Annotated in this window: 53 protein-coding genes (1 of these 53 cut by a window edge); 27 read left to right on the top strand and 26 right to left on the bottom strand. The window is 61.1% G+C overall.

The window, feature by feature from the left end:
• Nucleotides 1-686 carry the 3' portion of a carbamate kinase gene (arcC, locus tag B9Z51_RS15900; RefSeq protein ID WP_108376154.1) on the top strand. Its footprint begins 256 nt before the window's first position, so the window shows 686 of its 942 coding nt (coding positions 257-942); the start codon falls outside the window, past its left edge; it ends in the stop codon at nucleotides 684-686.
• Nucleotides 686-1555, top strand: coding sequence for a YihY/virulence factor BrkB family protein (locus B9Z51_RS15895; RefSeq protein ID WP_108376153.1), 870 nt, complete (start codon nucleotides 686-688; stop codon nucleotides 1553-1555). The genes arcC and B9Z51_RS15895 overlap by 1 nt, the downstream gene beginning before the upstream one ends.
• 318 nt (nucleotides 1556-1873) lie before the next feature.
• Here the strand turns inward: B9Z51_RS15895 and B9Z51_RS18705 are convergent, their stop codons facing one another.
• Together B9Z51_RS18705 and B9Z51_RS18700 are read right to left on the bottom strand one after the other, a co-directional pair.
• Nucleotides 1874-2428, bottom strand: coding sequence for a hypothetical protein (locus tag B9Z51_RS18705; protein ID WP_199227567.1), 555 nt, complete (start codon nucleotides 2426-2428; stop codon nucleotides 1874-1876).
• Nucleotides 2429-2482: 54 nt separating this feature from the next.
• Nucleotides 2483-2917 (bottom strand): Fic family protein, encoded by a 435-nt coding sequence (locus tag B9Z51_RS18700; RefSeq protein WP_199227566.1) that lies wholly within the window; start codon nucleotides 2915-2917, stop codon nucleotides 2483-2485.
• A gap of 130 nt (nucleotides 2918-3047) precedes the next feature.
• On the opposite strand from B9Z51_RS18700, the gene B9Z51_RS15885 reads away from it, so the two are divergent.
• Nucleotides 3048-3344 (top strand): hypothetical protein, encoded by a 297-nt coding sequence (locus tag B9Z51_RS15885; protein WP_108376152.1) that lies wholly within the window; start codon nucleotides 3048-3050, stop codon nucleotides 3342-3344.
• A gap of 45 nt (nucleotides 3345-3389) precedes the next feature.
• On the opposite strand, the gene B9Z51_RS15880 is transcribed toward B9Z51_RS15885, so the two are convergent.
• From B9Z51_RS15880 to B9Z51_RS15835, 10 genes are all read right to left on the bottom strand, one after another.
• Nucleotides 3390-4151, bottom strand: coding sequence for a hypothetical protein (locus B9Z51_RS15880; RefSeq protein ID WP_146187788.1), 762 nt, complete (start codon nucleotides 4149-4151; stop codon nucleotides 3390-3392).
• 71 nt (nucleotides 4152-4222) lie between these two features.
• On the bottom strand, nucleotides 4223-5893 hold the full coding sequence (locus B9Z51_RS15875; protein ID WP_108376150.1) for a hypothetical protein: 1671 nt from the start codon (nucleotides 5891-5893) through the stop codon (nucleotides 4223-4225).
• A gap of 503 nt (nucleotides 5894-6396) precedes the next feature.
• A complete protein-coding gene (gene manD, locus B9Z51_RS15870) occupies nucleotides 6397-7608 on the bottom strand; it encodes a D-mannonate dehydratase ManD (RefSeq protein WP_108376149.1) in 1212 nt (403 codons plus the stop codon).
• A gap of 169 nt (nucleotides 7609-7777) precedes the next feature.
• Nucleotides 7778-9181 carry a mannitol dehydrogenase family protein gene (locus B9Z51_RS15865; RefSeq protein WP_108376148.1) on the bottom strand — a complete coding sequence of 468 codons (1404 nt, stop codon included), beginning with the start codon at nucleotides 9179-9181 and terminating at the stop codon, nucleotides 7778-7780.
• A gap of 49 nt (nucleotides 9182-9230) precedes the next feature.
• Nucleotides 9231-10283 carry a malate/lactate/ureidoglycolate dehydrogenase gene (locus B9Z51_RS15860; RefSeq protein ID WP_108376147.1) on the bottom strand — a complete coding sequence of 351 codons (1053 nt, stop codon included), beginning with the start codon at nucleotides 10281-10283 and terminating at the stop codon, nucleotides 9231-9233.
• Between the two features lie 51 nt (nucleotides 10284-10334).
• The gene (locus B9Z51_RS15855) at nucleotides 10335-11864 is read right to left on the bottom strand and encodes a UxaA family hydrolase (protein WP_108376146.1); all 1530 of its coding nucleotides are present in this window, start codon (nucleotides 11862-11864) and stop codon (nucleotides 10335-10337) included.
• Nucleotides 11865-11909: 45 nt separating this feature from the next.
• Complete coding sequence (locus B9Z51_RS15850) at nucleotides 11910-13304, bottom strand: TRAP transporter large permease (protein ID WP_108376145.1); 1395 nt, start codon at nucleotides 13302-13304, stop codon at nucleotides 11910-11912.
• Nucleotides 13305-13326: 22 nt separating this feature from the next.
• A complete protein-coding gene (locus B9Z51_RS15845; RefSeq protein WP_108376144.1) occupies nucleotides 13327-13902 on the bottom strand; it encodes a TRAP transporter small permease in 576 nt (191 codons plus the stop codon).
• Nucleotides 13903-13989: 87 nt separating this feature from the next.
• Complete coding sequence (locus B9Z51_RS15840; protein ID WP_108376143.1) at nucleotides 13990-14979, bottom strand: sialic acid TRAP transporter substrate-binding protein SiaP; 990 nt, start codon at nucleotides 14977-14979, stop codon at nucleotides 13990-13992.
• 64 nt (nucleotides 14980-15043) lie between these two features.
• A complete protein-coding gene (locus B9Z51_RS15835) occupies nucleotides 15044-15766 on the bottom strand; it encodes a FadR/GntR family transcriptional regulator (RefSeq protein ID WP_108376142.1) in 723 nt (240 codons plus the stop codon).
• 219 nt (nucleotides 15767-15985) lie between these two features.
• On the opposite strand from B9Z51_RS15835, the gene B9Z51_RS15830 reads away from it, so the two are divergent.
• The 13 genes from B9Z51_RS15830 (at nucleotide 15986) to B9Z51_RS15770 (ending at nucleotide 28703) form a co-directional block, all read left to right on the top strand.
• A complete protein-coding gene (locus B9Z51_RS15830) occupies nucleotides 15986-16735 on the top strand; it encodes an SDR family oxidoreductase (protein WP_108376141.1) in 750 nt (249 codons plus the stop codon).
• A 29-nt stretch (nucleotides 16736-16764) separates the two neighbouring features.
• The gene (locus B9Z51_RS15825; protein ID WP_108376140.1) at nucleotides 16765-17523 is read left to right on the top strand and encodes an SDR family NAD(P)-dependent oxidoreductase; all 759 of its coding nucleotides are present in this window, start codon (nucleotides 16765-16767) and stop codon (nucleotides 17521-17523) included.
• A gap of 26 nt (nucleotides 17524-17549) precedes the next feature.
• A complete protein-coding gene (locus B9Z51_RS15820) occupies nucleotides 17550-18413 on the top strand; it encodes a fumarylacetoacetate hydrolase family protein (protein ID WP_108376139.1) in 864 nt (287 codons plus the stop codon).
• Between the two features lie 179 nt (nucleotides 18414-18592).
• Nucleotides 18593-19303 carry a TetR/AcrR family transcriptional regulator gene (locus B9Z51_RS15815; RefSeq protein ID WP_108376138.1) on the top strand — a complete coding sequence of 237 codons (711 nt, stop codon included), beginning with the start codon at nucleotides 18593-18595 and terminating at the stop codon, nucleotides 19301-19303.
• 29 nt (nucleotides 19304-19332) lie between these two features.
• A complete protein-coding gene (locus tag B9Z51_RS15810; RefSeq protein ID WP_108376137.1) occupies nucleotides 19333-21144 on the top strand; it encodes an acyl-CoA dehydrogenase C-terminal domain-containing protein in 1812 nt (603 codons plus the stop codon).
• A 24-nt stretch (nucleotides 21145-21168) separates the two neighbouring features.
• The gene (locus tag B9Z51_RS15805) at nucleotides 21169-21612 is read left to right on the top strand and encodes a DUF2147 domain-containing protein (protein WP_108376136.1); all 444 of its coding nucleotides are present in this window, start codon (nucleotides 21169-21171) and stop codon (nucleotides 21610-21612) included.
• Between the two features lie 20 nt (nucleotides 21613-21632).
• Nucleotides 21633-22397: an enoyl-CoA hydratase gene (locus B9Z51_RS15800; protein ID WP_108376135.1), complete on the top strand. Its 765-nt coding sequence runs from the start codon at nucleotides 21633-21635 to the stop codon at nucleotides 22395-22397.
• A gap of 197 nt (nucleotides 22398-22594) precedes the next feature.
• Nucleotides 22595-23077 carry a thioesterase family protein gene (locus tag B9Z51_RS15795; RefSeq protein WP_108376134.1) on the top strand — a complete coding sequence of 161 codons (483 nt, stop codon included), beginning with the start codon at nucleotides 22595-22597 and terminating at the stop codon, nucleotides 23075-23077.
• Nucleotides 23078-23187: 110 nt separating this feature from the next.
• A complete protein-coding gene (locus B9Z51_RS15790) occupies nucleotides 23188-23463 on the top strand; it encodes a hypothetical protein (protein WP_108376133.1) in 276 nt (91 codons plus the stop codon).
• A gap of 14 nt (nucleotides 23464-23477) precedes the next feature.
• A complete protein-coding gene (locus B9Z51_RS15785; protein ID WP_199227565.1) occupies nucleotides 23478-24437 on the top strand; it encodes a YHYH protein in 960 nt (319 codons plus the stop codon).
• Between the two features lie 20 nt (nucleotides 24438-24457).
• Nucleotides 24458-25480: a YHYH protein gene (locus B9Z51_RS15780; protein WP_108376353.1), complete on the top strand. Its 1023-nt coding sequence runs from the start codon at nucleotides 24458-24460 to the stop codon at nucleotides 25478-25480.
• A 1-nt stretch (nucleotide 25481) separates the two neighbouring features.
• On the top strand, nucleotides 25482-26585 hold the full coding sequence (locus B9Z51_RS15775) for a HupE/UreJ family protein (RefSeq protein ID WP_108376131.1): 1104 nt from the start codon (nucleotides 25482-25484) through the stop codon (nucleotides 26583-26585).
• A gap of 42 nt (nucleotides 26586-26627) precedes the next feature.
• Complete coding sequence (locus B9Z51_RS15770) at nucleotides 26628-28703, top strand: TonB-dependent receptor (RefSeq protein WP_199227563.1); 2076 nt, start codon at nucleotides 26628-26630, stop codon at nucleotides 28701-28703.
• A 30-nt stretch (nucleotides 28704-28733) separates the two neighbouring features.
• On the opposite strand, the gene B9Z51_RS15765 is transcribed toward B9Z51_RS15770, so the two are convergent.
• Entirely contained in the window at nucleotides 28734-29159 is a 426-nt protein-coding gene (locus B9Z51_RS15765) for an acyl-CoA thioesterase (RefSeq protein ID WP_108376130.1), read from the bottom strand.
• Between the two features lie 40 nt (nucleotides 29160-29199).
• On the opposite strand from B9Z51_RS15765, the gene B9Z51_RS15760 reads away from it, so the two are divergent.
• The 6 genes from B9Z51_RS15760 to B9Z51_RS15735 all read left to right on the top strand — a co-directional run bounded on the left by B9Z51_RS15760 (nucleotide 29200) and on the right by B9Z51_RS15735 (nucleotide 35418).
• Complete coding sequence (locus B9Z51_RS15760; protein WP_108376129.1) at nucleotides 29200-31005, top strand: ABC transporter ATP-binding protein/permease; 1806 nt, start codon at nucleotides 29200-29202, stop codon at nucleotides 31003-31005.
• A 116-nt stretch (nucleotides 31006-31121) separates the two neighbouring features.
• Nucleotides 31122-32063, top strand: a complete 942-nt coding sequence (locus tag B9Z51_RS15755) for a LysR family transcriptional regulator (protein ID WP_108376128.1) — start codon at nucleotides 31122-31124, stop codon at nucleotides 32061-32063.
• Nucleotides 32064-32294: 231 nt separating this feature from the next.
• Nucleotides 32295-33185 carry a transporter substrate-binding domain-containing protein gene (locus B9Z51_RS15750; RefSeq protein ID WP_108376127.1) on the top strand — a complete coding sequence of 297 codons (891 nt, stop codon included), beginning with the start codon at nucleotides 32295-32297 and terminating at the stop codon, nucleotides 33183-33185.
• 90 nt (nucleotides 33186-33275) lie between these two features.
• A complete protein-coding gene (locus B9Z51_RS15745) occupies nucleotides 33276-33995 on the top strand; it encodes an amino acid ABC transporter permease (RefSeq protein WP_108376126.1) in 720 nt (239 codons plus the stop codon).
• A gap of 1 nt (nucleotide 33996) precedes the next feature.
• The gene (locus B9Z51_RS15740) at nucleotides 33997-34665 is read left to right on the top strand and encodes an amino acid ABC transporter permease (RefSeq protein ID WP_108376125.1); all 669 of its coding nucleotides are present in this window, start codon (nucleotides 33997-33999) and stop codon (nucleotides 34663-34665) included.
• 15 nt (nucleotides 34666-34680) lie between these two features.
• Nucleotides 34681-35418: an amino acid ABC transporter ATP-binding protein gene (locus tag B9Z51_RS15735; RefSeq protein WP_108376124.1), complete on the top strand. Its 738-nt coding sequence runs from the start codon at nucleotides 34681-34683 to the stop codon at nucleotides 35416-35418.
• 652 nt (nucleotides 35419-36070) lie between these two features.
• Here B9Z51_RS15735 and B9Z51_RS15730 read toward each other — a convergent pair.
• The 4 genes from B9Z51_RS15730 to B9Z51_RS15715 form a co-directional block, all read right to left on the bottom strand.
• On the bottom strand, nucleotides 36071-36811 hold the full coding sequence (locus B9Z51_RS15730) for an amino acid ABC transporter ATP-binding protein (protein ID WP_108376123.1): 741 nt from the start codon (nucleotides 36809-36811) through the stop codon (nucleotides 36071-36073).
• 1 nt (nucleotide 36812) lies between these two features.
• Entirely contained in the window at nucleotides 36813-37931 is a 1119-nt protein-coding gene (locus tag B9Z51_RS15725) for an amino acid ABC transporter permease (protein ID WP_108376122.1), read from the bottom strand.
• On the bottom strand, nucleotides 37931-39124 hold the full coding sequence (locus tag B9Z51_RS15720; protein ID WP_108376351.1) for an amino acid ABC transporter permease: 1194 nt from the start codon (nucleotides 39122-39124) through the stop codon (nucleotides 37931-37933). The genes B9Z51_RS15725 and B9Z51_RS15720 overlap by 1 nt, the downstream gene beginning before the upstream one ends.
• Nucleotides 39125-39211: 87 nt before the next feature.
• Nucleotides 39212-40195 (bottom strand): amino acid ABC transporter substrate-binding protein, encoded by a 984-nt coding sequence (locus B9Z51_RS15715; RefSeq protein ID WP_108376350.1) that lies wholly within the window; start codon nucleotides 40193-40195, stop codon nucleotides 39212-39214.
• A gap of 166 nt (nucleotides 40196-40361) precedes the next feature.
• On the opposite strand from B9Z51_RS15715, the gene pyrC reads away from it, so the two are divergent.
• From pyrC to B9Z51_RS15690, 5 genes are all read left to right on the top strand, one after another.
• Nucleotides 40362-41411, top strand: coding sequence for a dihydroorotase (pyrC, locus tag B9Z51_RS15710; RefSeq protein WP_108376121.1), 1050 nt, complete (start codon nucleotides 40362-40364; stop codon nucleotides 41409-41411).
• Nucleotides 41390-42226 carry a DUF3025 domain-containing protein gene (locus B9Z51_RS15705; protein WP_369959397.1) on the top strand — a complete coding sequence of 279 codons (837 nt, stop codon included), beginning with the start codon at nucleotides 41390-41392 and terminating at the stop codon, nucleotides 42224-42226. Before pyrC ends, B9Z51_RS15705 begins: the two co-directional genes overlap by 22 nt.
• Nucleotides 42227-42316: 90 nt before the next feature.
• Nucleotides 42317-43192 carry a protease HtpX gene (gene htpX, locus B9Z51_RS15700; RefSeq protein ID WP_108376120.1) on the top strand — a complete coding sequence of 292 codons (876 nt, stop codon included), beginning with the start codon at nucleotides 42317-42319 and terminating at the stop codon, nucleotides 43190-43192.
• A 509-nt stretch (nucleotides 43193-43701) separates the two neighbouring features.
• Nucleotides 43702-44580 carry a DMT family transporter gene (locus B9Z51_RS15695; RefSeq protein WP_233255004.1) on the top strand — a complete coding sequence of 293 codons (879 nt, stop codon included), beginning with the start codon at nucleotides 43702-43704 and terminating at the stop codon, nucleotides 44578-44580.
• Nucleotides 44581-44853: 273 nt separating this feature from the next.
• Nucleotides 44854-45750: a 5'-nucleotidase gene (locus B9Z51_RS15690; RefSeq protein WP_108376118.1), complete on the top strand. Its 897-nt coding sequence runs from the start codon at nucleotides 44854-44856 to the stop codon at nucleotides 45748-45750.
• Nucleotides 45751-46211: 461 nt separating this feature from the next.
• Here the strand turns inward: B9Z51_RS15690 and gspF are convergent, their stop codons facing one another.
• From gspF to gspK, 9 genes are all read right to left on the bottom strand, one after another.
• Entirely contained in the window at nucleotides 46212-47447 is a 1236-nt protein-coding gene (gene gspF / locus B9Z51_RS15685) for a type II secretion system inner membrane protein GspF (protein WP_108376117.1), read from the bottom strand.
• A 13-nt stretch (nucleotides 47448-47460) separates the two neighbouring features.
• Nucleotides 47461-48273, bottom strand: a complete 813-nt coding sequence (locus B9Z51_RS15680) for a MipA/OmpV family protein (protein ID WP_146187787.1) — start codon at nucleotides 48271-48273, stop codon at nucleotides 47461-47463.
• A gap of 215 nt (nucleotides 48274-48488) precedes the next feature.
• Nucleotides 48489-49895 (bottom strand): GspE/PulE family protein, encoded by a 1407-nt coding sequence (locus B9Z51_RS15675; protein WP_108376115.1) that lies wholly within the window; start codon nucleotides 49893-49895, stop codon nucleotides 48489-48491.
• A gap of 7 nt (nucleotides 49896-49902) precedes the next feature.
• A complete protein-coding gene (gspD, locus tag B9Z51_RS15670; RefSeq protein WP_108376348.1) occupies nucleotides 49903-52002 on the bottom strand; it encodes a type II secretion system secretin GspD in 2100 nt (699 codons plus the stop codon).
• A gap of 13 nt (nucleotides 52003-52015) precedes the next feature.
• On the bottom strand, nucleotides 52016-52912 hold the full coding sequence (gspN, locus tag B9Z51_RS15665) for a type II secretion system protein N (protein ID WP_233255003.1): 897 nt from the start codon (nucleotides 52910-52912) through the stop codon (nucleotides 52016-52018).
• Nucleotides 52912-53502, bottom strand: coding sequence for a type II secretion system protein GspM (gspM, locus tag B9Z51_RS15660; protein ID WP_108376113.1), 591 nt, complete (start codon nucleotides 53500-53502; stop codon nucleotides 52912-52914). Before gspM ends, gspN begins: the two co-directional genes overlap by 1 nt.
• A complete protein-coding gene (gene gspL / locus B9Z51_RS15655) occupies nucleotides 53499-54731 on the bottom strand; it encodes a type II secretion system protein GspL (protein WP_108376112.1) in 1233 nt (410 codons plus the stop codon). The genes gspM and gspL overlap by 4 nt, the downstream gene beginning before the upstream one ends.
• Before the next feature lie 13 nt (nucleotides 54732-54744).
• On the bottom strand, nucleotides 54745-54963 hold the full coding sequence (locus B9Z51_RS18920) for a hypothetical protein (protein ID WP_233255002.1): 219 nt from the start codon (nucleotides 54961-54963) through the stop codon (nucleotides 54745-54747).
• Nucleotides 54964-54978: 15 nt separating this feature from the next.
• A complete protein-coding gene (gene gspK, locus B9Z51_RS15645) occupies nucleotides 54979-56043 on the bottom strand; it encodes a type II secretion system minor pseudopilin GspK (RefSeq protein WP_108376110.1) in 1065 nt (354 codons plus the stop codon).
• Between the last annotated feature and the right edge of the window lie 236 nt (nucleotides 56044-56279).

Raw genomic sequence — 56279 nt, 5'->3', positions numbered from 1 at the left:
TGCTGGAGCAGGAACTGGCCAACCGGCTGCCGACCACGCGCACAGTGACGACGCTCATCACGCGGGTAGAAGTCGACCCTCAGGACTCGGCATTTCAGCATCCGACCAAACCGATCGGACCGGTGTACTCGAAGGCCGATTCTGAGCGCGTGGCTGCAAACAAAGGCTGGGTCATGGCACCGGACGGCGAAGCCTTCCGACGCGTTGTCGCTTCGCCGCTGCCGGTGCGAGTGCTCGGCTTGCAGGCGATACGCTGGTTGCTGGAGCACGGCGCGCTCGTCATCGCGGCGGGTGGTGGGGGCATTCCGGTTGCGCGCACCGGCGAGGGGGGCGATCAGGGTCTGCAGGGGGTTTCAGCCGTGATCGACAAAGACCTCTGCACCAGCCTGCTCGCGCGTGAATTGCAGGCCGACGTTCTGGTCATCGCCACCGATGTGCCAGCGGTCTACCTCGATTGGGGCCAGCCCACTCAACGCGCCATCGGCCAGGTGACGCCGCAGGCCTTGGCCGGGCACGATTTCGCAGCAGGTTCAATGGCACCGAAGGTGGAGGCGGCATGCGCCTTCGTGCTGGCCACGGGCCGGCGCGCCGTGATCGGATCACTCGATCGCATCGAGGACATGCTCGCGGGCAGTGCGGGCACCCAGGTCTGCCTGGCATCGGCCGGTGGTGCCGACACGCTGTGATGCCCGCCGACTGGCCCGCCGCGTGGTGGGGATTGTTCAAGCAAGTGACCAACGCGTGGGTCGACGACTATGTGCCGAGCATGGGCGCTGCGCTGGCCTACTACACGATGTTTTCGCTGGCACCGCTGTTGCTGATCGTGGTGTCGGTGGCTGGTCTGGTGTTCGGTGAGGACGCCGCGCGAGGTGAGATCCAGGCGCAGCTCAAGGACCTGATGGGCGATGTCGGTGCGGGCGCCGTTCAGGGCCTGCTGGCCAGCGTGCGTGAACCCGCTGAGGGCTTGACGGCCACCGCCGTTGGACTGGTGCTGCTGGTCGTCGGGGCCACCACTGTGTTCGCCGAACTGCAAGATGCGCTCGACCGCATCTGGGGCGTGCCGGGGCGCTTGCGAAAGAGCGGCTGGCTCACGCTCGTTCGCGCTCGCCTGATGGCATTCGGCATGATCCTCGCGTTGGGATTTCTGCTCATCGTGTCGCTGGTCACCAGTGCCATGATCGCTGCCATGGGCCGACGCCTCCATCCCGTCTTTGGCGGCTGGCAAGCCTTTGTGGAGGCGAGCAATGCGATCGGTGGCTTCTTGCTCGTGGCCATCATGTTCGGCCTGATCTACAAGGTCATGCCGCGCCAACGTGTGCTGGTATCCGATGTCTGGCTCGGCGCTTTGATCGCGGCCTTGCTGTTCAGCGGCGGCAAGTTCCTGATTGGCGCCTACATCGGCCGCAGCGGTGTGGCCTCGGGTTTCGGCGCGGCCGGCTCGCTCGTGGTGGTGCTGCTGTGGGTCTACTTTTCAGCACAGATCCTGTTGGTTGGCGCCGAGTTCACCTGCGCTTACGCTCGGACTTTCGGTTCGCACAAGACGACAGACACCTGAACCGCCACACCTCGTCAGGTATTGGCGCATCGAAAGTGGCTCAGTATCAAAGCGAAGCTGGCTTGTCGACCAAGGCTCAACGAGCATTGACGATTCAATCCCCTGGCCTCTAACAGCCATTTGATGATGAGCTGCAGGAGGTACGGGGGCGTGTCGCAGTCAAGGTGCGTCTGCGGCATGTGCACGAGCGCTGAAGCCAAGTCCGATTTCTGCCGTTGCGATGGCTCAGGTCAAACCAGTCGTTGTTCCTGAGACCGAATCTGGTCTGGCATGCACCGGACGAGCGACCGTTATGAGGGGTTGAGCAGGGCGGCAGTATCACTGCCATGTTTCAAGCCACTGCCTGAATTCACTGGGCCGCAGGCGGTAACGGGCCATATTGCCTTCGTGAAGATGGAGCAGCTGCGTTTCCACGACCTCAATAAAACGGGGCCGATGCAGAGCCTCCATTTGTTGAGCAACTTGCTGAATGTGGTGCACAGCTTGTGCCTTGTTCATTTTTTGGCGCACCACATGGGCGACAACTTCGGCAATCTTTTCCCGGTATTGCAAACGGAAAGGGTCAGGATCGCCCAAGGACTGACGCACTGCTGAATATCGGGCGCACGAGCGCTTGTAAGCCCAGACGAACACATCGCGCAGCAACTCGGTGCGATGGCGTTCGTAAACGCCCAACAAGGCGCTGATGTACAAGGACTGCGGAACGTCGACAAATGACAGCGGGCACAGATTGCGCTTGATCAAGGGAATATTGGCCGCCAAACGAGATACACGTTTGTTGACGATCACAAACGGTTGCAAATAAGGCAAATGCACCATCACAAAAAATGCCTGCTCAAACGGGTCACGGATCGCCGCTGCAGTGTCCAGCACCTGGTCAAAACATTCCTCGATGCGTTGCGGGCCTTTCAGCGGTAGAAAAGTGGTTTATCCAATACCCACCGGAATTGAACGCAAACGACCACTGGCAGTCGGATCGTCCAGCAAGTTGTCGCTGAGCAACGCGTGCAGATTCAACAGGGTGTAACGGTTGAAGTCGATGTCATTTGAAGCATCGATCAAAAACTCAATGGCCCCCTTGTGATTGAGGATCATCTGCGCCTCCAAGGCATTTTTGCCCGTGGCGGCCTCGCCCGCTGAAATCAAGCGCTCGGTTTCGAGCAAAGAATAAGTGTTGCCTTCCAAGCGGCTAGAGTTCCACGACAGGTCAATCAACAAGCGATCGGCCAGTTGCCTGGCGTAAGTGCCAGCGGGTTCATGGCCACCCAAGACCTGCCCTTGCAAGAGCAGTTCATCACGAATGTCCTGGCTCAGGTAGGCCGTTTCGTTGGGCCGAAAGCTGTCCAGAAAGGGTGATGACATCCTCCACAGCTTGGTATGCGTGCATCAAAGGGGCGTTGGCCATGTGGGCTCCTGTCGCGATATTTAAATTGCGACATTTGTACCTGAAAAATGTCGCAATACTGTTATCGCGACATTAAGGTGACGTCGAATGGGTTTGAGGAAGTATGGCGTCAGCCAATCCGCCTGCACCCTGGAGCGCATCGCCCAAGCCACGCACCGCAGCATGGAAAAAGCCAAAAGCGACCCGATTTTGCCCAAGGCGCGGCGGGCGCAGATGGCGCAGGCTTGGGAGTTGGGGTATGGGAATGCGGGGTGGGGTTTGAAGCCGTGTGGTCGTTTGACTTTGGCGAGGCAATGGCGGATTAGGCTGGGTGCGGCCAGTCGGGTTGGTCCGCCCGATGTCGGCGTTTACCGATACCTGACATTGACCGATGCGCTCGGCTAGGAACCGCTGTTGGCGAAAACAGACAAGGTGAAGGAGCTCAAGCCGCTAAAGGTTGAATTCAGCCCTAACATCAGCCTCAAACTGAACGCCCTTGCTCGCTCCCGTGATCGTCTTGTTCGCACCATCTCTCTTGGACAAGAACGCGGCGCGGATTGTACGGAGCAACTTGACTTCATCGGATGGCATCCATGATGGAAGTTTGCGCCAAGTGGTCGCCCATCGGACAATAAGCTCCTCAAATAGCTCGGTATTGGCAGCCTGCACCAATGCTGTACACACGCTGCCAGCAGCCTGCAGTTCGGCATAACCTAACTTCACCTTAAGGGGAATCGCGCTCCTTTTTAGGCCCAATTTGAGCGCGTTCTTTCCGGCTACGATGTGACCAGAATGGACGACAGCATGCCGCAACTCGCACAGTTTGTCGTACTCATTTAGCATTGATGCGAAGGTGCCATTGGTACGAACTTGATAGCAGGTGAAGTTCTGTACTGCCTTTCGAATGCTCTCAGCACTTGAGAATGCATGGAATTCGAAAGCGGAGCGATTTTGTAGCGAGCCTTCCGCCCAGAGCATTGAGCCAAGCTGGACTTTTTCGCCCGAAGAATGTGCTTGTGAAACAGGGCAGATTGTTAATGCGAACCCAAGAATGTCTCTGAAATAATTTTCGGTCGAAGATATAAGACCAACAAACAGAAGTCCCACAACGTCATCGCCATATGTGGCTATGAAAGTTGGATCAACTTTTGTGAGCGAGGTGCTTGTGGACGCATAAAAATCGTCGATAGCCGATGGACGCTTACCTGTCATCGGAGTTACCAGAGAATTTGTGTCAGGGCAGGTAACTCTGCCTATGGACATGCAAGCTGAAGTCCTCCAAGTCATTCAACAAACTCCTCCGCCAATGCCACGATCCTTGCTGCCCAATAGCGACCGATTCGATCGACCCCAAGCAGAGCCCTATGCTCTTGGTCATATAGGATGTCTTTTATCTTTCGAATCGAAGACTGTTCCTTGATTTTTTCAATTCGCGTCTTCGTGAGCGGTAACTTGTCGACATCCGCATTCATAAGGGCCAAATACGTCGAGGGGGTTGTTAAGGGCGTGCCGCACCTAGCGCAAAATTTAGCGTCCTCGAACAGTCGCGGGGTTTGACACGCACTGCAAGGCGGAAGCGATAGAGCAAACGGATCCGTCAACGCACCAGTGATACTTGCCGCCTTCGTGCGCGTGAATTCGTGGGCGTTCCGCTTCGAAAATGCGGCAACATACTCAGAAACACTCACCGATTTTGAGCCGATTAAAGCGTTGGCATCAACTAACGCTGCATAGTGCAGAGTGAAGATCTGAAACCGCCCCTTCTCGCCTCGACTCACGAGCTCGTCCTTCGGAATGCAAAGACCAGCATATTGAAACAGCGAGAAAACCTTCGACAACTCATGGGTGAGCTCATCTGTGGCCAAGGCGATCGAAACACTCTGTCGTTCCGTTGGCTTTCCTTTGTTGTATGCCTTCACCAGCGCCACAGAGTTTGTAAGGATCAATTCCCCTGTATCTATGAAGCTACTGTAAACAGGGAGCTTGGCAGAAAGAGACGTGAACAGTTTCTTGGTGTTCGAGAATGACTGCTTGATCGTTCTGAGCACATCTGTTCGATTCAGATTGATCCCAACAAGCTCGCCATCCTTCTCGATAGCTAGTTCTTGAAGCATGTTTAATAGAGTCCGAGGCACTCCGAATGAAGCAAAGCTGAGTAGGTCTAGCGACTCTGAGCTAGAGATGGTCGCAGCAAGTGCGGGCGGAAAGCGCGTTGTGACGAATTTCCGCATGAACCCGAGATATTCGACCCTTTCTGGCTTGATCCAAACATCGATCTGCTCTGCATCATGACCGACGTGAAAAGATGACGAGTAGTTAGTTACACCGGGATAGACGGCGGCCTTAGGGGCGATGTACTGGGATTTGATTTGTCTGAAAAAATCGAAGAAATCTCGCTGTTGGTCCACAGAGAATGCGTGAGCAGCGTCGTCTAGCAGCAGCACGCACCTAGAGCGATTTAGCTTTTCCGCAGCCCTAAGCAGATCTTCTTCTAGTGTGATGACTGACAGAGGGCGGAGGCTAACCTGCGACGCATTAGACATCTCCAGCAATGAGGCAGCTTTACTAGCCTCCTCCTGAGATATGGATAACTCAAGGGAGCTTCCCAAGCGTCTCAAGGTGTCGTATACCCCAAGGTAAAGCTTCAACAGTACCCACTGGTTGAACCAGTAAGTGCCGTTTGTTCCGCTCTTGTAGAGAGGCTCGATAGACAGAGAGCGCTTGTAGTTTACGTAAACAGGAAAGGCGGCGTCCGAGCTCGATAGCATCGAGTGAAAGCCTTTTAGCATGAGGGTGGTCTTACCGCACCCACGTGGGCCTGAGATTAACTTCGCTCCCCCTTGAGTCAGTTTACGGAGAATCTTGCTTTCGTCTGGGTGCTGCGCATGCCATTCATTGAAGGATTCATCCTCCAGATACTCTGCTTGTTCGACAAAGACTTGTTCGAGTGACATTGGAATTCAATTAAATTTGGCTACTTCAGCATGGTAGCGCTGAATTGCAGGTCGGCGATTACCCCGTGAGAAGAAGTAGCGATTGCAAGTCGTTCTGTGAGCAGATGCGCACGCTCACTCCGTCATGAGTGCGTTACGTCTCCGCTAGTAAAGCGCTCCTTCCGTCCTCGCAGAAACGCAACGCCATTTAGATGCCCTTTATCTGAAACCGATATCAGCCGCGAAACTCTGGGTTCCAGACGGAAGCGCGTGATCTTTGATCAGTGCCGAAATGCGCGACTGGCTGTTGCGACTGTCTACAGAGGTGAATGAGCTGGTCAAGGCGCTCATGGTGTAGCGCTGGCCATAGCTATGGCCGTCGGATCGCAGCTTCTGCAGACCATCCCTCGCTTGACTCGACCTTAGCGGTTCGGTGATCGATTCAGGGTCGTAAGCGTGAGTCCGACTGTGTTGGCCGAAAGGCTGCAACCGCTGCATAACTGACCTTGGATACTCAACGGCCCTCACCAACTCCAAAGCGTCCCATCATGCTGCAGCCGGTTAACCGGCAGATAGGCTCTTTGGTATGGGTACTTCGCAGCCAGCTTTTCGTCGATGTCCACCCCGTGGCCGGGTGACTCGCCGCAGTGCATCATGCCGCGCTCAAAGCGGTAATCGTGCGGGAAAACCGAGAGCATTTCTTCGCTGTGGGGCATGAACTCTTGCACACCAAAGTTGGGCACCCAGGTGTCAAAGTGCAGGGCCGCGCCCATGCACACGGGCGACAGGTCGGTCGCGCCGTGGCAGCCGGTGCGCACTTGGTACAGGCTGGCCAAGTCGGCGATGCGCCGCAGGTGCGTAATGCCGCCCGCGTGGACCACGGTGGTGCGGATGTAGTCGATCAGCTGCTTTTCGATCAGCGTCTTGCAGTCCCAGATGCTGTTGAAAATTTCACCCACCGCAATTGGCGTGGTGGTGTGGTGGCGTATCCACTGGAAGGCGTCCTGGTTTTCGGCCGGTGTCGGATCTTCCATCCAGAACATGCGCACCGGCTCCAACGCTTTGCCCAGTTGCCCTGCCTCGATGGGCGTGAGGCGGTGGTGCACGTCGTGCAGCAAGTGGATGTCGGGGCCCACGGCTTCGCGCACGGCTTCAAACAGACCGGGGGTGTGGCGCAAATACTTTTCGGTGCTCCAGTCGTGTTCGCTGGGTAAGTTGCCGTCGGCGGGTTCGTACATGCGGTTTGCACCGCTCACGCCATAGACCTTGTTCAGGCCCGGCACGCCGCTTTGGGCGCGGATGGCCAGGTAGCCTTCTTCCTTGTGGCGCAAAACTTCGTCCACCGTTTCGGCCGTGTCGCGGCCGTTGGCGTGACCATAGACCATCACCCCTGTGCGGCTGCGCCCGCCCAGCAGTTGGTACAGCGGCATGTTCGCCATCTTGGCCTTGATGTCCCACAGCGCGGTGTCCACGGCGGCAATCGCGCTCATGGTCACCGGGCCGCGCCGCCAGTAAGCGCCTTTGTAGAGGTATTGCCAGATGTCTTCGATCTGCTGCGGGTCGCGCCCGATCAGGCAAGGGATGAGGTGGTCTTCGAGGTAGCTGACCACGGCCAGTTCGCGGCCGTTGAGCGTGGCGTCACCCACACCGTACACGCCCTGGTCGGTCTCAATCTTGAGGGTGACGAAGTTGCGACCGGGGCTGCAGACGATAACGCGGGCGGCGGTGATTTTCATGGTTCAAATCAGTTGGGTTGGCGCAAATTCAGGCGTTGGCAATGGCTTGGACTTTGTAGGTCGGTACTCGAAGAGTCCGACTTTTGGTTTGGGCTGCTGCTCCTGTCGGACTCTGCGAGTGCCGACCTACGGGGAAAACGCAACGGGGTTGCATGTGCTGCTGTTCTTGTCATGCTTGTGTGGCCAGCAATTGCTGGATGGCTGCATTCACACCGTGCCGCAGGACTTGCTGGTGCCAGTGCGTCACGCGGGTGGTCCAATTGGCGTTGCCGGGCAGGGTGCTGCCCCACAGGTCTTCACGGGCCAGCAGGGCGTGCACGCAGGCCTCAGGTTCGGTGTGTTGCGCGGCGCCAATGGCCATGAGGCTCTCGGCTTGCGGGTCGTTCAGGGCATAGGCCTGGCCGTGCTCGTCCACGCCCAAGGTGTAGCGCAAGAAGACGGCTGCGGCCAACGCGTGGTGTTCAAACGAAGCGCCTTGCGCGATCTGGCCCAGCACAGAAGGCGGCCAGCGCTGCGGGATTTTTTGCGAGCTGTCGGTGGCGATCTGGTGCACGCTGTGCTTCAAGTACGGGTTGCCAAAGCGGGCGATCAGCGCGTCGCGGTAATCGGCCCAGTCGCTGCGGGCGAGGTGTGGCGCGACCTCGCGGCTCATCAGGCGGTGCACAAAGCTGCGGATGTGTGGCTCACCGATGCAGCTGGCAATGAAAGGCCTGCCTGTGACCGCTCCCATGAGGGCCATGGCCGAGTGGCTGCCGTTGAGCATCCGCAGCTTGGCTTCTTCGTAGCTGTGCACATCGCCCGTCACGCGCACACCGGCGCTTTGCAGCAGGGCGGCATCAAGCGGGTCGGCCAAGCGGTCTTCGATCACCCATTCCCAAAAGCCTTCGGTGCTCAGGGCGCATTGATCTTGAACGCCCAATGCCTCTTGTGCGGCGGCCATCACCTCGGGCGTGGCGGCGGGCACGATGCGGTCGACCATGCTGCATGGAAAGGCACAGTGCGCGTCGAGCCAGGTCAGCACCTCTGCGTCTTGCGGTGATGCTGCGGCTTTGACCAAGGCCTGCAGCTTGTGGCCGTTGCCCTGCAGGTTGTCGCACGACGCGATGGTGATGCCCGAAAGACCTGCTTGCTGGCGCAGGCGCAAGCCGTCCAGCAGCAGTTGCGCCAGGGCCGGTGTGTAACCTTTTTCGGTCACGGTGAGCGTGACCCAGCGGGTGCTGGGCGCGGCGATGGCTTGCACCACCGCATCGCGCTCGGTGGCGGCCACGTGGGTGCGCCACAGCGCCCCGGGCACTTGCCACTTCACCCCTAGCCCATCGGCGATGCGCACGGCATATAAGCCGTCCTGCGCTTTGAGTTGGTTCACCAGATCGGGCCGCGTCATGCCCACGCCATGGATGCCCCAGCGCGTGTCGCCACCGGCCAGCAGTTGGTCAAACACCATGGCCTGGTGGGCGCGGTGAAAAGCGCCCAGCCCCAAGTGCACCACGCCGGGGGCGTGGCTTGTGCGGTCATACGCAGGGGTATGGATGGAAGCGGGCAGGGCGCGGAGTGTGGCGGCAGACAGGTTCATGATTTGAGGTCTCAAGACATTGACCACAGGGCCTTGAGCCCGCAGGCGTTCAACGTTGTTGGAGTTTGTGTTCGGACGCTTCGATCTCGGCCCAGGTGGCCTCGTCGATCCAGATGCCGCTTTGCTCGCGCTCAGCGCGTGCGGTGCGTTCGGGTTCCCCTGCCAGCTTGACGCCATCGCTGCCGGGGGCATCCGGGCTTTGGCGCAGCCAGTCGGCAAAGGCCAGGGCTTCTTGCTCAAACATGGTTTGCGTACCCAAGCGCACCGGGTCGATCAGCATCGTCAGCATGCCGTTGAGCACGGCGCGTTGGTGGTCCGCTTCGCGGTGCCAGGTGCCGCTGCCGGTGAGCGCACCGCCCAGCAGCTCGCAGGCCATGGCCATGCCAAAGCCTTTGTGGTCGCCAAAGGTCATGAGCGCACCGAATAAGCCATTGGACTGCGGCACCACCACCACGCCGGGGTCGTTGGTGGGGTGGCCGTTTTCGTCGATCAAATAGCCGGGCGGCACTTGTTCGCCCTTGTTGTGGGCGACGCGCATCTTGCCTTGCGCCACGCGGCTGGTAGCAAAGTCGAGCACAAAGGGGGCACGGCTGCCCATGGGCACGCCAATGCAGCAGGGGTTGGTGCCAAAGCGGCCGTCACCGCCGCCAAAGGGCGCGACCACGGGGCGCGAGAGCACGTTCACAAAATGCACCGACACCAGGCCTTGCGCCACCGCCATTTCGGCGAAGTGTCCGATGCGGCCCAGGTGGTGCGAGCGGCTCAGGGCCACGGTGCACACACCGTGTTGCTTGGCACGCTCGATGCCCATCTGCATGGCCTGCACGCCGGTGATCTGGCCGTAACCGCGCTGGCCGTCCAGGTTCAGCAGCGGGCCGGTGTCGAGCAGCACTTTCACGCCCGTGTTGGGCGACAGACCCCCTTCGAGCACCGCGTCCACATAGCGCGGCACCATGCCCACGCCATGCGAGTCGTGCCCGCTCAGGTTGGCCATGACCAGGTTGTCGGCCACCTGAGCGGCCTCCGCCGGGGCGCTGCCCGCTTGTTCGATGATGCGGGCGACTTTGGTGCGGAGGTCGCTTGCAGAAATGGTATGGCTCATGTTCTTCTTAATCAGTTGGGGACAGAGCTAAAGATCTGTCCCGCAAAGTCATTACATTACCGCGCCCACTTGCCACGGCACAAATTCGTTTTGGCCGTAGCCGTGGCGCTCGCTCTTGGTGGGTTCACCCGAGGCGGCGGCGAGGATCATTTCAAAAATCCGCTGGCCCATGTCGACAATGCTCACGCCGCCGTCCACGATTTCGCCGCAGTTCAGATCCATGTCCTCTTCCTGCTTTTTCCACAGGGCGGTGTTGGTCGAGAACTTCAGGCTGGGCGAGGGCGCGCAGCCGTAGGCACTGCCGCGCCCGGTCGTGAAGCAGATCAGGTTGGCCCCACCGGCCACTTGGCCCGTGGCGCTCACCGGGTCGTAGCCGGGCGTGTCCATGTAGACAAAGCCTTTGGCCGTGACCGGCTCGGCGTATTCGTAGACGGCTTGCAGGTTGCTGGTGCCGCCTTTGGCCACCGCACCCAGAGACTTTTCAAGGATGGTGGTCAGGCCGCCCGCCTTGTTGCCGGGCGAGGGGTTGTTGTTCATCTCGCCGCCGTTGATGGCGGTGTAGTTTTCCCACCAGCGGATGCGCTCGATCAGTTTGTGCGCCACTTCAGGTTTCACGGCACGGCGCGTGAGCAAATGCTCGGCCCCATAAATTTCAGGTGTTTCGCTCAAGATGGCCGTGCCGCCGTGTTGCACCAACAGGTCGACTGCTGCGCCTAAAGCGGGGTTGGCGCTGATGCCCGAATAACCGTCAGACCCGCCGCACTGCAAACCCACCGTGATGTGCTCGGCACTGCAAGGCTCGCGGGTGATGGCGTTGGCGCGAGGCAGCATCTCTTCAATCAGCTGGATGCCTTTTTCCACCGTCAGACGCGTGCCGCCCGTGTCCTGGATGTTGAAGACCTTGAGCGTGTCGCCCTCGCGCAGGCTGCTGTGCGCGAGCCAGGTGTTCAGCTGATTGGCCTCGCAGCCCAGGCCCACCACCACCACACCCCAGAAGTTGGCGTGGGTGGCGTAACCGGCCAGCGTACGCTCCAAAAGCTGAATGCCCAGCCCCTCTGTGTCCATGCCGCAGCCGGTGCCGTGGGTCAATGCTACGACTCCATCTACGTTCGGAAAGTTGGCCAGCGCCCCAGGGTTGTTGCGTTTGGAAAAGTGGTCTGCAATCGCGCGGGCAGCGGTGGCTGAGCAATTGACGCTCGACAGCACACCAATGTAGTTGCGCGTGGCGACACGGCCATCCGAGCGCTTGTAGCCCATGAAAGTCGCCTGCTTGCGCACTGGCTCGGGTTTCACGTCTTGCCCGATGGCGTAATCGCGCTCGAAGTTGCCTTTTTCCGCGCCCATGTTCAGGTTGTGCGTGTGCACATGCTCACCGGGGGCAATGGCCTGCGAAGCAAAGCCGATGATCTGGTTGTAACGGCGCACCGGTTCACCAGCGGCGATGGCGCGGGTGGCGATCTTGTGACCGGGCGGAATCAGGCCGCGCACGGCCACACCGTCCACGGTGCTGCCGCTCATGAGTTGGGCGCGGGCGATGACCACGTCATCGGCGGGGTGCAGGCGAATGAAGGAATTGTTCATGATGTCAATCGGTTGGGGGCAGCGCTAAAAATCTGTCCCTCAAGGTCAATAGAATTGTTTGGGCAACCACAGCACCAAGCTGGGGACATAGGTGATGACGACCAAGCTCCCCAGCAAAGGGAACAGCCAAGGCAAGATGGCGCGGGTGGTGGCCTCCACGCTCAAGCGGGCCACGCGGGCCAGCACAAACAGCACCATGCCCATGGGCGGGTGCAGCAAGCCGATCATCAGGTTGAGCACCATGACCAGGCCGAAGTGCACCAGGTCAATGCCCAGCTTCTGGCAGATCGGCACCAAAATCGGCACCAAGATGGTGATGGCCGCTGTAGGCTCCAGGAAGCAACCGACAAACAACATCAATGCGTTGGCCAGCAACAGGAAGACCCAAGGCGTTTGTGTGAAGCCCAACACCCATTCGCTGATGGCGGCCGTCACACCGGTGGCCGTGAGCATCCAGCCAAAAATGCTGGCAGCGGCCACAATGAAGAGCACGGTGGCCGTGGTCTCGACGGTGTCGAGACAGATCTTCACGAACATCTTGAAGTTGAGTGTGCGGTACCAAAAGAAACCCAACGCAATCGCCCAGACGCAGGCGGCAATCGCGCCTTCTGTGGGGGTGAACACGCCCGTCGTCATACCGCCGATCAGCAGCACGGGCGTCATGATGGGCAGCACGGCTTGAAAGTTGAACAGCTTGTCGGCTGCGAACAGCACGAACAAGGCAGCGAACACGGTGATTTGCGGTGGGGTGCCCATGGCCGTGACCAACCACCAGATGGACAGGGGCCAGCCCACGACTACAGCGGTTTCGATCAAGGCCTTGATCACTTTCGACCACTCGAATTTGACGTCGGAACCCCAGCCGTTTTTATGTGCGAAATAGGCCACCGTGAGCATCATCAGAACCGCCATCAAAATGCCGGGCAAGATGCCAGCCAGAAACAAGGCGCCGACTGAGACGTTGGCCATCATGCCGTAGATCACAAAGGGCAAACTGGGCGGAATGATGGGGCCCAGTGTGGCCGAAGCGGCCGTGACGCCCACGGCAAATTCGGTGCTGTAGCCATGGTCTTTCATGGCCTTGATCTCGATGGTGCCCAGGCCTGCCGCGTCGGCAATGGCTGTGCCGCTCATGCCCGCGAACACGACCGAGCCGACCACGTTGACGTGACCCAGGCCGCCTTTGAGCCAGCCCACCAGGGCCAGCGCGTAGTTGTAGATCCGGTTGGTGATGCCCGCGTTGTTCATCAGGTTGCCGGCCAGGATGAAGAAGGGTACGGCCAGCAGCGGAAAGCTGTCGATGCCCGAGACCATGCGGTGGATGACCACAAAGGGCGGCGAGCTTTCGACGAAAAACAAATACAGCAAAGAAGCACCGGCCATGGCAATGGCCACCGGAATGCCGCCGCTCATGAGAATGAGGAAAAGGATCTTCAACATGGGAGAACTTTCTAAAGGCGTTTCAGCGGTCGGTCATTTCAGACTCGGGGCGTTGCAGCACGGTGTAGCCGCGCTGCCAATGCACGCGGGCCACCCACACGGCACGCAGGCACATGGCGGCAAAACCGGCCATGACCACGCCGTAGACGATGTTCATGGGCAAGTCGATGACGGTCATTTTGTAGCTGCCCAGCTTGTCCATCATTTGACCGGTGAGGAAGGTGGCTGCAGCAAAGAAAGCGATGCGCATCACATCGACCAGCGTGCCCATGACACGGCCCAGCCAGTCGGGCATGAAGCGGTAAAAGAAATCGACCTGGATGTGGTTGTTTTTGGCCACGCCAATCGTGGCCCCGGTGAACACGGTGGCGATCAGCATGTAGCGGGCAATTTCTTCCGTCCAGGAGGCCGAGTTGTTCATCACGTAGCGGGTGATGAATTGGTAAAACACCGTAGCGCCGAGCATCCAGAAAAACGCCAGCGCCACCCAGGCTTCGACGGGCGTGCCCGACAGATCGACTTCGTCATCGGTGGCGTGGAACTGGCCATCGTCGCCCATGACTTTGGGCATGGCATCCAGATCGGGAAGGTCGCTCATGGGGGTCCTTGGATTCAGGAGGAAATCAGAAAAACTCAGGGAAAAAGGCCAGTCAGGCATACGCCTGACTGGCTTGGAGGCGCAAACTTATTTGACGGCTTGGATCTTGTCGAAGTCGGCGCGGGTGTAGCCCAATGATTCCAGCGGTACGTTTTTCAGCACAGCGTCCTGGAAGGTCTTGCGGTCCACCTGCACGATCTGCAGGCCTTTTTTCTTGAACTCGTCGACCAGCTCGGCTTCACGCTTTTTGATCTTGATGCTTGAGCGGTTGGCCGCTTCTTGCGTCACTTCGGTGAACATCTTCTTCTCGGCATCGCTCAGCTTGTTCCAAAGGTGCGGTGCAACTTGTGTGGTCAGGCCGTCCACGATGTGGCCGGTCAGCATGATGGCCTTTTGCACCTCGTAGAACTTCTTGGCTTCAATGGTCGTCAGAGGGTTCTCTTGTGCATCGACGGTGCCGTTTTGCAAGGCCAAATAGACCTCTGCAAAAGCGATGGGTGTGGGGTTGGCGCCGCAGGCTTTGGGGGTGGCGGTGTAGGCCGGCACATCGGGCACGCGGATTTTGATGCCCTTCATGCCTTCGCAGGTGGTGAAGGCTTTTTGCGCGGTGGTGTGGCGCGCACCGTAGTAGGTGTAGGCCGTGATCTGGATGCCGGTTTTGGCACGGTACTCGGCAGCCATCTCTTGGAAGACAGGGCTCTTGGAGTAAGCGATCAGGTGGTCGCCATCACGGAAGATGAAGGGGTAGTACGCGATGCCCAGGCGCGGGTAAGTGCGTGCAGCAAACGAGGTGCCACTGATGATCATGTCGACTGTGCCCAGGGTCAGACCCTGGTTGATGTCGGTCTCTTTGCCCAGCGTGGAGGCGGGGAAGACCTGGATGTCGAACTTGCCGTTGCTGCGCTTTTTGATTTCTTCAGCAGCCCAGACCGAGTCGATGTGGTACGGCTCGGACGTTTCGTAGGCGTGGGCCCATTTGAGTTTTTGTTGCGCCTGTGCGCCGGTGCTGATCAGCATCGAGCCGATCGCCAGGGTGCCCAGAGCGGCCAGGGTTTTCAATGTGAATCGTTTGCTCATCGTTGTCTCCTCGTGGTTTTGAAAATGGCTGACGCGAAAAACTGCATACCCCTTTAGCAGTCAGCTAACGGGCGGGAGCGCGGCGCCAGCTCGCGCTGTATCTTTTGTGGGCTTGTTTCAGGTGCTTTTGCATGGCCTTGCGGGCCGCGCTGGCGTCCCCGGCCTCGATGGCGTCCAGCACCGCTTGGTGTTCGGCAATGGCCGCTTGCCACGAGGCGGGGTGCTCAAAGTAGTCGCCCAGACGCGCAAACAAGGGGCCGTTGCGGGCCACCCAAAAGCGCTGCACGGTGTCGAGCAAGACGCTGTTGCCGCAGGCCTGCGCAATCGCATCGTGAAAGGCTTCGTCGCCTTGGCGCGGCATTTGATTGCGGGCAGCTTCCCGCTTCATTTGTTGCAGACCGTCTCTCATGGCTTTGAGGTCTTTTTTCTGGGCGTGTTGTGCGGCCAGTGCGGCGACTTCCGACTCCACCAAAATGCGCGCACTCATCACTTCGAGTGGCCCCCATTCTGCGGGCGTGTCACTGGCTTTGTTGGCCATGGGGCGCTTGAGGGCCGTGGCGTTTTTCACGTAGATGCCTGAGCCGGTGCGCACTTCGATCATGCCTTCGACTTCGAGGGCAATCAGCGCTTCTCGCACCGAGGGGCGGCTCACGCCCAGCTGCACGGCCAAGTCGCGCTCGGCGGGCAGGCGCGAACCCACTGCGAATTCGCCAGACGCCATCAGCTGCCGCAATTGCTCGGCAATCTGGCGGTACAGGCGCTGGGGCTCGACAGTTTGGATGGGCATGCGGCGGGATCAGGGATAACGTGAATTGGTCAATTGGTCAGACCAGTTGCACAATCATCACATGTTCGGATTTGAAGCGTCAAGTCATTTCACATCCGCATAAACCCGTGGATTGAGCCGCTGGCGATCGGCGGATTTTTTCCGCCCACCCTCTGCGGGGTTGACGCCCATCCATTCGGGTATGCCCAGAAGACTTGCACACATGGAGATGCAGACATCATGAGACTCAAAGGAAAAATCGCGCTGGTCACCGCCGCCGGGCAAGGCATCGGCCAGGCCGCTGCATTGGCCATGGCTGCAGAAGGCGCCACCGTGTATGCCACCGATGTGAATGCCGCATTGCTCAAAAGCTACGAAGGCGTGGCCAATGTGCACACCGCTGTGCTGAACGTGCTCGACAAAAGCGCGATTGCCGCGCAAGTGGCCAGCATGGCGCGCATCGACGTGATCTTCAACTGCGCGGGCTTTGTGCACAACGGCTCCATCGTCGAAGCCCAAGACGAAGAATGGGCGTTCGCCTTCAACCTGAATGTGCGCTCTCAGTTCTGGATGATCCAGGCGGCCATCCCCAAAATGGTGGCGCAGTTTGAGCAGGACGGGCGTGGGGGCAGCATCATCAACATGGCCAGCGTGTGCTCCAGCGTCAAGGGCTTGCCCAAACGCTTCATTTACGGCACCAGCAAGGCGGCCGTGATAGGCCTGACCAAAAGCGTGGCGGCTGATTTTGTGCGCCAGGGCATCCGCTGCAATGCGATTTGCCCCGGCACGGTGGACACGCCCTCGCTGCAGGACCGCATCAACAGCTATGCCGACCCGGTGCAGGCGCGCAAGGACTTCATCAACCGCCAGCCCATGGGGCGTTTGGCCCAGGCGGCAGAGATTGCCCCCATCGTCACCTTCCTCGCATCGGACGAATCCATCTTCGCCACGGGCAACGCCTACATGGTGGACGGTGGCATGACGATTTGATGCCTTCCCTTCAACCGCAGAAAGACCGCATGAATTTGCTTGACATGAAAGGCCGCCATGCGGTCATCACCGGTGGGGCCACCGGTTTGGGGTTGGCCATTGCGCAGCGCATGCTGGCTTCGGGGGCGCGCGTCACCATCTGGGACCGCGATGTCACTGGCATGGCTCTGGCCGCCGAGCCACTGCGCCAAGTCCAGCCGGGTGCCGTGGTCCACACGGTGCAGGTCGATGTGACCGACCATGCGTCGGTGGTGCAAGCCACGGCGCAAACCACTGCATTGGCCGGTGTCGATGTGCTGGTCAACAGCGCAGGCGTGACCGGCCCCAACACCAAGGTGTGGGACTACCCGGTGGACGCCTGGAAACAGGTGTTTGATGTGAACGTGCATGGCCTGTTTTATTGCTGCCGCGAACTGAGCGCGCACATGAAAGCGCGCAACTATGGCCGGATCATCAACATCGCCTCGGTCGCGGGCAAAGACGGCAACCCCAACGCCAGCGCTTACAGTGCGAGCAAAGCAGCGGTCATTGGTCTGACAAAATCGCTGGGCAAAGAACTGGCCGACACCGGTGTGCGCGTGAACTGTGTCACCCCGGCGGCTGTGAAGACGGCGATCTTTGATCAAATGACGCCCGAGCACATCCAGTTCATGCTCTCTAAAATTCCGATGGCCCGCTTTGGCGAGCCGGAAGAAGTCGCTGCCATGGTGACTTGGCTCTGCACCGAAGAATGTTCCTTCTCCACCGGCGCGGTCTTTGACCTGTCCGGTGGCCGTTCCACTTATTGATTTTGTTCCAGCACTGAAAGGTATTTATGAAACTCGTTCGCTATGGCCAACCCGGCAAAGAAAAACCCGGCCTGATCGACGCCGATGGCCGCTTGCGCGACCTGAGCGGCGTGGTCAAGGACATCACGCCTGACCTGCTGAACGACAAGGCCTTGGCCAAACTGGCCAAGGTCAAGACCGACAAGCTGCCCTTGGTGCGCGGCAAAAAGCGTTTTGGCACCCCCATCTCGTTCACCAGCAAGTTCATCGCCATTGGCCTGAACTACGCCGACCATGCGGCCGAATCGGGCATGCCGATCCCCAAAGAGCCCATCGTGTTCACCAAGGCGATCTCCTGCATTCAAGGCGCGGACGACGACGTCATGCTGCCCAAAGGCTCCAAGAAATCCGACTGGGAAGTCGAGCTGGGCATCGTGATTGGCACCCGCGCACGCCATGTCAAGCAAAAAGACGCGCTGAACCATGTGGCCGGTTACTGCGTGGTCAACGACGTGAGTGAGCGCGAATACCAGCTGGAGCTGGGCGGCAGCTGGGACAAGGGCAAGGGTTGCGACACCTTCGGCCCCGTGGGCCCATGGCTGGTCACGCGCGACGAAGTGCCCAATCCACAAGCCCTGGGCATGTGGCTCGATGTGAACGGCGTGCGCTATCAAACCGGCAACACCAAGACCATGATCTTTGGCGTGGCCAAACTGGTGAGCTATGTGAGCCAGTTCATGACGCTTGAGCCCGGCGACATCATCACCACCGGCACGCCTCCCGGCGTGGGCATGGGCGTCAAAGTGGATGGCAAGCCAGCGCCCGTGTTCCTCAAGCGCGGCGATGTGATGCACTTGGGCATCGAAGGCCTGGGCGAGCAAACCCAGAAAGTGGTGGCTTTCAAGGCCTGAACCCAAGTCATTGAAGAAGCCATGTCGGGGCTGAAGCCGCCGACCTACAGGTATCTTGTAGGTCGGTGGCTTCAGCCCCGACGTCGTGGTTCATAGCGATTTACCCTGATTCCTGCAAGGATTCACGGGAATGGCGAAGAATTGATGCAAAATAGCACGACCGTTCTATTTTTATCATCATGGCTTCCCGCAAACCCTCTTCCAAAGTTGAAACCCTGCCCATGCCCGATTCAGGGCGGCGCGTTTTGATCAAAGGTCAACAAACCAAAAGCGTGATCATCGATGCCGCTTTGGGGTTGGCTTCACAAATCGGCCTGGAAGGTCTGTCTATTGGTGCATTGGCCGAAGTTACCGGCATGAGCAAGTCGGGTGTCTTTGCGCACTTCGGTTCGCGTGAAGAACTGCAAATTTCGGTCATTCGTGAGTACCACACCCGGTTTGAGGCCGAAGTGTTTTATGCCGCGATGCAGCAAACGCGTGGTGTTCCGCGCTTGCAGGCTTTGTTTGACAACTGGATGGTGCAAACCTCTGCCGAAATTGACTCAGGCTGCATTTACATCAGCGGTGCAGTGGAGTTTGATGATCGAACCGGCCCCGTGCGAGATGCGCTGGCCTCATCGGTGTCGAGTTGGCAAACCGCCTTGCGGCGTGCGGTCGAGTTGGCGCAGGACGAGGGACATTTGAGTTGTGAGTCCGATGCCCACCAAATTGCTTTCGAGATCCACGGCCTGATTTTGGCGTTGCACTATGAGGCGCGTTTTTTGCGCAACCCTGGCGCGACTGAACGTGCCCGACAGGGCTTCGCCCACATCATGGCGCGCTATGCACAGAAACCCGTGAACGGCGCATCTTCCTCATCCAAAGCACGACGTTCAAACGCCACGATCTGAGCTTTTTTTTACTTTTCAAGAGTCTGACTATGCCCATCTATACCCCCCCTTTGCGCGACATGCAGTTTGTTTTGCACGAGTTGCTCAACGTCACCGACGAATTCAAGGCGCTTCCCAAGCACGCCGACACCGATGCCGACACCATCAATGCCGTGCTCGAAGAGGGTGGCAAGTTCGCCTCTGAGGTGGTCTTTCCGATCAACATTTCGGGCGACACGCAAGGCTGCCAACTCAACCGCGACACGCACGAGGTCAAGGCGCCCGTTGGCTTCAAGGAGGCCTATGCGCAGTACGTGGCCGGTGGCTGGCCATCGCTGAGCTGCGACCCTGAGTTCGGTGGTCAGGGTTTGCCGTTTGTGGTGAACCAGTGCTTTTATGAAATGCTCAACTCGTCCAACCAGGCCTGGACCATGTACCCCGGCCTGTCGCATGGCGCTTACGAAGCCCTGCACGCACACGGAACGCCCGAGCAAAAAGCCTTGTTCTTGCCCAAGCTGACCAGCGGTGAGTGGACCGGCACCATGTGCCTGACCGAGCCGCATTGCGGCACCGACCTGGGCCTCTTGCGCACCAAGGCCGAGCCGCAAGCCGATGGCACCTACCGCATCACCGGCCAAAAGATTTTCATCAGCGCGGGCGAACACGACCTGGCCGCCAACATCGTGCACCTGGTGCTGGCTCGCTTGCCCGATGCGCCTCCCGGCAGCAAAGGCATCAGTCTCTTTTTGGTGCCCAAGTTCAAGGTGGCTGCCGACGGCAGCGTGGGTGAGCGCAACGGCATTTACTGCGGCGGCATCGAACACAAGATGGGCATCCACGGCAACGCCACGTGCCAGATGGTGCTCGACGAGGCGGTGGGCACGCTGGTGGGCCAACCCAACAAGGGGCTGGCCGCGATGTTCGTGATGATGAACGCCGCTCGCTTGGGCGTGGGCAACCAGTCTTTGGGCCTGACCGAGGTGGCTTACCAAAACGCATTGGCCTATGCCAAAGACCGTGTGCAGATGCGCTCGCTCACCGGGGTGAAGGCACCTGGCAAACCAGCCGATCCGATCATCGTGCACCCCGATGTGCGCCGCATGCTGATGACGGCCAAGGCCTATGCCGAAGGCGGCCGTGCGCTGGCTTGCTACTGCGCCTTGCTGCTCGACAAAGAGGTGAACCACCCCGACGAAGCGGTGCGTGCCGAAGCGGCCGAGCTCGTGGCTTTGCTCACGCCCATCGTCAAGGCCTTCACCACCGACAACGCCTGGGAGGCCACCTCGGCTTGTCAGCAGGTGTTCGGTGGCCACGGCTACATCAAGGAGTGGGGCATGGAGCAGTTCGTGCGCGATGCCCGCATCAACATGATCTACGAAGGCACCAACACCATCCAGTCGCTCGACTTGCTGGGTCGCAAGGTGCTGGGCAACCAGGGCGCATCGCTGCAAAAGTTCGGCAAGCAGATCGAAAAACTGGTCAAGGCCGAAATGGCCAACGAGGCCATGGGTGAGTTCATCAAACCGCTGGCCGACCTGGGCCAAAAGCTCACCCAACTCACGGGCGAAGTGGGCATGAAAGCCATGAGCAATGCCGACGAGGTGGGCGCAGCCGCGGTGGACTACCTGCGCGTGGTGGGCCATCTGGTGCTGGGCTACTTCTGGGCCCGCTCGGCGCAGATCGCCCTCAAGAAACTGGCCGAGGCCGAAGAGCAAGCCCAGCGCCCTGATCCGTTCTACCAGGCCAAGCTACAGACGGCGCGTTTTTACTTCACCCGCCTGATGCCCGAGACGTCAAGCCTGATGCGCCGCATCCGTGCGGGCAGCGATGTGCTGATGGACACCGACGCCGCGCTGGCCTGACCGTTCAACTTCAAGGAGACATGCATGATCAAACACACATGGGTATTGACCGCCGCACTGCTGAGCCTGAGCGCACAGGCCCAGATGAGCCCAGTGGGCCTGTGGCGCAGCATCGACGACGAAACCAACCAGCCCAAAGCCGAAATCCGCATCAGCCAAAATGCAGCAGGAGGCTTGTCGGGCGTGGTCGAAAAGTCGCTGCAAAACAACCCCAACACCGACCCCAACTGCAATCTGTGCACCGATGACCGCAAGGGCAAGCCCAAGATCGGCCTGGAAATCATCCGGGGCGGTCAACAAAGTGACGGCAAGAACGTGTGGGAGGGTGGGAAAATCCTCGATCCCGAGAACGGCAAGAACTACAGCCTGCGCCTGACCCCGATTGAAGGCGGCAAAAAGCTGGAAGTCCGGGGTTACATTGGCGCGCCCCTTTTGGGTCGCACACAAACCTGGATTCGGGTTCAGTAATCACAAACACAAGGAACGCCATGTCTGACATCCTGACCCACATCGACGCGGGGGTGATGACCATCACCTTCAACCGCCTGGACAAGAAAAACTCCATCACCTCCACCATGTATGCGGCCATGGCCGATGCGGTGGCGCAGGCAGCCACGGACACCGCCGTCAAAGTGGTGGTGTTCCAGGGGCATGAGAGCATCTTCAGTGCGGGCAACGACATTGGCGACTTTTTGAACAAGCCGCCCAGTACGCAAGACTCGCCCGTGTTCCGCTTCTTGCGCAACATCGCCAGCTTTGAAAAGCCTTTGCTGGCTGCTGTGGCCGGGCCTGCTGTGGGCATTGGCACCACGATGTTGTTCCATTGCGATCTGGTGTACGCGGGTGACAACGCGGCGTTTTCCATGCCCTTTGTGAACCTGGGTCTGTGCCCCGAAGCGGCGTCGAGTCTGCTGGTGCCGCGCATGTTTGGCTACCACCGCGCCGCTGAAGCGTTGCTCTTGGGTGAGCCCTTCTTTGCCGAAGCCGCTCAAGAAGTTGGCCTGGTCAACCGCGTGGTGCCACCGACCGAAGTCAATGGCTATGCTCAGGCGCAAGCCCGCAAGCTGGCCGCCAAGCCTTTGTCCTCCTTGATCGAGACCAAGCGATTGATGAAGGGCAGCGATCAGCAAGCCGTGCTGCAAAAGATGGCCGAAGAAGGTGCCAGCTTTGGCCGCATGCTGCAAGAGCCTGCGGCGAAAGAGGCCTTTGGTGCCTTCATGGACAAGCGCAAGCCGGATTTTTCCAAGTTGTAAGTCCTGGTTTTTTGCGAGCATGTGTCGGGGTCTTCGACCACCGACCTACAGCACACTCGCAGGTTGGCACCTTCAGGTCCGACATTTCTGGACTTGTCGCATGTCCTATGTCGGGGCTGAAGCCAACGGCCTGCGAATGGTCCGTAAGTCGGCAAGCGCAGAGTCCGACATTGCTCGGTCACCGATAAAATCGCCAAATGCCCCACCGCTCCCACACCCCCATCGTCCTTGAACCTGAATACATCGAAGGTTTTCGTCAGATATACGAAGAAAAAATCGTCTTCAACCAGACCCTGGGCTTGAAGCTGACAGGGGTATCACCAAACGGTGTCACGGCCCGCATCACCATGCGGCCCGAGCTGGTCGGGCACTATGCCTACAACCGCATCCACGGCGGCGTCATCAGCGCCGTGCTCGACGCCATGGGCAGTGCTGCCGTCATGGCAGCGCTGGCGGCCAAGCACATGGACGAAGCTCCTGCCAAGCGGCTGGAGCGCTTTGCCAAGCTGGGCACCATCGACTTGCGTGTGGACTACCTGCGCCCCGGCATTGGCGACTACTTTGACATCCACGCACAGTGCTTGCGTGTGGGCTCACGGGTCGGGTCTTCGCGCATGGAGTTCATGGGGTCAGATGGCACCCTCCTGTCGACCGGGGCGGCGGCTTACATCGTGTCTTGATGTGCGTGGCCGCTGTTTTGGGCCACAACATTTGCTCCATATTTACTCCACATTTGTTTTGAACAATGGACCGGAGGCCGCCATCGCGGCTTCCACTTTGAAAGTCCATCATGCAAAACAAATCCATTCTTGCGCATGCCGCCTTGTCCATGTCGCTGGCCTTGAGCGGCGGCATGTTGTACGCACAATCAGCGCCCGGTGGCGATTCGCCACGCCCACCACCCTCCGAAGCCCTGGCGGCATGCCAGACCCTGAAATCAGGGCAAGACTGCAGTTTCAAAAGTCCGCAAGGCAGTGTGCAGGGCACTTGCTGGGCGCCCGCTGACAAGCCTCTGGTGTGCAAACCGAGCCGCATGCCAGCACCTGGCATGTCCGGCCAACGATGAGCAGGCGCGTGATCATGACCTTTCCCCAAATTTTGAAAATGTCCGGGCTTGTTTCCTGCTTGTTGGCGCTGAGCGCTTGTGGCGGCGGTTCCACGTCAACTGCCACCGACACCCCAGACACAAGCACCACCGGCACCAGCACCACCGGCACCAGCACAGCCGCGGTGCTGTGCGGCTATGCCAAAAGCGAGTTCAACACCTCGGCCTCCGTCAATGCCACCAGCACCGCCACTTGGTCGTGCAGTGGAGGCAAACGATCCTTGACGGCCAACGGTCTGCCTGACCACGCCGTGGGCACTTTTCCGAATCCGAACAATCCCAACACGATCGCCGCGCAAAGGGTTTCTGTCTCAGCGACATTGACGCCCACCCCAACATCGACCGCCACGCCACGCACAGGCCCCTTCTCGCTGGCTGGGTATGTGCTCAATGGTGTGCCCATCGACCCGGCAACAGCGGGCACTTGTGACAACTCGGGTGCCCGATGTGACCTGGCCAGTCGCAGTGGCTCCTGGGACATTGAGGCACTGGGGCAGAGTCACTTTAATTTTGGAACGGATACCAACAACGCGCATGTGCAGCCTGGAGGTGTTTACCACTACCACGGCGTTCCTGAGGGGTTTGTCAGTCAACTTCAGAAAGGGACGGCCATGACCTTGATTGGCTGGGCTGCGGATGGATTTCCGATTTATGCCCGCTATGGCTACACGGTGGCCACCGATGCCAGTTCTGCCATCAAGGTGATGACGGGGAGCTATCGCACCAAGGCCAGCCCTGATGCCAGCCGACCCGCCACCAGTCTCTATGCCATGGGCACATTCAAACAGGACTATGAATACGTGGCTGGTTCGGGTGATCTGGATGAATGCAACGGCCGCACCGGCGTGACGCCCGAGTTTCCGCAAGGCATTTACCACTATTACGCGACCGACAGTTACCCCTTTTTGCAGCGCTGCGTGAAGGGCAAGTTATGAAATTTCTGAATCAAAAAATCATGCACAACCATTTTTTCATGGGTCGGACCCTCCACGCCGCAGGGCTGTCTGTGTGTCTGGCCGCTTTGACCGCCTGTGGTGGTGGATCGAGCACATCCACAGACACCACCAGCAGCACGACCACCACGGCGGGTGTGCAATGCAGTTACAGCACCAGCGCCTTCAATGCCGATCCATTGGTCAATTTGACCAGTACCGCCAGCTGGTCCTGCACCGACACCGCCCGCACTTTGAAGACCAACAGCGTGCCTGACCATGCCGTGGGCCCTTTCAACATCCAGTCGGATCTGGACTTCAAGATTTCGGCACAAAACACCGAGGTGTCGGCCACGATCACCCCTGCGGTGAGCAGCACGACGGGCACGGCCATCCAGACCGCGGGCTATGCCTTGAATGGCATCAAATTTGAGCCCGGCACGGGCGGCAACTGCGCCAGCGCCGCCACATCCACTGACACGACGGTCTCCGGCTCGGGAACCGTCGGCGGTTGCACGCTGCTGGGCAATCTGGGGGCTTGGCGCATGGAGGCTTTGGGCCAGACCTCATTCAATTTTGGTGCCGATGGCAGCAACGGCCATGTGCAGCCTCAGGGCGAATACCACTACCACGGCATGCCGGAGAAGTTCATTGACAAATTGGGCAAGGGCAAACAGACCATGACCTTGGTGGGCTGGGCCAGCGATGGTTTTCCGATGTATGCACGTTACGGTCATGTGGACGCCAGCAATGCCCAATCGGGCGTGAAAGTGCTCAGCTCCAGCTGGCGCAAAAAAACAAGCCCCGACAGTGGTCGCCCCTCGGCAACCATTTTCCCCATGGGCACTTTTTTGCAAGACTATGAGTACGTGGCGGGCTCGGGGGATCTGGACGAGTGCAATGGCCGCACGGGCGTGACCCCCGAGTTCCCCAAGGGCATCTACCACTACATGGTGACGGAAACGTGGCCCTATGTGCATCGGTGCGTGAAGGGCACCCCCACAGGGGGCGCTACAGGCGGTGGCATGCCGCCCCCAAGGGCTTGACATGCGTGTCTTGCAAAGGGCGCTGCTCACGGGCTGGATGGGTTGGCTGATGCTGCTGTCGGGTGCCGCCCACGCCCACCTCATGGTGGCGCAGCGCGGCACGCTGAACTTCGTGGATGGCGGCGCTTTCATGGTGCTGTCATTGCCGATTTCAGCTTTCCAGGGCATCGACGACGATGGCGATGGGCGTTTGTCCATGGCTGAGGGCCATGCACATTGGCGCGACATCGAAACGCAAGTGCGCGCAGGCGTGCACCTGGTGAGCGAGCAAGGTGCGGCACCTTTGGAGGGCGTGATGTTCAACCTGTCGCCGCCCGACAATGCCCCCACCGCCCCGGCCAGTCAGCTGGTGGTGATGGGGCGCTTTGCATGGCCTTCGGGTCTGCAGGGGGGGCTTTTCGGTGTGCGTCTTTTCGGGACCCAAGCCGATGAGCAAACCCTGCACGTCACCGTGACCCGTGGGGGTGATACCCAGCTCTTGACCTTGAGCCCCGAGCGTGCCGAGATGGCGGTTTTCCCAAGCTTTTGGGCCGTCATCTCCGACCAGCTCTGGATCGGCGCGCACCATGTATTGGCGGGTGCTGACCATTTGCTGTTTTTGTGGGTGGTGTTGGCTGCTGGCACAGGGCTGCGCCATCTGGTGTGGACGCTGACTTGCTTCACGCTGGGGCATGCTCTGACCTTGTTGGCTTGCGTGCTGGGGGGCTGGAAAGTCTCGCCCGCCCTGGTGGAGCCTGCCATTGCCATCACCATCGTCGGCATGGCCGGTTTTGACCGCTGGAGCCAGAACAATGGGCGAACTGTGCCTTTTGCTTGGCGCATGGGCTTGGTGTTTTTCTGTGCATTGATCCATGGTTTGGGCATGGCCGAAGCCTTGGCCGATCTGGGCCTGCAGGGCGCACGCAAATTCTGGAGTCTGCTGGGCTTTAACCTCGGCATTGAACTGGGCCAGCTGGCCGCTGCTGGTGTGGCGGTGGGGGTGTTTTGGGCGCTGCGCCGCTGGGCTGGGGAGCGTGCTGTGGCCAAGGCTTTGCGGCTGGCCTCATGGGGTGCCATGGGCTTGGGCACGTTCTGGTTCGTTCAGCGGATCGCAATGGCGGCGTGAGCCCGGCTTTGCCGTGCGGTTGATCTTGCACAATCACAAGTGATGAAACTTTTTTCTGTCTGCTCGATCAATTTGTTCTTGGGGGCCGTTTGTGCGCACCCACAGCTCATGGCCGCCAGCCCATCTGTGCAGGATGAAGTTGAAATCATGGCGTCGGGTGACAGCGCTTTGGGCACCCGTGATGCCGCCAGCCAAGGGGTCGTGGGCGCCGTCGTGATCAAGAACAAGCCCCTGCTGCGCCCGGCCGATGTGCTGGAATTTGTGCCCGGCATGGTGGTGACCCAACACTCGGGCGATGGCAAGGCCAACCAGTATTTTTTGCGAGGTATGAACCTGGACCATGGCACCGACTTCGCGACCACAGTCAATGGCGTGCCGGTCAACATGCCCAGCCATGCCCATGGCCAGGGCTACAGCGATCTGAACTTTTTGATGCCCGAGCTGGTGCAGCGCATCGACTACCGCAAAGGCCCGTATTTCGCGGGTGAGGGCGACTTCTCGTCAGCCGGCTCGGCCCGCATCGCCTACCGCACGCGGCTGGACCAGCCCTTTGCCGATGTCAGCCTGGGGCAGGGGGGCTATGCCCGCACAGTGGTGGCCGCTTCACGCGAGATTCAAGACGGTGTGCATGTCCTGGGGGCGCTGGAGGGCATGCTCAACAACGGCCCCTGGACCCAGCCCGAAGGCTTGCGCAAGACCAACGGCTTGCTGACCCTGAGCGGCGGCACATCGGCCCAAGGCTGGTCCGGCAGCCTCATGTCTTATGCGGCGCAGTGGCGGGCGACCGAGCAAGTGCCGCAGCGTTTGCTTGACGCCGGGGTGTATCAGGGTCAGCCCTTTGGCCGGTTTGATTCACTGGACGCCAGCGATGGCGGGCACACCCGCCGCACCAGCCTGTCGGGGCAGTGGCACAGCCAGACAGCGCAAGAACGTGTTCAGTTCAGTGCCTTCGCCATGCGCTACGACCTGGACCTGTTTTCCAACTTCACCTACCAGCTGAACAACCCGGCCAGTGGCGACCAGTTCGGCCAAAGCGACCAGCGCAGCGTCTGGGGCGGGCGGGCCTCCAAGTCCTGGGTCACGGACGCCGAGGACGGTACCTTGGTGGTCAATACCCTGGGGCTGGACTATCGGCAAGACCACATCCGGCTGGGTTTGTTCAACACGGCGGCCCGGCAAATGTTGTCGACCGTGCGCGATGACCGGGTTGAACAAAGCCTGCTGGGTGTCCAGGCCGAAAACGCCACCACCTGGACGCCCTGGCTGCGCACCGTGGCAGGTGTGCGGGCCGATGTGTGGCGCGCGCAGGTGCAAAGCCTGAGCCTGGCCGCCAATTCGGGCCAGGCCCGCAGCAGCCAGCTCTCGCCCAAGCTGTCGCTCATCCTGGGGCCTTGGGCCAACACAGAATTTTTCCTCAATGCCGGTCGGGGCTTTCACAGCAACGATGCCCGGGGCGCCACGGCCAGGCTGGACCCGGTCAGTGGCTCGGCCATCAGCACGGTGGCGGGTCTGGTGCCCTCACTTGGGCAGGAAGTCGGCCTCAAAACCCAATGGTCTGCCCAGTGGCAATCGAGTCTGGCGCTGTGGCAGCTGGACATGGATTCTGAGCTGGTGTACCTGGGCGATGCGGGCAGCACCGAGGCGGGGCGACCCAGTCGGCGTCAGGGGCTGGAGTTCAGCCACCAAGGGGCATGGGGGCGCTATCTGGGCCTGGACATGAGCCTGGCCTGGACCCGTGCGCGCTACACCGACCAGGCCACGGCAGGTCCTTTCATTCCCAACGCTGTGCAGCGCGTGGCCAACTTGACGTTGAGCCTGCGCAACATGCACCCCTGGTCGGGCTCTGTGGGCTGGCGTTACATCGGGCCTGCGCCCTTGCGCGAAGACAATGCGGTGCGTGCGCCGTCGAGCCTGACGCTCAATTTGCGCATGCAGCGTCAGCTGCGCCCCAACCTGGACCTGGCGCTGGATGTGCTGAACCTGATGGATCGCCAGAACATCGATGTGGCGTATTTCTACACCTCGCGGCTGACGGGGGAGGCGGCCGGGGTGGACGGCGTGCATGTTCACCCAGCCGAGCCGCGCACGGTCAGGGTGTCGATGCGTTACCGGTTTTGAGCGCGGGATTCAGGGTGATCTGCGCAACGATCAGCATGGTGAATCGATGTTCGAGCCGACAGGGCAAGGCTTGCCGCTGCTGTCGATGGCCACATAGGTCAGGCTGGCTTCGGTGACCTTGATGTAGTCACCCTGCAAGCGAATGCGCTCGGCAAACACCTCGACCTTGACGGTGACCGAGGTGCGGCCTACTTTCACGATGCGCGCAAAAAACGACAAGATGTCGCCCACCTTGACGGGTTGCTTGAAGATGAACTCGTTCACCGCCACCGTGGCCATGCGTCCGCGCACCAGGCGCGCAGGCAAGACGGCGCCAGCCAAGTCGACCTGGGCCATGACCCAGCCGCCAAAAATATCGCCGTTGGCATTGCAGTCGGCGGGCATGGGGATCACCTTCATGACCAGTTCCTGGTCAGTCGGCAAGGCGACAGCGTGGGGGCGGGGGGATTCAGACATGGGCACAATCGAAGGGTAACGTTTCACAAGATTGTCCTCTATGCGCCACCACGGCGAAACTTCCCCCCCATCCACTGCTGCTGCTGTCCGTTCCGGAGATTGGCAGACCTTGTCCCGGCTTTTTCCCTATTTGTGGCAGTACAAATGGCGGGTCATCATCGCTTTGACCCTGATGGTGGGGGCCAAGCTGGCCAACGTCAGCGTGCCTTTGCTGCTCAAGGAGCTGGTGGATGTGATGAACATCCGGCCCGGCGACCCCCGCACCGTGCTGGTGGTGCCGGTGTCCTTGCTGTTGGGCTATGGCGCACTGCGCCTGATGACCTCGGCCCTGACCGAGTTGCGTGAACTGGTGTTTGCCAAGGCCACGCAAGGTGCTGCCCGCTCGATCGCGCTGCAAACCTTTGAGCACTTGCATGCGCTCAGTCTGCGTTTTCATCTGGCGCGGCAGACCGGCGGCATGACGCGGGACATTGAGCGCGGTGTGCGTGGCATCGAATCGCTGATCTCTTATTCGCTCTATTCCATCGTGCCCACGCTGATTGAGGTGGGCCTGGTGCTGACCATTTTGGCGGTCAAGTTCGATGCCTGGTTTGCCTGGATCACCGGCGCTGCGCTGGTTTTTTACATTTTCTTCACGGTGCGCATCACCGAATGGCGCACCCAATATCGCCGTCAGGCCAATGAGTTCGATTCGGCGGCCCACACCCGGGCCATCGACTCGCTGCTGAATTACGAAACCGTCAAATACTTTGGCAACGAGGTGTTTGAAGCAAGCCGCTATGACGAGAGCCTTGAGCGCTTGCGTTTGGCGCGTCTGAAGGCACAGACCACTTTGGCGGTGCTCAATACGGGGCAGCAACTCATCATTGCGGCAGCACTGGTGGCCATGCTCTGGCGCGCCACACAAGGCGTGGTGGATGGCCGCATGACGCTGGGTGATCTGGTCATGATCAACGCCTTCATGATCCAGCTGTACATCCCGCTGAATTTTTTGGGTGTGCTCTACCGCGAGATCAAGCAAAGCCTGACCGATCTGGACAAGATGTTTGTGCTCATGGACCGTGAGCGTGAAGTGGCCGATGTGCCCGGTGCCCAGCCGTTGGCGCAGAAAGGGGCGCCCGATGTGGTGTTTGACCATGTCTCGTTTGCGTACGAGCCGGATCGCCCCATCCTCCAGGACATCAGCTTCGAGATTCCAGCGGGCAAGACGGTGGCCGTGGTCGGGCCGTCGGGCTCAGGCAAGTCCACGCTGGCGCGTTTGATGTTCCGTTTTTACGATGTGCAGCATGGGCACATCCGCATTGGCGGGCAGGACATCCGGCAAGTTCAGCAAGCCAGCGTGCGCCGCGCATTGGGCATCGTGCCGCAAGACACGGTGCTGTTCAATGACAGCGTGGCTTACAACATCGCGTATGGTCGACCCGGTGCATCGCAAGAGGAGGTGGAGCAAGCGGCACGCGCTGCCCGCATTCACGACTTCATTGCCTCGACGCCCAGGGGCTACCAAACCTCTGTGGGCGAACGCGGCCTGAAGCTTTCGGGCGGTGAAAAGCAGCGCGTGGCGATTGCCCGAACGTTGCTCAAGGACCCGCCCATCCTCGTGTTCGACGAAGCCACGTCTGCGCTGGATTCGGCCAACGAGCGGGCAATTCAGGCCGAGCTGGCGGGCGTGTCACAAAACAAAACCACCTTGGTGATCGCACACCGCCTGTCCACGGTGGTCGATGCGCATGAAATTTTGGTGATGGAGGCGGGGCAGATCATTGAGCGAGGCAACCACAGCGCCTTGCTGGCTCAGCAAGGGCGTTACGCCACCATGTGGGCCTTGCAGCAATCGGCCGAGTGATCGGCGCAGATCATCGGTCAGTTCCTCTTCGCAGGCTTCTTGTAGCTCGGTACGCGCAGCGTCCGACGTTGGCCGCTGACTGAACGGCGTGTGCTGGACAAAGACATAATTGCCGTATGGAAACCAAGTGGCTGGAAGACTTTGTGAGCTTGGCTGAAACCCGCAGTTTCAGTCGCTCGGCGCAATTGCGGCATGTGACGCAACCGGCGTTTTCGCGCCGTATTCAGTCGCTCGAAGCCTGGGCCGGTGCCGATCTGGTGGACCGCAGCTCTTACCCCACCAAACTCACACCCGCTGGCGAGACACTCTATGCACAGGCTCTGGAGTTGTTGCAGTCTCTCCAAAACACAAGGGCCATGTTGCGTGGCCACAATTCGGCGGGTCAGGATTTCATCGAGTTTGCGGTACCGCACACCTTGGCCTTCACGTTTTTTCCGACTTGGGTCGCCACTTTGCGTGACGGGTTTGGTTCGATCAAGAGTCGCCTGATTGCACTGAATGTGCATGACGCCGCCATGCGCTTGGTCGAGGGAGGTTGTGACTTGCTCATCGCCTATCACCACACCTCGCAACCCCTGCAACTCGATGCTGACCGCTATGACATGGTGGTGCTGGGGCATGAAGTGATCGCCCCTTATGCCAAGGTGGGGACCTCGGGCCATTCCTTGTTCAGTTTGCCGGGCACATCTGCGCGGCCATTGCCTTATCTGGGCTACGCGCCAGGGGCGTATCTGGGGGGCGTGACCGACTGGAGCCTCAAGCAATGCGGCGTCCCCATTCATTTGGACCGGGTGTACGAAACCGATATGGCCGAAGGGCTCAAGGTCATGGCGCTCGAAGGTCACGGCATCGCATTCTTGCCGCAAAGCGCCGTCAAGAAAGAAATCCAGTCCGGTGCACTGGTCGAGGTGACGCTGCCGGATGCGACATCGCTGGCCCTGAGCATGGAGGTGCGTGCCTACCGCGAACGTGCGGGACTCAGGCAAAACCCCAAACGTTCGGCGCAAGCCTTATGGACTTTTCTCCAGTCAAATGCTTTGGCGCAGATCAACCCTTGATGAATAAACATGGCACGGCATGCGGTGGCGGGGTTGCAAGCTGGGGTACACCCTGATGGTTTTCTGACTTTAAACTGACTACAGTATTCATTTTTCAATTCAGGCATATTTTGTGCGGATCACATGTCCAATCGGGCTTAGGTCATGCCATGATGATGTATGGCTGTGTGCATAAGATGCATGGTTTAACTCTCGCCCATGGCGAATTTTTTCGACTTTTAGGAGAACTTCATGAAAAAACAATTGTTGGCTGTCGCTGTAGCCGCCCTGGCTTGTGTCGCGGCAAATGCGGACACCCTTGATAAAGTCAAGGCATCGGGTGCCATCACCATGGGCGTGCGCGACTCCTCAGGTGCACTGTCTTACACCTTGGGCGACGGCAAGTACGCTGGTTTCCATTACGAAATCTGCCAACGCATCATTGGCAACGTCGAAAAAGCCGTGGGCAAAAAACTGGACGTGAAATTCCAGTCCGTGACTTCGCAAAACCGCATCCCTCTGGTGCAAAACGGCACGGTGGACATCGAGTGCGGCTCCACCACGAACAACGTGGCACGTCAAAAGGATGTGGCTTTCGTGAACACCACCTACGTGGAAGAAGTGCGCATTGCCGTCAAGGCCAATTCGGGCATCACTTCCATTGCGCAATTGAAAGACCGCAACGTGGCCACCACCACCGGCACCACGTCTGTGCAATTGCTGCGCAAGCATGAGCGCGCCAACGGCATCGACTTCAAGGAAGTCTTTGGCAAGGACCACGCTGACAGCTTCTTGCTGCTCGACTCCGGCCGCGCCGATGCATTCGTGATGGACGGCTCCATCCTGGCGGGCAACATCGCCAACGCCAAGAACCCCGCTGACTTCAAGATCGTGGGCGAAGTGTTGTCGGTGGAACCCATCGCCATCATGATCCGCAAGGACGATGCCGCGTTCAAGAAACTGGCTGACGACACCGTGCGTGATTTGATCAAGAGCGGTGACATGGCCAAACTGTGGGACAAGTGGTTCCTGCAACCCATCCCGCCCAAGAACGTCAAGGTCGGTCTGGCTTTGAGCGAGAGCACCAAAGCCGCTTGGGCCAATCCCAACGACAAGCCTGCTGAAGACTACGCCAAGAAGTAAACCTTCAGCGCGCTGAGCAAACCCCGCCGGGGATCACTTGGGCGGGGTTTCTTTTTGGGCAATGCCTTTTACTTCATAGAAAGTTCAAACATGACATGGGATTGGCAGGTCTTTATGACCGATGACGGCAGTGGCCGCACCTATCTGGAGTGGATGCTGGAAGCCTGGCGCTGGACGCTGGCGGTCGCGGGCAGCTCCTGGCTGGTGGCGATGGTCGTGGGTGCGGTGGTCGGCACCTTGCGCACCTTGCCTGGCAGGCCGGTGGTGTCGGCTTTGGCCAATGCCTGGGTGGAGTTGTTTCGCAACATCCCGCTGCTGGTGCAGATTTTCCTGTGGTACTTCGTGGTGCCCAAAATGTTTCCTGCTTTCCAGCAAGTACCCGGCTTTTTGCTGGTGGTGTTTGGTCTGGGCTTTTTCACCTCGGCGCGGATTGCCGAACAATTCCGTGCGGGCATTCAGGCCTTGCCCAAGGGGCAGCGCTATGCGGCCATGGCCATGGGCTTTACCACGGCGCAGTCTTACCGCTATGTGATTTTGCCCATGGCGTTTCGCATCATCTTGCCGCCACTGACCAGTGAGTCGATGAACCTGCTGAAGAACTCTTCCGTGGCGTTTGCGGTGTCGATTGCCGAACTCACCATGTTCGCCATGCAGGCCCAGGAAGAGACCTCTCGCGGCATTGAGGTCTATTTGGCGGTGACGGCGCTGTATGCCGTGTCGGCCTTTGCGGTGAACCGTGTGTTTGCACTGATCGAAAAGAAAATGCGTGTCCCCGGCTTCATTGTCTCGGGTGGAACGGGAGGGCACTGAGATGTTGGGACTTGATTTTTCATACTTCGATCTGGAAGTCTTGCGCAAGTTCGTCTGGGGCGGTTTGCTGTTCAGTGTGCAGCTGACCATCACGGCCACCATTGGCGGCGTATTCTTTGGCACCTTGCTGGCGCTGATGCGCTTGTCTGGTTCCAAGGCGCTGGCAGCACCTGCCACCTTCTATGTCAACGGCATGCGTTCAGTGCCCTTGGTCATGGTGATCCTGTGGTTTTACCTGCTGATGCCCTTTGTGATCGGTCGCCCGATCGGGGCCGAATGGTCAGCCATCATCACCTTTGTGGCGTTTGAAGCGGCTTACTTCAGCGAGATCATGCGTGCGGGTATCCAGTCGATCCCGCGTGGACAAGTTTTTGCGGGGCAGGCTTTGGGCATGACGTACGGCCAGAACATGTGCCTGGTGATCTTGCCGCAAGCGTTTCGCAACATGCTGCCGGTGCTGCTGACGCAGACCATCATCTTGTTCCAGGACACCTCGCTGGTGTATGCCATCGGTGCTTACGACCTGCTCAAGGGCTTCACCAATGCGGGCAAAATTTATGGTCGCTCGGAAGAGGCCTATATCTTTGCGGCGCTGGTTTATTTCGTGATTTGTTTTGCACTGTCCTGGAGCGTCAAACGCCTGCAGGCCAAGATTGCCATCGTGCGCTGAAATTGGGGAAATGAAATGATTGAAATCAAAAATGTGTCCAAGTGGTATGGCCCGGTGCAGGTGCTCAACGACTGCTCGGTGAGCATCAACAAAGGCGATGTGGTGGTGGTGTGCGGCCCCTCGGGCTCGGGCAAGTCCACCCTCATCAAGACCGTCAATGCACTGGAGCCTTTCCAGAAAGGCGAGATCACCGTCGATGGCGTGCCCTTGCACGACCCGAGCACCGACCTGCCCAAGCTGCGTTCGCGTGTGGGCATGGTGTTCCAGAGCTTTGAGCTGTTTCCGCACCTCTCGGTCACTGAAAACCTGACGATTGCCCAGGTCAAGGTGCTGGGTCGCAACCTGGACGATGCCAAGGTCCGGGGTCTCAAGATGCTCGACCGCGTGGGCTTGTTGGCCCACAAGGACAAGTTCCCGGGCCAGCTCTCGGGCGGTCAGCAGCAGCGTGTGGCCATTGCCCGCGCCTTGTCGATGGACCCGATGGTGATGCTGTTTGACGAACCGACTTCGGCACTCGATCCCGAGATGGTGGGCGAGGTGCTGGATGTGATGGTGCAACTGGCCCACGAAGGCATGACCATGATGGTGGTCACGCACGAAATGGGCTTTGCCCGCAAAGTGGCTAACCGTGTGATCTTCATTGATGTGGGCGGCCGCATTCTGGAAGACTGTTCGAAAGACGAGTTCTTCAACCACCCCGAAAACCGTCAAACTCGCACCAAGGACTTCTTGAACAAGATCCTGCAGCACTGATTTGGTTCTTGTTGTCTGGCGAAGACTTGTCGGGGTCTTCGACCACCGACCTACAAAAACTGTTTCGGCACAGGCCTCACGTCGGGGCTGAAGCCGCCGACCTGAAAACGCCTCCTGTAGGTCGGTACTCGCAGAGTCCGACATGGGTTGGTTGGCAGGTAGCGCCTGATGGGCGCGGTGTCGGTGAGCGCACATGTCGGGGTCTTCGACCACCGACCTACAAAAACTGTTTCGGCGCAAGCCTCATGTCGAGGCTGAAGCCGCCGACCTGCAAACGCCTCCTGTAGGTCGGTACTCGCAGAGTCCGACGTTGGTTGGTTGGCAGGTAGCGCCTGATGGGGGCGGTGTCGGTGAACGCACATGTCGGGGTCTTCGACCACCGACCTACAAGAACTGCTTCGGCACAGACCTATCGTTGGGGTTGAAGCCGCCGACCTGCAAATACCGCCTGTAGGTCGGTACTCGCAGAGTCCGACATGGGTTGGTTGGCAGGTAGCGCCTGATGGGCGCGGTGTCGGTGAGCGCACATGTCGGGGTCTTCGACCACCGACCTACAAAAACTGTTTCGGCGCAAGCCTCATGTCGAGGCTGAAGCCGCCGACCTGCAAACGCCTCCTGTAGGTCGGTACTCGCAGAGTCCGACATGCATTGCTCAATGCGCCAATATCTTCGATAAAAAATCCTGCGTGCGTTCGTGCTGCGGGTGGTCAAAAAACGCGGCGGCGGTGTTTTGTTCGACGATCTGGCCCTGGTCCATGAAGATCACGCGGTCGGCCACCTGGCGGGCAAAGCCCATTTCGTGGGTCACACACACCATGGTGATGCCTTGGCCTGCCATTTCCACCATCACGTCCAGCACTTCGTTGATCATCTCGGGGTCGAGCGCCGAGGTGGGCTCGTCGAACAGCATGATCTTGGGCGTCAGGCACAGCGCACGGGCAATCGCCACGCGTTGCTGTTGACCGCCCGACAGTTGCAGCGGGTACTTGTGCGCCTGCTCGGCAATGCGCACGCGTTGCAGTTGTTGCATGGCGCGTTCTTCGGCTTCGGCCTTGGGCACCTTGCCCACCCACATGGGGGCCAGGGTCAGGTTCTCCAGCACGGTCAGGTGCGGGAACAGATTGAACTGCTGGAACACCATGCCCACTTGGCGGCGCACCGATTCGATGGCCTGCACGTCATCGCTGAGCGCGACACCGTCCACAGCCAGGCGACCGGTCTGGTGGGCTTCAAGCCGGTTGATGCAGCGGATCAGTGTGGATTTTCCAGAGCCCGATGGCCCGCAGACCACGATGCGTTCGCCGCGCGCCACCGACAGGTCGATGTCTCGCAGCACATGGAAGTCACCAAACCATTTGTTGACCTTGGAAAATTCGATGATGGGTGTGCTCATGTCACTGTCTCCGGGTGCCGGTGTTGAGGTGGCCTTCGAGCCACTGGCTGTAGCGCGACATGGCGAAACAGGCGATGAAATAAATGGCCGCCACAAACAGCTGGCCCTCAATGAAGAATTTGCGCCAGTCGGCGTCACCCAAGGCCAGCTGCACGGCGCCCGTCAGGTCGTACAAACTCACAATGGTCACCAGCGAGGTGTCCTTGAACGCGCCAATGAAGGTGTTCACGATGGCGGGCACCACCAGGCGCAGCGCCTGCGGCAAGGCGATCTTGCGCTGGATTTGCCAGTAGCCCAAACCCAGCGATTGGGCAGCTTCGATCTGGCCTTTGGGCAGGGCTTGCAAGCCCCCGCGAATCACTTCGGCCAGGTAGGCGGCGGTGAACAGCGTCATGCCGATCAGCACGCGCACCAGCACGTCGATCTTGGTGCCTTGCGGCATGAACAACGGCAAGATGAAAGAAGCCATGAACAGCACCGAAATCAGCGGCACGCCGCGCACAAATTCGATGAAGATCACGCACAGCGTGCGGATGGCGGGCAGCTGAGACTGCCTGCCCAAGGCCAGCAAAATCGCCAGCGGAAAGGCCACCACCAGGCTCACGCTGGACAGCAAAAGCGTCAGGGGCAGACCGCCCCAGCGCTCGGTGTCCACCAGGGTCAGGCCCGCCACGCCGCCCTTCATGAGCCCGTAAACCAGCGCATACACCCCCACCCAGGCCAGCACCAGCGCCGGGCGCCAGAAGGCCCGCAGGCAGCTGAGCACCAGCAGCGCCATCAGCAAGAGCGAAGCGATCAGCGGGCGCCATTGTTCTTCATACGGGTAGCGGCCAAACAGGATGAGGCGGCCCTTTTCGCTCACCACACCCCAGCAGGCGCCCACACCCTGGGCTGCGCGGCATGCGGTGTTGTCAGGCTGAATGACCGCGTTGAACAACGCCCAGTTGAGCACAGGGGGCAAGGCCCAAGCCAGCAAGGCCAGCACCAGCAAAGTGAGCAGGCTGTTGGCCCAGCCATCGAAGAAACGGCGGCGCAACCAGGGCAGCAGGCCCACCTGGGCAGCGGGCGGCAGGCGCGGCGCAATGGGGGTCGAGATCGGCGTGAAGTCGGCGTGATTCATCAGCGGTCCTGAATGCGCACGCGGCGGTTGTAGACATTCATGGCCGCTGAAGTCAGCAAACTGAGTGTCAGGTAACACAGCATCACCACCGCAATGCATTCGATGGCGCGTCCCGTCTGGTTGAGCGATGTGGTGCCAATCGACACCAGATCGGGGTAACCCACGGCCACGGCCAGCGAGGAGTTTTTGATCAGGTTCAGGTATTGGCTGGTCAGCGGGGGAATGATGACGCGCAAGGCTTGGGGCAACTGCACCAGCCGCAATTCGGCCGAGCGCGACAAGCCCAGCGCCACCGCTGCTTCGTGCTGGCCATAGGCCACAGACTGGATGCCAGAGCGCACCACTTCGGCAATGTAGCCCGATGTGTAAACCGTCAGGCCGATCAGCAAGGTCAGGTATTCGGGGGTGACTGAGCCACCGCCCACCACGCTGATTTCGGTGGCTTCTGGGATGCTGAGCTCGCCCGGCGCGCCGCCGACCAGCCAACCCAGCGCCGTGATGGCGAGCATCAACGCCAGGCCCATCAGGTGCGTTCGGGCTGGGTGGTATTGGCCCGTGGATTCAAATTGCCACATCGACCTGCGCACCCAAGCCCGCCACGCCAGCGCGCCAGCCAGCCCGCCCGCAACCGTGCCCCAATGGCCTGCAGACCATTCGGGCAGAGGGTATTGCAGACCGTTCTTGCTCAAAAAAACGTTTGCCAGTGGCTTGAGTGGTTCCTCGATGGTGGGCAGCAATTCGGTCATGGCGAAATACCACATGAACAATTGCAGCAGCAAGGGCACGTTGCGCGTGACTTCAACGTGCACAGCGCACAGCCCGCGCACCAGCATGTTGCGTGACAAGCGGCCGATGCCGATCAGCGTGCCGAGCAAGGTGGCCAGCACGATGCCCGCCAAGGCCACCCGCAATGTGTTGGACAGACCCACCAGGTAAGCCACCCAGTAGGGCTGCGACGAGTCGAATTCGAACAGGCTCTCACCAATGGCAAAGCCAGCCGGTTGCAGCAAGACATCGAAGCCGCTCTGGATGCCGCGCAGGCGCATGTTGGCAAAGGTGTTGGACAGCAGATAGCTGATGGCCAGCACCAACAGCAGCAAGGTGATGATTTGGTAGACCACACCCCGAAAGGCCTGGCTGCGCCATGACCAGGCGCGTGATGGGGGGGCAGGTGGCGGGGCAGGGGGGATCATCATCGTGCATCGGCCCGCACGGAGGCGGGCCGATGTCCTTTCAAGAGTTTCAGTGTTTGTCTGGCTCAGAAAACACCAGGGTGCCGATCAACGCACAGGCGGCGCGTACATCAGGCCGCCCTTGTTCCACTGGTTGTTCAGACCGCGCGGCAGCTTGAGGGTGGACTTGGGGCCGACGTTGCGCTCGAACATTTCGCCATAGTTGCCCACCGCCTTGATGGCGCGGTAAGCCCACTCTTTGTCCAGTCCGAGCAATTTGCCAGTGTCTTCCGAGGTGCCCAGAATGCGCTGCACCACCGGGTCGGTGCTGCTTTTCATCTGGTCCACATTGGCCTGGGTGATGCCGTACTCTTCGGCTTCGATCAGGGCAAACACCGTCCATTTGACGATGGCAAAGAACTCGTCATCCCCCCGGCGCACGCTGGGGCCCAGCGGCTCTTTGGAGATCAACTCGGGCAAGATGACGTGGTCGTCGGGGTTGGCTGCTTCCTTGTTGCGCACCGAGGCCAGGCCTGAGGCGTCGGTGGTGTAAGCCTGGCAGCGGCCCGCAAAATACGCCTTGTTGGCGGCCTCGAAAGAGTCAAACACCACAGGCTTGACGCTCAGCTTGTTCGCCTTGGAATAGTCGTTCAGGTTTTTTTCGGTGGTGGTGCCCGACTGCACGCACACGGTGGCGCCCTTGAGACTCTTGGCGCTGGTGATTTTGGATTTTTTGCTCACCATGAAGCCCTGGCCGTCATAGTAAGTGGTGCCTGTGAAGTGCAGGCCCAGCGAAGCGTCGCGGTTCAAAGTCCAGGTGGTGTTGCGCGACAGGATGTCGACCTCACCGGCTTGCAGCACCGCAAAACGCTGGCTGGCGTTCAAAGGCGTCCATTTGACTTTGCTGGCATCGCCCAGCACGGTGGCTGCGATGGCTTTGCACACATCCACATCCAGACCCGTCCATTGGCCCTGGCTGTCGGCACTTGAAAAACCTGGCAGTCCGGTGTTGACACCGCAGTTCAGGGTGCCACGCGATTTGATCGCGTCCAGCGTCTTGCCGGCCCAGGCGGGCGCGGCCGTGGTGACCATGGCCGCCAGTACTGTGGCAGCCAGCAGAGGATGGCGAAACAACGGGTGAACAGCTTTCATGGAGAGGGCCCTTTGCAAATGGAAAAATTCATTGTGCATGAAAAAATGCACACAGCGCCATTGGGTGTTCATGGCCCTGTCTGCGTGATTTGGGACAATACGCCCCATGACTCAAGCCAAGACCCAAGAACTCACCCTCACCCGCCCCGATGACTGGCACCTGCATGTGCGCGACGGCGCCGCCTTGAATGTGGTCGTGCCGCACACTGCTGCGCAGTTTGGTCGCGCCATCATCATGCCCAACCTCAAGCCGCCCGTGACCACGGCCGAACAAGCGTTGGCTTACAAAGCGCGCATCCAGGCTGCCGTGCCCCTGGGTGTTGCGTTCGAGCCCTTGATGACCTTGTACCTGACCGACAAGCTGGCCCCGGCAGAAATTGCCCGCGCCAAGGCCGCAGGCGTCGTGGCCTGCAAGCTCTACCCGGCAGGGGCCACCACCAACAGCGATGCGGGCGTGACCGATCTGCGCAAGATTTACCCGGTACTCGAAGCCATGCAACGCGAAGGCTTGCTTCTCTTGGTGCACGGCGAAGTGACCTCGCCAGACATCGACCTGTTTGACCGCGAAGCCGTGTTCATCGAGCAGCAATTGATTCCGCTGCGCCGGGACTTTCCGGGTCTGAAGATCGTGATGGAGCACATCACCACGAAAGAGGCTGCACAGTACGTGGCGGCAGGCGACGCCAATCTGGGCGCGACCCTCACCGCGCACCACCTGCTGTACAACCGCAACGCCATTTTCATGGGGGGTATCCGTCCGCATTACTACTGCCTGCCCGTGCTCAAGCGCGAGACGCATCGACTGGCGCTGGTCCAAGCCGCCACTTCTGGCAATCCGCGGTTTTTCCTCGGCACCGACAGCGCCCCGCACCCGGCACACCTCAAGGAGCACGCCACGGGTTGTGCCGGTTGCTACACGGCCCATGCCGCCATGGAGATGTACGCCGAAGCCTTTGACCAAGCGGGGGCCTTGGACAAGCTCGAAGCCTTTGCCAGCTTCAACGGCGCTGATTTTTATGGGCTGCCCCGCAACCAGGGCACCATCACCTTGCGTCGCGAAAACTGGATGCCTGCGGAGAGCTTTGTCTTTGGCGAGGCCGAACTCAAGCCTTTGCGTTCGGGTGAAAGCTTGCCGTGGCGCCTGGTGAAGGTTTGAACCTGAAGGGGCCGGGACGCCGGTGTGAGCCGACCTCGGCCTTGGGCCTGGCGCACATTGATTGGACCGCGCCCTGGCTAGCCCAATGGCGGGCGGTGGGCGAGCCCATTGCGCAGCGCGTGGAGGCCGGGTGCCCCCAGCCTCAGGCGCTGACCGAGGCGGGCCAGAGCCCTGTGGATTTTGTGCCGCAAGCCGATTTGCCGGATGGTCAAGCCTACGAGGACTTCATCTTCGCCAAGGGGCAGGTGCCCACCCGAGAGGGCTTGCACGACTTTTTCAACGCCTTGTGCTGGATGCATTTTCCGCTGGCCAAAAAACGGCTCAACCAATTGCAGGCTTCAGAAATCGCCCGAGCGGGCGTGGGCCAAGTGCGTGGCCCGGTGCGCGATGCTGCCACAGTTTTTGATGAAAATGCCTTGCTGATCCAGACCTCCGATGCGGTGTGGGACGCCCTGCGTGCGCACCGCTGGCGTGAGGCGCTGCTTGATCGGCGCAACCAATGGGCAGACACCCGGCTGTGGACCTTTGGTCACGCGGCCCTTGAAAAACTGGTGCAGCCCTACAAATCGATCACCGTGCATTTGTGGCGCGTGCCCCAAGTGGTGGACGCCTGCGCACTGGACGCCTGGCTGGCGCAGGACCTGACGCCCCACAAATTGGCGAGCAAACCGTTCAGCCCGCTGCCCGTTTTGGGTGTGCCAGGCTGGTGGCAGGCCAATGAAGACCCCGGGTTCTATGACGATGTCGATGTTTTTCGGCTTCGGCGCATTCGTCAGCAAACTGAAAAACCGTATGGCGTTCAGGAAATCGTTTGAACCGTTTGATTTTGGGCTTTGAGCCCCTACCATTCGCGCTGTGATTGACATGCTACGCCCGGGCCTTTCGGGTTGAAAGTGAAACGAAACATGAAACGTATTTTTCTGTTTGTCTTGACGAACGTTGCCGTGGTGGCTGTGTTGGGCCTTGTGGCCAGCCTGCTGGGCGTGAACCGTTACCTGACGAGTTCGGGTCTGAATTTGGGCGCCTTGCTCGGTTATGCGCTGGTCATGGGCTTTGGCGGCGCCATCATCTCGCTCTTGATCAGCAAGCCCATGGCCAAGTGGACCTCGGGCGTGAAAGTCATCGCTCAGCCCCAGAACGCCGACGAAGCCTGGATTGTGGACACCGTGCGCAAGCTGGCCGACAAAGCTGGCATCGGCATGCCCGAAGTCGGCATTTTTGAAGGCGACCCCAACGCCTTTGCCACGGGCGCATTCCGCGACTCGGCCCTGGTGGCCGTGTCCACCGGCTTGCTGCAAAACATGACGCACGAAGAAATCGAAGCCGTGATCGGGCACGAAGTGGCCCACATCGCCAATGGCGACATGGTCACCATGACCCTGATCCAGGGCGTGATGAACACCTTTGTCGTGTTCCTCTCGCGTGTCATTGGCTATGCCGTGGACAGCTTCTTGCGCCGCAACGACGACGAAAACCGTGGCCCCGGCATCGGGTACATGGTGACCACCCTCGTGCTCGACATCGTCTTGGGTTTTGCCGCAGCCATTGTGGTGGCCTGGTTCAGCCGTCACCGTGAATTTCGCGCCGATGCGGGTGCGGCCCAACTCATGGGTCGCAAGCAACCCATGATCAACGCCCTGGCCCGTCTGGGCGGCGTGCACACGGCCGAATTGCCCAAGAGCGTGGCCGCCATGGGCATTGCGGGTGGCATTGGCCAGCTGTTCAGCACCCACCCACCCATCGAAGAGCGCATCGCGGCGCTGCAAAACAGCGGTGCATAAATCGACGCTGTACGAGCGTTGTCGGCGACCCTGCATTTGTCGGAGTTTTCGACCACCGACCTGCAAAATGCAGTGAGCCCCGTAGGTCGGAACTCGCAGAGTCCGACAATCTCCAGGTCAACCTGCGCCGCTTAAAACAAGCGCTTCGGGTTGATGAATCTTCATGTCGGGGTCTTCGACCGCCGACCTACGAATGGTTTGGTGGTCAGTTTGCGGCGGTGCCCCGTAGGTCGGAACTCGAAGAGTCCGACATTTGCCAGCTGACCCCCAACGCCAAAATCAGGCGGCATGGGCAGAGCACAAAAATGCAGGGGTTATGACCACCCACCTGCGGATTCAATGGGGCATGCCCGACCCCGGCGTAACCCAAGTGACTGGTATTTCTGAGCCCGTGCCTATGATGAAAGGGTGAAGCCACTTTTTGTCCAGGGACTTGCATGAAACCACGCGAGTCCTTTTTTTCGCCCCCCCGTCGCCTGTCTTTGGCGCACCGACGCGGTCGGCGCGCCATGTCTGCCTGGCCGGTGGCCGTGCGCGGCATGGTCTGGATGGTCCTGGGTGGCATGCTGTTTTCGGTGATGAACGCCATCACCCGCGAGTTGACCTTGCACATGGATGTCTACCAAGTGCAGTTTGTGCGCTACCTGTTCGGGTTTCTGGTGATCGTGCCCTGGGTGTTGCACCACGGCTGGCAGGCCTACAAACCGGTGAACATGGCGGGCCAATTTTGGCGCGGTGGCGTGCACACGGTAGGGCTGTGCCTGTGGTTCACAGCCTTGCCGCACATCCACTTGGCCGATGTGACGGCCATCGGCTTTTCAGGGCCGATTTTCATCATGCTGGGTGCCGCCTGGTTTCTGGGCGAGCCCATGCACAAAGACCGCTGGATCGCGGCCCTGATCGGCTTTTCCGGGGTGTTGGTGGTGGTCCTGCCCAAGATGTCTGGCTCGGGCGGCTGGTTCAACCTGGTCATGCTGGCTTCGACGCCCGTGTTTGCGGCGTCCTTTCTCATCACCAAGGCACTCACACGTTATGAAAAACCCGGCGTCATCGTGCTGTGGCAAGCCCTCACGGTGAGCGTGCTCAGCCTGCCCATGGCCTTGCCGAATTGGCAGACGCCCCTGCCCCTGCAATGGCTGGGTTTTGCAGTGGCGGGCTTGTTGGGCAGCCTGGCTCAATATTGCTTGACCCGTGCGTTTGCGCTGACCGACATCTCAGCCACGCAATCCCTGCGTTTTCTGGATTTGGTCTGGGCTTCGCTGCTGGGCTGGATCATATTTGGCGATGTGCCCACCCAATCGACCTGGATGGGCGCCTTGGTCATACTGGGTTCCACAGTGTGGATCGCCCGCCGGGAAGGCAAACGAGCTGTCGCGGTGGTGGATTGAAGCCGTGACGGCAGCGAGGTGTAATTTGCAGGTCGTCGGCTTCAGCCCCGGCATGGGCCTGTGCCGGAGCGAAGAATGTCGGAGCTGAAGCTACCGACCTACGGGGGGCATGTTGTAGGTCGGCGGCTTCAGCCCCGACATGAAGCCTGCACCCAGGCCACAGAAGTCGGAGCTGAAGCTACCCAAAGTCGGAGCGGTATCTTGTGTGCTGGTGCGATTGATTAGACTCACCCCTCAAAGGCCGCTCGGCGCGGCCTGCAACAGGAGAACACAATGCCCGTCACCTTGGAAGGTCAGTTGGTGGTTGCGATTTCTTCGCGGGCCTTGTTCGACTTTGAAGAAGAAAACCACGTTTTCGAGCAAGGTGATGACCGGGCCTACATGAAGTTGCAACTCGATCGCCTGGAAGAGCCCGCCAAACCGGGCGTGGCGTTTTCACTGGTGCGCAAGCTGCTGGCCTTCAACGACGTCGACGCGCAGCGCGTCGAGGTGGTGATCCTCTCGCGCAATGACCCGGTCTCGGGCATGCGCGTGTTCCGCTCGGCCCAGCATTACGGCCTGCCCATTCAGCGCGGCAGTTTCACGCGGGGCCAGCCGCCTTGGCGTTACCTCAAGCCCCTGAATGCCAATCTGTTCTTGTCGGCCCACTTGTCGGATGTCCGCGCAGCATTGGATGCGGGTGTGCCTGCAGCTCAGGTCTACCCCCACTCGGCCTTGGCCTCAGAGGGGCATCCGAACGAAGTGCGCATTGCCTTTGACGGCGACGCGGTGCTGTTTTCGGACGAAGCCGAGCGCGTGTTTCAAGCCCAGGGCTTGTCGGCTTTTCAGCAGCACGAACGCGACAAGGCCAGCCAGCCTTTGCTGGCGGGGCCTTTCAAGCCCTTGCTCGCGGCCTTGCACCGCCTGCAGCAAGAGGGCACGCCCGCCATGCGCATTCGCACGGCGCTGGTCACGGCCCGCAGCGCGCCCGCGCACGAACGCGCCATCCGCACCTTGATGAACTGGAACATCGAAGTCGATGAAGCCATGTTTCTGGGCGGCTTGCCCAAAGGCGAGTTCCTGCGCGAATTCGAGCCCGATTTCTTTTTTGACGACCAGACCGGGCACATCGAGTCAGCGGCCAAGCACGTCCCGGCCGGGCATGTGGCATCGGGCGTCTCGAACCTTTGAGGCGGTCATGCACCTCATGGGCGTTTCCCGAAGGTCGGCGGCCACAGAGCCGACATTGTCGGCTCCGGCGCAGGCACCTGTCGGGGCTGAAGCCGCCGACCTACGAATACCCTGTCCCCTGTAGGTCGGCAGCTTTAGCTCCGACGTTGTCGGCTCCGGCGCAGGCACCTGTCGGGGCTGAAGCCACCGACCTACGAATACCCCGTCCCCCGTAGGTCGGTAGCTTTAGCTCCGACATTCTTGGCCTCGGCGCAGGCTTCATGTCGGGGCTGAAGCCGCCGACCTACGAATACCCTGTCCCCCTGTAGGTCGGCAGCTTTAGCTCCGACATTGTTGGCTTCGGCGCAGGCTTCATGTCGGGGCTGAAGCCGCCGACCTGCGAATACCCTGTCCCCTGTAGGTCGGTAGCCACAGAGCCGACATGGGTGGCTTCGAAGCCGAGCTGACATTTTGTGGGCCCCTTACTTCACAAACTGGTTCATTTCCATGATGGGCATCAGCACCGCCAGCACGATGAGCATGACCAAACCACCCATGCCCACGATGAGCAGGGGTTCCAGGATGGTGGCCAGGGCCATGGCGCGGCGTTGCACTTCAGACGACAGCTGCGTGGCGGCCCTTTGCAGCATGACTGGCAGTTGGCCGGTCTGTTCCCCCAGTCGGGCAAACATGGACAGCAGGCCGGGAAAGCGGGCGTTTTGGGCCAACGCTGTGCCCAGGGGCGCGCCTTCTCGCACACGTACCAACGCTTCAAGCGCGTCGGCCCGCAAGGCCTGGTTGGACAGTGTGTCGGCCGCTGCCTGCAGGGCCTTGAGGATGGGCACCCCAGCAGCAGTAAGCATGGCCAAGGTGGAGGCAAATCGGGCGCTGTTGTAGCCGCGTGCCAGGCGTCCGACGAGGGGCAAGCGCAGCCAAGCGGCGTCAAAGCGCAGGCGCAGGGCGGGTTGACGCAGCGCCATGCGGCCAGCCATGAAGGTCAGCACCAGCGTCAACAGCATGAGCCAGCCCCAGTGGCGCACCCCATCGCTGATGGCCAGCATGGCCACCGTCAGCAGGGGCAGCTGGCGCTTGGTGCCTGCAAACACCCCGGCCACTTGCGGCACCACCGAGGTGACCAGAAAAATCACAATCGCCAGCGCCACCAGGCTCACGATGGCGGGGTACAGCGCGGCGCCCATCAGTTTGGCGCGCAGCAGCTGCTGGTCTTCCAGGTCGTTGGCCAGCTGGTTGAGCACATCGGCCAGGTGCCCGCTTTGCTCGCCTGCGGCAATCACGGCCAGGTCAATGGCCGGGAACTCGTTCGGGTGCAGGCCCAGCGCCCGGCCCAGGCTGCTGCCTGAGTTGACTTCGGCGCGGATGGCGGCCATCAGCAAGCCTTGTTTCTCGTCTTCGGCTTCATCGGCCAGGGCAGACAAGGCGCGCTCGACAGGCAGGCCGCTGCCCACCAGACCGGCCAGCTGGCGCGTCCACACGGCCCGTTCGCTGGCGCTGAAGGCGCGCGAACGGCCCACCGGGCGCTGCCACCAGGGCACATCTGGGCCGCTGGCGCTGCTGCCGGAGGCAATGGCCTCGACGCTCAAGGGCACCAGGGACTGGGCGCGCAGTTGGCTGCGGGCAGATTTTTGGCTGTCGGCCTCGATCACGCCCTTGCGCATGGCGCCATCGGCTTGCAGGGCTTCAAAACGGTAGGCGGGCATGGGTCAAGGGTCTTCAGTGGCTGAAATAAATCACGCCCAGCTGGCCGCCGTAAACGACCGCTTGGCCGCTGGGCAGCACGGGGTTGATGAACTGGCTGGCGCTCAGTTGCGAATAAAACGCCCAGCGCTGCGTAAAGCGTTGGCGGTAAGTGATTTGCGCGCCCCAGTTGCCCAGGCCTGCATCCTGGCGCAGGGCCGAGCCGGGCGAGCGCGCCGCCGTGCTTTGCCAGTGCGCGGCATTGCCCCAAGTGGTGTAGGCGCTCAGCAGCATGGCGCTGTCATCGTCCAGTGGCTGGATGTAAGTCACTGTGGGCGAGGCGGTGGTGCCGTCGCCGCGCCCGAGCACGTCTTGCGTCAGGCTCAGGCCGGCCAGCCATTGGCGTGAAAACTTGTAGTCCAGATTGGCCCGCAGGCGCAGGGTTTTGCGGCCGCTTTTGAAGGCGTCAAAGTCAGCGTCCTGGTCGAGGTTGATCACGCTGGCGGACAGGCCGGTCTGCCAGTTGCTGGTTTTGAGCCAGTCATAGGTCAGGGCGTTGTCTTGCAGGGCTTGGCCAAAGCGGTGCCAGTTGGCCCCCTCGACCGTCCCGACCCGCCAGCGCCCATAGCGCAGGCCCAGCGTGGGGCGCAGCTGCATGTGGCCAGGGTGTCGCAAATCGCCCATGTCCAGTTTGGCGCCCAGGCTGTAGTCCCATCGGCTTGGCGGGGGTGGGGGCTGGGCCGGTTCTGTGGTTGCGGGCAAGGGCGCTGCCTGTGGCATGGCGTCCGGTGTCTGTGCGAAAGCGCCTATCCCGGCGCCCAGCAGCAGGCCAAGCAGGACCTGATTCATGTAGGAGCCAGCCCTGCTGGCGATAGAGCACAGGTGCAGCGCAGGCAATCGCTTGCAGGGCAAGCTCCTACAAAATGCGGCTACCGCTGCACATCGCTTGCAGGGCAAGCGCCTGCAAACACCTGTGTCTTCATGGACATCACCGCGCAGCGGGCGTGCTGGGGCAAATAACGCCAGGAGGGACGTTGGAGCCAGGAGGGCGGTCAAACCTTGCATCAGTCCCGCGTCACGCGCAGCAGTTCTTCGGCGCTGGTGATGCTCGCGTCCACCAGGCGCTGGCCGTCGTCGCGCATGAGCACCATGCCTTGGGCCAGCGCGGTGGCGCGTAAATCGGCTTCGGCGGCGCGGTTGTGGATTTGGGCCTTGATGTCTTCACTGGCCACCAACAGTTCAAAAATACCGGTGCGCCCGGCATAACCGGTGTGGCCGCAGGCGTCGCAGCCCGCGCCGTGGCAGGCGGTGCAGCGCTTGCGCACCAGACGCTGAGCCAGCACGCCCAAGAGCGACGAGCTGAGCAAAAACGGCTCCACCCCCATGTCGATCAGGCGGTTCACGGCGCTGGTCGCATCGTTGGTGTGCAGCGTGGCCAGCACCAGGTGGCCCGTCAGGGACGCCTGAATGGCGATTTGCGCGGTTTCAAAGTCGCGGATTTCGCCAATCATGATCACATCCGGGTCTTGCCGCAGGATGGCGCGCAGGGCCTTGGCAAACGTCAGGTCGATCTTGGCGTTCACCTGGGTTTGGCCCACGCCGGGCAGCTCGTATTCGATGGGGTCTTCCACCGTCATGATGTTGTTGCGCGTGGCGTCCAGCCGCTGCAAGGCGGCATACAGGCTGGTGGTTTTGCCCGAACCGGTGGGGCCGGTGACCAGCAAGATGCCGTGCGGCTGGTTAATCAACTGGTCTATTTGCGCCAGCACCTGGCCCTGCATGCCTACCGCTTCGAGCGTCAGGCGCGCCTCGCTTTTGTCCAGCAGTCGCAGCACGGCGCGCTCGCCATGCGCGCTGGGCAGGGTGGACACGCGCACATCCACGGCGCGTGAGCCCAGACGCAGGCTGATGCGGCCGTCTTGCGGGAGTCGTTTTTCTGCAATGTCGAGTTCGGCCATGATTTTCAGGCGCGAGATCAGTGCAGCGTGCAGCGCCCGGTTCGGTTGTACGACCTCGCGCAGCGTGCCGTCGATGCGGAAACGCACACTCGAATGGCGTTCATAGGGCTCGATGTGGATGTCGCTGGCGCCGTCGCGTGCGGCCTGGGTGAGCAAGGCGTTGAGCATGCGGATGATGGGCGCGTCGTCGCTGGCCTCCAGCAGGTCTTCCACGGCGGGGAGGTCTTGCATCATGCGCGAGAGGTCGGCTTCGGACTCGACCTCGTTGACGATGGCCGCCGCTGTGGAGCCGCTGTGCGCCTGGCCGCCGGAATAGGCCTGGTGGACCAGGCGGCTCACCTCAGACAGCGTGCTGTGCTGCAGGTTCAGTGCGGACGTGCCGAACTTGCGCGTGACTTCAGACAGCGCGGCGCGGTCGCTGCTTGGGCACAGCCACAGGGTCAGGCCTTGGCCGTCGTCTTCGAGCAGCAGCTGGTGCGTGCGTGCAAACGCGTAGGGCAGGGGGTAACGCATACCGGGCTCAGGGCTTCTGGGTGGCTGGCGCAGGCACAGGCAAGGCGGGCAGCACGGCCGCGCCCGAGATGGGCAGGGTGGACGTGCCCACCGGTTGCACGCCTTGCTGGTTCAAGCGCATTTGTTCGTAACGGCCCATGGACAGGGCTTCGGTGGCCGCGCCGTCGCGCACCACCACCGGGCGCAGGAAGACCATGAGGTTGGTTTTCTTGCGGCTGCGCGCTTCAGACTTGAACAGGTTGCCAAAAAAGGGCAAATCCCCCAGGCCGGGCACTTTTTCCTGGCTGGTGCTGGTGTCGTCTTGCAGCAAGCCGCCCAGCACCACAATCGAGCCGTCTTCCACCAGCACGCTCGACTCGATAGAGCGCTTGTTGGTGATCAGGCCCGAGGTGGACGAGCTTTTGCTGTCGATGCTGCTCACTTCCTGGAAGATCTGCATCTTCACCGTGCCGCTCTCGCTGATTTGCGGCTTGACGCGCAGCGTCAGGCCCACGTCTTTGCGCTCGATGGTTTGGAAGGGGTTGACCGCGCCGCTGTTGCTGTTGTTGGCCGTGTACTGGCCGGTCACAAAGGGCACGTTCTGGCCGATGACGATCTTGGCCTCTTCGTTGTCCAGGGTCAGCAAATTGGGCGTGGACAGCACATTGGCGTCGCCTTCACTTTGCAGAAAACGGGCCAGCGCGCCCAGCGCCAACACCCCGTTGCGCTGCTGCCCCACGGCCACATTCAGCCCGGTGGACGCGGTGTATTTGCCCGTGGCCGCATTGGCCGCCAGACTCAGCAAATTGGTGCCCCCCACAGAAAAGTTGGTGCCCAGCAAGCCCACAGCGCTGCCATTGGTGCCGGTGCCGCTCATCCACTGCACGCCAAACTCGGCGGCCTTGTCGGCGCTGACTTCGGCAATCAAACTCTCCACAAACACCTGGGCGCGGCGCTGGTCGAGCATGTCGATGACGCTGCGCAACTGGCGGTATTGCGGCTCGGGCGCGGTGATGATGAGCGCGTTGGTGGCCGGGTCGGCCTGGATTTGGCCGCCAGTGGAGGGCTGGGCGCTGGCGCTCAGGCCTGTGCCTGCTGCCCCGGGCGTGCCCGCCGGAGCCGAGGTGGGCGTGCTGCTGACGGCCCCGCTGGTGCCCAGGGCGCTGGAGCTGATGGCGGCGCGCAGCGTGGTGGCCAGTTTGGTGGCGTCGGCGTTTTTCAGGTAGACCACATGGATGTTGCCGCTGGCCGCGTTGGCGCCGCTGGCGTTGGGCTGGTCGAGTTGTTCGATCAGGCTGCGCGTGAGCGCCAGGCGCGCCGGGTTGGCCGCCCGCACGATCAGGCTGTTGGTGCGCACTTCGGCCAGCACGGTGGTTTTGAAGCCGGTGTCGGCCTGGCCGGGCGTGGCCGGGGCAGCTGCTGCGCTGCCCGCTGCGGCGCCCGAATCCAGCAGGCGCTGCACCAGGGTGGCCACATCCGGGGCGATGCCGTGCTTGAGGCGAATCACCTCGACCCCGGTGGCGTTGGACACATCGAGTGCGGCAATGATGCGGCCCAGGCGCTGCAGGTTGTCGCCATAGTCGGTGATCACCAGCGCGTTGGTGCCGGGGTTCACGTTGATGGTGTTGTTGGGGCTGATCAGCGGGCGCAGCACCGGCACCAGGTTGTTGGCGTTTTCGTGGTTCAGCCGAAAAATTTGCGTCACGATCTGGCCGCTGCTGGCGGGCACGGCGCCTGCCGACACGCTGGCGCTTTGCAGCTTGGCTTCGGCTTCGGGCAGCACGGTGTAGAGCCCGGCGGATTCGACCACGGCAAAGCCCTGGGTGCGCAGCTGGCTGGCAAACAGGCGCAGCGCCTGCGCCGGGGGCACGGGCACGGTGCTCGACAGCGTCATCGTGCCCTTGACACGCGGGTCCACCACCACGTTGTGCCCCGACAAGGTGGCCAAGGTGCGGGCCACGGCGTCGATTTCGGCGTTTTGAAAGTTCAGCGTCACCGGCTCTTTGGGGTTGATGGGCTTGGGCGTTTGCGCCCCGGCGGGCGTGCCCAGGCAAGCCCAGGTGAGCGCGGCGGCTGTCAACAGGGTGTGCAGTGAGCCAGACAGTGAGCGGAGGGTGAAAGGTGGCATGTGGTGCATGGGTTTATCCCAGTGAAAGCAGGCTGCGCGTGCCCTGACGGCGGCCGATGATGTTGAGCAAATTGGACAAGGCGGCCTCGCTGCCCGCTTGGGCACTGGCTTCGCCGCTAAAGCGCAGGCGCTGGCCCACCCATTGGCCCTGGCCTTGCAGTTGCAAGGGGCCTTGCAGGGTGCTCAGCTGCAGATCGGGCGTGGCCGAGCCTTCGGGCGTGCCTCGCAGCTGAATGCGGTAACTGCCCATGGGTTGCAAGGTGCTGAGTTTGGAGGACATGTTCAGCGCGTCGAGTTCGGCCAGGCCTTGCAGCCGCAAACGGCCGGCCGCCCAATGCAGCTGCAGCGATTGGCTGCGCAGCTGGAGTTGTCCGGCCGCTTGCAAGGTGTTCCAGGGGGCGCCCAGGCCCGACAGCAAAGCGGCAGGCCAGGTCGAGGTGTGGTCGCTCAGCTGCAATTGCAGCGTGGACAGGCCCGCCTGCAGCCGGGCGCTCGCGCTTTGCTGCATGCAGCAGTCGGCCAGAAATTGCAGTTGCAAGGACATCCAGCCGGGGGTGATGTGCCACTGCAAGCGCCCGGGCAGGGCCTGCGCGTCGCGGCTGCCCGCGCCGCCACTGAGCACCAGCTGGGCCGAGCCCTGCCAGACCGTGCCCCGCGCTTGGTGCAGCTGAACCTGCCCTTGGCTGGCTTGGTCAAGGCCCCAGGCCAGCCAGCGTGCGGGCGCCCACACGAGCAGCGCCAGGCTCAGGCCCAGGCAGGCGCCCCAGACGGCTGGGCGCCAAGGGCTGCGCGCCGGGGCAGCGGACGGGGGCAGGCCTGCGCGCCGACCTGAGAACCGGGTGAGGGCTTTCAAGTCCTGACGCTTCAGGGCCGAGCGGGGCAGGGTGGTTTGCATCACAACAGGGCGCATCAAGGCAGGCTCAGAACCAGGGTGCCGCTCCAGCGCACCGCGCTGCTCTGGGCGGGGGCATCGGGGGTCTTGGCCGCAGGCGATGCAAGCGATGCTGGGCCAGGCTTGGCCGTTGCAGGCTCGCTGACTTGTCGCAACTGGGCTTGAACGGGCAAGGCCTGGGCGTGTTCGCGGGCTTGCTGCAGCCAGCGGGTCAGGCCGTCGGCGGGGGCCGCTTGCAGGCTCACGGTGGCGCGCTCACCTTGCAGGCTGAGCTTGGCGTCGGCGCCCAAGGCGGCAAGGTTGCGTTCGAGCCACTGCACGGCGTCAGCGCGGGTGATGGCTGAAGGTTTTTTCAGGCTTTGGGCCTGGGCTTGCAGCTGGCGCATCTGGGCGCTTTGGCGGTCAAGTGCGGCTTGGCGGGCGGGGGCTTCGTTCCAGGTTTGCAAGGCCGGGGCCAGGGCGATGCGCCAGACGGCGGCCAGGGCCAAGATTACGGCTGCCAGGCTGAGCAGCTGGCGTTCGCGAGCGCTGCGCTGTGCCCAGGCGGCACGCAGCGAAGCGCGCAGGGGCGCCGTGGTGGCTTGAAGTTGGTTTTGCCAGGTGCTCATGGTTGCGCTTCTTTCGTGCTCATGACCCCGGCCGTGCCGTCGGTACGCCAGGCATAGCCTTGGGCGCTCAGCGATTTTTCAAGAGCCTGTTGCGCGCTGGCGCTCAAGCTCAGCTCAGGCAGGCGCAGCTGGCCAGGTTCAAACTGAAACTGCGTGGGGGCCGCGGTGCCCGCAGGCCAGCTTTGCCCCAGGGCGCCGAGCATGGTTTCCAGGTCGGGCGCGCTCAGTTGGCCCGAGCCTTGGCGCAGCCGGGCCACTTCGCGGGTCATTTGCAAAGGTGCATCCACCACCACCTGGGTTTTGGGGAAGGTCTCGCGCAGCATGTGTGCCCAGCTGCTTTGCTGGGCCTGCCAGTCGGCGCGTGTTTTGTAGGCCCACACATTGAGCCCCAGCAACTGGCTGGCCAGCAACACGCCCAGGCCCCAGCGGGCCGGGCGCCAGTCGCGGCTGTGCCACAGGTGGCTGGCGCTGCGTTGCCAGTTTTTCAGGCGCCGCGCACGGGCGTTGGCCTGAAATTCAAATTGCGCCAAGTCCCAGTCCGTGCCCAAGGCCTGCAGCCAATGCTGCTTGGGTGCCACCATGGGCGCCTTCAGGCCCAGGCGCTCGCTCACCCAGCTCACCACGCTTGGCTCGGCGCTCAAGCTGGCGCTGCCGCGATCTTCGTCGCTGAGCACATCTTGGGCCGTCAGCACACTGGCCATGGGCAGGCCCCACACGCCGCGATCGGCCTGCTGCAGCCACAGCCAGCCTTCATCGGCCGGGCCAACGGCCGTGATGTGCAGCGCCGCGCCCACGGGGGCAAATTCGGGCACGATGCGGTGCACCGTGATGCCGGCCGACTCCAGGGCCTGCAGCTGCGCGCTCAGCCAAGCGCGGTCACAGGCGGCCACCCAGGGCTGCTCGGTGGTTTTCCATTGGGCTTGCAAGGCCAGGTGCATCTGCGCCGGGTCGTCAAGCAGGGCGTCTTCCAGCAGGCCTTGCAGGGCAGCTTGCAGTCGCGACGCCTGTTTGTGCAGCCCGGCGGGCAGCGAAACACGGTGCCAAGACAAAGCCCCGGCGGGCACCAGGGCCACGACTTCGGTCTGCCGGTCGGCGCGGGGCAGCAAGGCGGTTTGCGCCCATTGCAGGTTCAACGAGGCCGCAGGGGCATCGGTTTGCACCAAGGCATGCGCATACACCGTGGTGGTGCCAGGCATGCCCAAGGGCAGTTGAATGATCAGAGTTCGCATGAGCTTTTTTAACCTAGAAAATGCAGTTGGACGCACCCGAGGGTGCGGCCATGGGGGGCAATGGCCAGGCGCGAGGAGGCAGCAGGCTGCCCCCCTGCAACGACGAGCAACGCCGCCAGTGCCCCCCAGGGCCGTGCCATCGGGTGCGTAGCGGTATCAGCCACAAGGTGAGCGTCTTCGTGGTCACAGCGTTCAGGATGCACAGGGTTTCCAGCGTGGTCAAAGCGGTCAACTGCGTTTTCTAGGTTCATTGTAGGGTCGGGGCCAGCGTGAGCTGCGGGCTGCGCACCCGCCACAGCATGCGCACCTGGTTGCCTTCACGACGCACCAGCGCCAGGTCTTGCTGCACCACGTTGTCGATGCGCATGCGCCCGAGTACCTCGAAATATCGGCTGCCCACGCTGTGTTGTTGTTCGTTGACCCCTGTGCCTGCCGCCCCCAAGGCCTGGCGCACGGCGTCCAGCGATGTCCAGGGCGCCTTGTCGCGCTGCTGCACCAATTGGCGCGCAGCGGCCAGGTCCAGGCCGGGCAGGCTGGCCATCAGCACCTCAGCGCTGGCCGTGTTCAGGTTCACCGGCGTGGCTTCGGGCAGCACGCTGACAAAGCCTTCGAGCGCCCGCGCTGTGGCCGGGCTCAGGCCCAGCCAGACCAGTTGGGCGGTTTGCTGGGGCAAGAGGGGTGTTTGGGCGGTGTTGCCTGCCGTGGCTGATGTGCTGCTTTGCAGCGCCGCCTGCAATTGGCGCGACAGCGTTTGCAGCTCTTGCAACGGCAGGTCCAGGCGTTCAAACAAGCGCGCAAAACGTGCCAGCTGGACCTTGGACACCTGGCCGTCTTCGATCAGGTTGCGCACATTCAGGCGCGACTGCGCATCGGTGATCTGGCCCGAGAGAAAAACCTCGGCATCACCTTCTTGCCACTTTTGGTCTTGCGACAGGAAATTCGACAACTTGGATTCCTGCACCGGCAAAGCCCAGGGCTCACCCAGGTGGTCCACAGCGCCGCTGGACAAACCGTCTTCGCGCAAGATCAAGCGCGTCCAGTCCAGGGCGCCGGTCATCATCCAGGCCGTTTGGCTGCGCCCACGTTCGGCGGTTTCGATCTCGACCTGGCGCCACTGTTGCCACAGTGCAGCGCTGGCCAGCGTGGCCACCAGGGCCACGATCAGCATCGCGGTCAGCAAGGCGGCACCGCGTTCCGCCTGTCGGTGAACGACGCGGGGATGCGGGTATTCGCAGGTCGGTGGTCGCAGACCCCGACGTTCGTTGGAAGGCGGCAATGGCTGAATTTGGCGTTGGGGGTTCTGCGGGCACATGTCGGACTCTTCGAGTGCCGACCTACGGGGGGCGCGGTCGGCTGGGTGTGTGCTGTGCCTTTGTAGGTCGGCGGTCGAAGACCCCGACATGCGGCATGTGCCAAACCACAAACGCCGGATGCCCCGAAAGCAAATGTCGGACTCTTCGAGTGCCGACCTACGGGGACTGTTGCCGCAAGCGTCTGCACATTGCCTTTGTAGGTCGGCGGTCGAAGACCCCGACATGCGGCATGTGC

Source organism: Limnohabitans sp. T6-5, assembly GCF_003063315.1.
In the GTDB taxonomy this organism is placed as follows: Bacteria; Pseudomonadota; Gammaproteobacteria; order Burkholderiales; family Burkholderiaceae_C; genus Limnohabitans_A.
The sequence above is the reverse complement of the archived record's forward strand: the minus strand, read 5'-3'. Positions and strand labels throughout refer to the sequence as shown.

What these genes read in the sequence shown, in the direction of transcription:
- B9Z51_RS15895 (WP_108376153.1), top strand. Translation starts at nt 686, where the DNA reads ATGCCCGCCGACTGGCCCGCCGCGTGGTGGGGATTGTTCAAGCAAGTG.
- B9Z51_RS18700 (WP_199227566.1), bottom strand. Translation starts at nt 2,917, where the DNA reads ATGTCATCACCCTTTCTGGACAGCTTTCGGCCCAACGAAACGGCCTAC.
- B9Z51_RS15885 (WP_108376152.1), top strand. Translation starts at nt 3,048, where the DNA reads ATGGGTTTGAGGAAGTATGGCGTCAGCCAATCCGCCTGCACCCTGGAG.
- B9Z51_RS15880 (WP_146187788.1), bottom strand. Translation starts at nt 4,151, where the DNA reads ATGACAGGTAAGCGTCCATCGGCTATCGACGATTTTTATGCGTCCACA.
- B9Z51_RS15875 (WP_108376150.1), bottom strand. Translation starts at nt 5,893, where the DNA reads ATGTCACTCGAACAAGTCTTTGTCGAACAAGCAGAGTATCTGGAGGAT.
- manD (WP_108376149.1), bottom strand. Translation starts at nt 7,608, where the DNA reads ATGAAAATCACCGCCGCCCGCGTTATCGTCTGCAGCCCCGGTCGCAAC.
- B9Z51_RS15865 (WP_108376148.1), bottom strand. Translation starts at nt 9,181, where the DNA reads ATGAACCTGTCTGCCGCCACACTCCGCGCCCTGCCCGCTTCCATCCAT.
- B9Z51_RS15860 (WP_108376147.1), bottom strand. Translation starts at nt 10,283, where the DNA reads ATGAGCCATACCATTTCTGCAAGCGACCTCCGCACCAAAGTCGCCCGC.
- B9Z51_RS15855 (WP_108376146.1), bottom strand. Translation starts at nt 11,864, where the DNA reads ATGAACAATTCCTTCATTCGCCTGCACCCCGCCGATGACGTGGTCATC.
- B9Z51_RS15850 (WP_108376145.1), bottom strand. Translation starts at nt 13,304, where the DNA reads ATGTTGAAGATCCTTTTCCTCATTCTCATGAGCGGCGGCATTCCGGTG.
- B9Z51_RS15845 (WP_108376144.1), bottom strand. Translation starts at nt 13,902, where the DNA reads ATGAGCGACCTTCCCGATCTGGATGCCATGCCCAAAGTCATGGGCGAC.
- B9Z51_RS15840 (WP_108376143.1), bottom strand. Translation starts at nt 14,979, where the DNA reads ATGAGCAAACGATTCACATTGAAAACCCTGGCCGCTCTGGGCACCCTG.
- B9Z51_RS15835 (WP_108376142.1), bottom strand. Translation starts at nt 15,766, where the DNA reads ATGCCCATCCAAACTGTCGAGCCCCAGCGCCTGTACCGCCAGATTGCC.
- B9Z51_RS15830 (WP_108376141.1), top strand. Translation starts at nt 15,986, where the DNA reads ATGAGACTCAAAGGAAAAATCGCGCTGGTCACCGCCGCCGGGCAAGGC.
- B9Z51_RS15825 (WP_108376140.1), top strand. Translation starts at nt 16,765, where the DNA reads ATGAATTTGCTTGACATGAAAGGCCGCCATGCGGTCATCACCGGTGGG.
- B9Z51_RS15820 (WP_108376139.1), top strand. Translation starts at nt 17,550, where the DNA reads ATGAAACTCGTTCGCTATGGCCAACCCGGCAAAGAAAAACCCGGCCTG.
- B9Z51_RS15815 (WP_108376138.1), top strand. Translation starts at nt 18,593, where the DNA reads ATGGCTTCCCGCAAACCCTCTTCCAAAGTTGAAACCCTGCCCATGCCC.
- B9Z51_RS15810 (WP_108376137.1), top strand. Translation starts at nt 19,333, where the DNA reads ATGCCCATCTATACCCCCCCTTTGCGCGACATGCAGTTTGTTTTGCAC.
- B9Z51_RS15805 (WP_108376136.1), top strand. Translation starts at nt 21,169, where the DNA reads ATGATCAAACACACATGGGTATTGACCGCCGCACTGCTGAGCCTGAGC.
- B9Z51_RS15800 (WP_108376135.1), top strand. Translation starts at nt 21,633, where the DNA reads ATGTCTGACATCCTGACCCACATCGACGCGGGGGTGATGACCATCACC.
- B9Z51_RS15795 (WP_108376134.1), top strand. Translation starts at nt 22,595, where the DNA reads ATGCCCCACCGCTCCCACACCCCCATCGTCCTTGAACCTGAATACATC.
- B9Z51_RS15790 (WP_108376133.1), top strand. Translation starts at nt 23,188, where the DNA reads ATGCAAAACAAATCCATTCTTGCGCATGCCGCCTTGTCCATGTCGCTG.
- B9Z51_RS15785 (WP_199227565.1), top strand. Translation starts at nt 23,478, where the DNA reads ATGACCTTTCCCCAAATTTTGAAAATGTCCGGGCTTGTTTCCTGCTTG.
- B9Z51_RS15780 (WP_108376353.1), top strand. Translation starts at nt 24,458, where the DNA reads ATGCACAACCATTTTTTCATGGGTCGGACCCTCCACGCCGCAGGGCTG.
- B9Z51_RS15775 (WP_108376131.1), top strand. Translation starts at nt 25,482, where the DNA reads ATGCGTGTCTTGCAAAGGGCGCTGCTCACGGGCTGGATGGGTTGGCTG.
- B9Z51_RS15770 (WP_199227563.1), top strand. Translation starts at nt 26,628, where the DNA reads ATGAAACTTTTTTCTGTCTGCTCGATCAATTTGTTCTTGGGGGCCGTT.
- B9Z51_RS15765 (WP_108376130.1), bottom strand. Translation starts at nt 29,159, where the DNA reads ATGTCTGAATCCCCCCGCCCCCACGCTGTCGCCTTGCCGACTGACCAG.
- B9Z51_RS15760 (WP_108376129.1), top strand. Translation starts at nt 29,200, where the DNA reads ATGCGCCACCACGGCGAAACTTCCCCCCCATCCACTGCTGCTGCTGTC.
- B9Z51_RS15755 (WP_108376128.1), top strand. Translation starts at nt 31,122, where the DNA reads ATGGAAACCAAGTGGCTGGAAGACTTTGTGAGCTTGGCTGAAACCCGC.
- B9Z51_RS15750 (WP_108376127.1), top strand. Translation starts at nt 32,295, where the DNA reads ATGAAAAAACAATTGTTGGCTGTCGCTGTAGCCGCCCTGGCTTGTGTC.
- B9Z51_RS15745 (WP_108376126.1), top strand. Translation starts at nt 33,276, where the DNA reads ATGACATGGGATTGGCAGGTCTTTATGACCGATGACGGCAGTGGCCGC.
- B9Z51_RS15740 (WP_108376125.1), top strand. Translation starts at nt 33,997, where the DNA reads ATGTTGGGACTTGATTTTTCATACTTCGATCTGGAAGTCTTGCGCAAG.
- B9Z51_RS15735 (WP_108376124.1), top strand. Translation starts at nt 34,681, where the DNA reads ATGATTGAAATCAAAAATGTGTCCAAGTGGTATGGCCCGGTGCAGGTG.
- B9Z51_RS15730 (WP_108376123.1), bottom strand. Translation starts at nt 36,811, where the DNA reads ATGAGCACACCCATCATCGAATTTTCCAAGGTCAACAAATGGTTTGGT.
- B9Z51_RS15725 (WP_108376122.1), bottom strand. Translation starts at nt 37,931, where the DNA reads ATGAATCACGCCGACTTCACGCCGATCTCGACCCCCATTGCGCCGCGC.
- B9Z51_RS15720 (WP_108376351.1), bottom strand. Translation starts at nt 39,124, where the DNA reads ATGATCCCCCCTGCCCCGCCACCTGCCCCCCCATCACGCGCCTGGTCA.
- B9Z51_RS15715 (WP_108376350.1), bottom strand. Translation starts at nt 40,195, where the DNA reads ATGGTCACCACGGCCGCGCCCGCCTGGGCCGGCAAGACGCTGGACGCG.
- pyrC (WP_108376121.1), top strand. Translation starts at nt 40,362, where the DNA reads ATGACTCAAGCCAAGACCCAAGAACTCACCCTCACCCGCCCCGATGAC.
- htpX (WP_108376120.1), top strand. Translation starts at nt 42,317, where the DNA reads ATGAAACGTATTTTTCTGTTTGTCTTGACGAACGTTGCCGTGGTGGCT.
- B9Z51_RS15695 (WP_233255004.1), top strand. Translation starts at nt 43,702, where the DNA reads ATGTCTGCCTGGCCGGTGGCCGTGCGCGGCATGGTCTGGATGGTCCTG.
- B9Z51_RS15690 (WP_108376118.1), top strand. Translation starts at nt 44,854, where the DNA reads ATGCCCGTCACCTTGGAAGGTCAGTTGGTGGTTGCGATTTCTTCGCGG.
- gspF (WP_108376117.1), bottom strand. Translation starts at nt 47,447, where the DNA reads ATGCCCGCCTACCGTTTTGAAGCCCTGCAAGCCGATGGCGCCATGCGC.
- B9Z51_RS15680 (WP_146187787.1), bottom strand. Translation starts at nt 48,273, where the DNA reads ATGAATCAGGTCCTGCTTGGCCTGCTGCTGGGCGCCGGGATAGGCGCT.
- B9Z51_RS15675 (WP_108376115.1), bottom strand. Translation starts at nt 49,895, where the DNA reads ATGCGTTACCCCCTGCCCTACGCGTTTGCACGCACGCACCAGCTGCTG.
- gspD (WP_108376348.1), bottom strand. Translation starts at nt 52,002, where the DNA reads ATGCCACCTTTCACCCTCCGCTCACTGTCTGGCTCACTGCACACCCTG.
- gspN (WP_233255003.1), bottom strand. Translation starts at nt 52,912, where the DNA reads ATGCGCCCTGTTGTGATGCAAACCACCCTGCCCCGCTCGGCCCTGAAG.
- gspM (WP_108376113.1), bottom strand. Translation starts at nt 53,502, where the DNA reads ATGAGCACCTGGCAAAACCAACTTCAAGCCACCACGGCGCCCCTGCGC.
- gspL (WP_108376112.1), bottom strand. Translation starts at nt 54,731, where the DNA reads ATGCGAACTCTGATCATTCAACTGCCCTTGGGCATGCCTGGCACCACC.
- gspK (WP_108376110.1), bottom strand. Translation starts at nt 56,043, where the DNA reads ATGTGCCCGCAGAACCCCCAACGCCAAATTCAGCCATTGCCGCCTTCC.